The sequence below is a fragment of the Variovorax flavidus genome, assembly GCF_030317145.1.
GTDB classification, from domain to species: domain Bacteria; phylum Pseudomonadota; class Gammaproteobacteria; order Burkholderiales; family Burkholderiaceae_C; genus Variovorax; species Variovorax flavidus.
Genome location: NZ_JASZYE010000003.1, coordinates 1 through 55438 on the forward strand (window position 1 = coordinate 1; position 55438 = coordinate 55438).

At 64.8% G+C, this 55438-nt stretch carries 52 protein-coding genes and 1 tRNA gene (1 of these 53 cut by a window edge); 20 read left to right on the plus strand and 33 right to left on the minus strand.

Annotated features, from left to right (window positions below):
- Positions 1-401 precede the first annotated feature (401 nt).
- From queF to yaaA, 4 genes are read right to left on the minus strand one after another with little or no spacing between them, the layout of a single operon-like run.
- Positions 402-1259, minus strand: coding sequence for an NADPH-dependent 7-cyano-7-deazaguanine reductase QueF (gene queF, locus QTH90_RS15285; protein ID WP_286665423.1), 858 nt, complete (start codon positions 1257-1259; stop codon positions 402-404).
- Positions 1246-2148, minus strand: coding sequence for an alpha/beta fold hydrolase (locus QTH90_RS15290; protein ID WP_286665424.1), 903 nt, complete (start codon positions 2146-2148; stop codon positions 1246-1248). The genes queF and QTH90_RS15290 overlap by 14 nt, the downstream gene beginning before the upstream one ends.
- Before the next feature lie 25 nt (positions 2149-2173).
- Entirely contained in the window at positions 2174-3013 is an 840-nt protein-coding gene (locus QTH90_RS15295; protein ID WP_444814740.1) for a 2OG-Fe(II) oxygenase, read from the minus strand.
- A 2-nt stretch (positions 3014-3015) separates the two neighbouring features.
- Entirely contained in the window at positions 3016-3825 is an 810-nt protein-coding gene (gene yaaA / locus QTH90_RS15300; protein WP_286666267.1) for a peroxide stress protein YaaA, read from the minus strand.
- A gap of 130 nt (positions 3826-3955) precedes the next feature.
- Between yaaA and QTH90_RS15305 the strand changes: the two genes are divergently transcribed.
- Together QTH90_RS15305 and galU are read left to right on the plus strand one after the other, a co-directional pair.
- Positions 3956-6826, plus strand: coding sequence for a valine--tRNA ligase (locus QTH90_RS15305; RefSeq protein ID WP_286665426.1), 2871 nt, complete (start codon positions 3956-3958; stop codon positions 6824-6826).
- A 93-nt stretch (positions 6827-6919) separates the two neighbouring features.
- The gene (gene galU, locus QTH90_RS15310; RefSeq protein WP_286665427.1) at positions 6920-7810 is read left to right on the plus strand and encodes a UTP--glucose-1-phosphate uridylyltransferase GalU; all 891 of its coding nucleotides are present in this window, start codon (positions 6920-6922) and stop codon (positions 7808-7810) included.
- On the opposite strand, the gene QTH90_RS15315 is transcribed toward galU, so the two are convergent.
- The 4 genes from QTH90_RS15315 to cysM are packed head-to-tail and all read right to left on the minus strand — an operon-like array spanning position 7791 to position 10630.
- Positions 7791-8900 carry an SGNH/GDSL hydrolase family protein gene (locus tag QTH90_RS15315; RefSeq protein ID WP_286665428.1) on the minus strand — a complete coding sequence of 370 codons (1110 nt, stop codon included), beginning with the start codon at positions 8898-8900 and terminating at the stop codon, positions 7791-7793. The two genes, galU and QTH90_RS15315, sit on opposite strands and share 20 nt — an antisense overlap.
- Positions 8901-8913: 13 nt before the next feature.
- Positions 8914-9141 (minus strand): sulfurtransferase TusA family protein, encoded by a 228-nt coding sequence (locus tag QTH90_RS15320; protein WP_286602683.1) that lies wholly within the window; start codon positions 9139-9141, stop codon positions 8914-8916.
- Between the two features lie 26 nt (positions 9142-9167).
- Positions 9168-9722 (minus strand): NUDIX hydrolase, encoded by a 555-nt coding sequence (locus tag QTH90_RS15325; protein WP_286665429.1) that lies wholly within the window; start codon positions 9720-9722, stop codon positions 9168-9170.
- A 5-nt stretch (positions 9723-9727) separates the two neighbouring features.
- The gene (gene cysM, locus QTH90_RS15330; RefSeq protein ID WP_286665430.1) at positions 9728-10630 is read right to left on the minus strand and encodes a cysteine synthase CysM; all 903 of its coding nucleotides are present in this window, start codon (positions 10628-10630) and stop codon (positions 9728-9730) included.
- 40 nt (positions 10631-10670) lie between these two features.
- On the opposite strand from cysM, the gene QTH90_RS15335 reads away from it, so the two are divergent.
- Both QTH90_RS15335 and QTH90_RS15340 read left to right on the plus strand, forming a co-directional pair.
- A tRNA-Leu gene (locus QTH90_RS15335) sits at positions 10671-10755 on the plus strand.
- A gap of 8 nt (positions 10756-10763) precedes the next feature.
- Positions 10764-11456, plus strand: a complete 693-nt coding sequence (locus QTH90_RS15340) for a GAF domain-containing protein (protein WP_286665431.1) — start codon at positions 10764-10766, stop codon at positions 11454-11456.
- A 39-nt stretch (positions 11457-11495) separates the two neighbouring features.
- Here the strand turns inward: QTH90_RS15340 and QTH90_RS15345 are convergent, their stop codons facing one another.
- Positions 11496-12425, minus strand: coding sequence for an SDR family oxidoreductase (locus QTH90_RS15345; protein WP_286665432.1), 930 nt, complete (start codon positions 12423-12425; stop codon positions 11496-11498).
- Positions 12426-12463: 38 nt separating this feature from the next.
- Here QTH90_RS15345 and QTH90_RS15350 point away from each other — a divergent pair, with 38 nt between their 5' ends.
- Together QTH90_RS15350 and QTH90_RS15355 are read left to right on the plus strand one after the other, a co-directional pair.
- Positions 12464-13528, plus strand: coding sequence for a CDP-6-deoxy-delta-3,4-glucoseen reductase (locus QTH90_RS15350; protein WP_286665433.1), 1065 nt, complete (start codon positions 12464-12466; stop codon positions 13526-13528).
- Positions 13529-13593: 65 nt separating this feature from the next.
- Positions 13594-14565: a Bug family tripartite tricarboxylate transporter substrate binding protein gene (locus QTH90_RS15355; RefSeq protein ID WP_286665434.1), complete on the plus strand. Its 972-nt coding sequence runs from the start codon at positions 13594-13596 to the stop codon at positions 14563-14565.
- Between the two features lie 67 nt (positions 14566-14632).
- On the opposite strand, the gene QTH90_RS15360 is transcribed toward QTH90_RS15355, so the two are convergent.
- From QTH90_RS15360 to QTH90_RS15380, 5 genes are all read right to left on the minus strand, one after another.
- Positions 14633-15349, minus strand: coding sequence for an ABC transporter ATP-binding protein (locus QTH90_RS15360; RefSeq protein WP_286665435.1), 717 nt, complete (start codon positions 15347-15349; stop codon positions 14633-14635).
- Between the two features lies 1 nt (position 15350).
- Positions 15351-16121 (minus strand): ABC transporter ATP-binding protein, encoded by a 771-nt coding sequence (locus QTH90_RS15365; RefSeq protein WP_286665436.1) that lies wholly within the window; start codon positions 16119-16121, stop codon positions 15351-15353.
- A 17-nt stretch (positions 16122-16138) separates the two neighbouring features.
- Complete coding sequence (locus QTH90_RS15370) at positions 16139-17320, minus strand: branched-chain amino acid ABC transporter permease (RefSeq protein WP_286665437.1); 1182 nt, start codon at positions 17318-17320, stop codon at positions 16139-16141.
- A 10-nt stretch (positions 17321-17330) separates the two neighbouring features.
- Entirely contained in the window at positions 17331-18260 is a 930-nt protein-coding gene (locus QTH90_RS15375) for a branched-chain amino acid ABC transporter permease (RefSeq protein WP_286665438.1), read from the minus strand.
- A gap of 223 nt (positions 18261-18483) precedes the next feature.
- On the minus strand, positions 18484-19776 hold the full coding sequence (locus tag QTH90_RS15380) for a replication-associated recombination protein A (protein WP_286665439.1): 1293 nt from the start codon (positions 19774-19776) through the stop codon (positions 18484-18486).
- 84 nt (positions 19777-19860) lie between these two features.
- Here QTH90_RS15380 and QTH90_RS15385 point away from each other — a divergent pair, with 84 nt between their 5' ends.
- Entirely contained in the window at positions 19861-20229 is a 369-nt protein-coding gene (locus QTH90_RS15385) for a hypothetical protein (RefSeq protein ID WP_286665440.1), read from the plus strand.
- A 19-nt stretch (positions 20230-20248) separates the two neighbouring features.
- Here the strand turns inward: QTH90_RS15385 and lolA are convergent, their stop codons facing one another.
- From lolA to QTH90_RS15400, 3 genes are all read right to left on the minus strand, one after another.
- Positions 20249-20881 carry an outer membrane lipoprotein periplasmic chaperone LolA gene (gene lolA / locus QTH90_RS15390; RefSeq protein ID WP_444814727.1) on the minus strand — a complete coding sequence of 211 codons (633 nt, stop codon included), beginning with the start codon at positions 20879-20881 and terminating at the stop codon, positions 20249-20251.
- 40 nt (positions 20882-20921) lie between these two features.
- Positions 20922-23306: a DNA translocase FtsK gene (locus QTH90_RS15395; protein ID WP_286665442.1), complete on the minus strand. Its 2385-nt coding sequence runs from the start codon at positions 23304-23306 to the stop codon at positions 20922-20924.
- A 130-nt stretch (positions 23307-23436) separates the two neighbouring features.
- Positions 23437-24111, minus strand: a complete 675-nt coding sequence (locus QTH90_RS15400) for a Crp/Fnr family transcriptional regulator (RefSeq protein WP_286602706.1) — start codon at positions 24109-24111, stop codon at positions 23437-23439.
- A 163-nt stretch (positions 24112-24274) separates the two neighbouring features.
- Between QTH90_RS15400 and trxB the strand changes: the two genes are divergently transcribed.
- From trxB to rpmG, 3 genes are all read left to right on the plus strand, one after another.
- Positions 24275-25234, plus strand: coding sequence for a thioredoxin-disulfide reductase (gene trxB / locus QTH90_RS15405; RefSeq protein ID WP_286665443.1), 960 nt, complete (start codon positions 24275-24277; stop codon positions 25232-25234).
- Between the two features lie 177 nt (positions 25235-25411).
- Entirely contained in the window at positions 25412-25645 is a 234-nt protein-coding gene (gene rpmB, locus QTH90_RS15410; RefSeq protein WP_028251282.1) for a 50S ribosomal protein L28, read from the plus strand.
- A gap of 11 nt (positions 25646-25656) precedes the next feature.
- Positions 25657-25830 carry a 50S ribosomal protein L33 gene (gene rpmG / locus QTH90_RS15415; protein ID WP_007830291.1) on the plus strand — a complete coding sequence of 58 codons (174 nt, stop codon included), beginning with the start codon at positions 25657-25659 and terminating at the stop codon, positions 25828-25830.
- Positions 25831-25978: 148 nt separating this feature from the next.
- Here the strand turns inward: rpmG and QTH90_RS15420 are convergent, their stop codons facing one another.
- The 3 genes from QTH90_RS15420 to QTH90_RS15430 form a co-directional block, all read right to left on the minus strand.
- Positions 25979-27193: a DesA family fatty acid desaturase gene (locus tag QTH90_RS15420; protein ID WP_286665444.1), complete on the minus strand. Its 1215-nt coding sequence runs from the start codon at positions 27191-27193 to the stop codon at positions 25979-25981.
- Between the two features lie 130 nt (positions 27194-27323).
- Positions 27324-28595, minus strand: a complete 1272-nt coding sequence (locus QTH90_RS15425; RefSeq protein WP_286665445.1) for an RsmB/NOP family class I SAM-dependent RNA methyltransferase — start codon at positions 28593-28595, stop codon at positions 27324-27326.
- Between the two features lie 27 nt (positions 28596-28622).
- On the minus strand, positions 28623-30482 hold the full coding sequence (locus QTH90_RS15430; RefSeq protein ID WP_286665446.1) for a M48 family metallopeptidase: 1860 nt from the start codon (positions 30480-30482) through the stop codon (positions 28623-28625).
- A gap of 35 nt (positions 30483-30517) precedes the next feature.
- Between QTH90_RS15430 and QTH90_RS15435 the strand changes: the two genes are divergently transcribed.
- Positions 30518-30754, plus strand: coding sequence for a DUF1653 domain-containing protein (locus QTH90_RS15435; protein ID WP_286665447.1), 237 nt, complete (start codon positions 30518-30520; stop codon positions 30752-30754).
- 22 nt (positions 30755-30776) lie between these two features.
- Here the strand turns inward: QTH90_RS15435 and purN are convergent, their stop codons facing one another.
- Complete coding sequence (purN, locus tag QTH90_RS15440; protein WP_286665448.1) at positions 30777-31361, minus strand: phosphoribosylglycinamide formyltransferase; 585 nt, start codon at positions 31359-31361, stop codon at positions 30777-30779.
- Between the two features lie 143 nt (positions 31362-31504).
- Between purN and QTH90_RS15445 the strand changes: the two genes are divergently transcribed.
- The 3 genes from QTH90_RS15445 (at position 31505) to QTH90_RS15455 (ending at position 35285) form a co-directional block, all read left to right on the plus strand.
- Positions 31505-32686, plus strand: coding sequence for an acyl-CoA dehydrogenase family protein (locus QTH90_RS15445; RefSeq protein WP_286665449.1), 1182 nt, complete (start codon positions 31505-31507; stop codon positions 32684-32686).
- Positions 32687-32710: 24 nt separating this feature from the next.
- A complete protein-coding gene (locus tag QTH90_RS15450) occupies positions 32711-33826 on the plus strand; it encodes an acyl-CoA dehydrogenase family protein (protein ID WP_286665450.1) in 1116 nt (371 codons plus the stop codon).
- Positions 33827-33908: 82 nt separating this feature from the next.
- Positions 33909-35285: an alpha/beta fold hydrolase gene (locus tag QTH90_RS15455; RefSeq protein WP_286665451.1), complete on the plus strand. Its 1377-nt coding sequence runs from the start codon at positions 33909-33911 to the stop codon at positions 35283-35285.
- An 81-nt stretch (positions 35286-35366) separates the two neighbouring features.
- On the opposite strand, the gene QTH90_RS15460 is transcribed toward QTH90_RS15455, so the two are convergent.
- Positions 35367-35927 carry an HNH endonuclease gene (locus QTH90_RS15460; protein WP_286665452.1) on the minus strand — a complete coding sequence of 187 codons (561 nt, stop codon included), beginning with the start codon at positions 35925-35927 and terminating at the stop codon, positions 35367-35369.
- A 164-nt stretch (positions 35928-36091) separates the two neighbouring features.
- On the opposite strand from QTH90_RS15460, the gene QTH90_RS15465 reads away from it, so the two are divergent.
- From QTH90_RS15465 to QTH90_RS15480, 4 genes are all read left to right on the plus strand, one after another.
- Positions 36092-37129 (plus strand): bifunctional riboflavin kinase/FAD synthetase, encoded by a 1038-nt coding sequence (locus QTH90_RS15465; protein WP_286665453.1) that lies wholly within the window; start codon positions 36092-36094, stop codon positions 37127-37129.
- Positions 37130-37237: 108 nt separating this feature from the next.
- Complete coding sequence (gene ileS, locus QTH90_RS15470; protein WP_286665454.1) at positions 37238-40081, plus strand: isoleucine--tRNA ligase; 2844 nt, start codon at positions 37238-37240, stop codon at positions 40079-40081.
- On the plus strand, positions 40081-40578 hold the full coding sequence (lspA, locus tag QTH90_RS15475) for a signal peptidase II (protein WP_286665455.1): 498 nt from the start codon (positions 40081-40083) through the stop codon (positions 40576-40578). The genes ileS and lspA overlap by 1 nt, the downstream gene beginning before the upstream one ends.
- Before the next feature lie 47 nt (positions 40579-40625).
- A complete protein-coding gene (locus tag QTH90_RS15480; RefSeq protein WP_286665456.1) occupies positions 40626-42284 on the plus strand; it encodes a Na/Pi cotransporter family protein in 1659 nt (552 codons plus the stop codon).
- Between the two features lie 120 nt (positions 42285-42404).
- Here QTH90_RS15480 and QTH90_RS15485 read toward each other — a convergent pair whose 3' ends face one another.
- A complete protein-coding gene (locus QTH90_RS15485; protein WP_286665457.1) occupies positions 42405-43385 on the minus strand; it encodes a quinone oxidoreductase family protein in 981 nt (326 codons plus the stop codon).
- Positions 43386-43512: 127 nt separating this feature from the next.
- On the opposite strand from QTH90_RS15485, the gene QTH90_RS15490 reads away from it, so the two are divergent.
- Positions 43513-44412 carry a DMT family transporter gene (locus tag QTH90_RS15490; protein WP_286665458.1) on the plus strand — a complete coding sequence of 300 codons (900 nt, stop codon included), beginning with the start codon at positions 43513-43515 and terminating at the stop codon, positions 44410-44412.
- Between the two features lie 4 nt (positions 44413-44416).
- Here the strand turns inward: QTH90_RS15490 and QTH90_RS15495 are convergent, their stop codons facing one another.
- Genes QTH90_RS15495 through QTH90_RS15515 form a run of 5 tightly spaced genes read right to left on the minus strand, consistent with a single transcriptional unit; the run spans position 44417 to position 49254 of the window.
- Positions 44417-44908, minus strand: coding sequence for a GNAT family N-acetyltransferase (locus QTH90_RS15495; protein ID WP_286665459.1), 492 nt, complete (start codon positions 44906-44908; stop codon positions 44417-44419).
- Positions 44909-44920: 12 nt separating this feature from the next.
- Complete coding sequence (locus QTH90_RS15500; RefSeq protein ID WP_286665460.1) at positions 44921-45721, minus strand: SDR family oxidoreductase; 801 nt, start codon at positions 45719-45721, stop codon at positions 44921-44923.
- A gap of 16 nt (positions 45722-45737) precedes the next feature.
- Complete coding sequence (locus QTH90_RS15505) at positions 45738-46658, minus strand: DMT family transporter (protein ID WP_286665461.1); 921 nt, start codon at positions 46656-46658, stop codon at positions 45738-45740.
- An 8-nt stretch (positions 46659-46666) separates the two neighbouring features.
- Positions 46667-48280, minus strand: coding sequence for a gamma-glutamyltransferase family protein (locus QTH90_RS15510; protein WP_286665462.1), 1614 nt, complete (start codon positions 48278-48280; stop codon positions 46667-46669).
- Positions 48281-48282: 2 nt separating this feature from the next.
- Positions 48283-49254: a Bug family tripartite tricarboxylate transporter substrate binding protein gene (locus QTH90_RS15515; protein WP_286665463.1), complete on the minus strand. Its 972-nt coding sequence runs from the start codon at positions 49252-49254 to the stop codon at positions 48283-48285.
- A 95-nt stretch (positions 49255-49349) separates the two neighbouring features.
- Here QTH90_RS15515 and QTH90_RS15520 point away from each other — a divergent pair, with 95 nt between their 5' ends.
- Positions 49350-50276, plus strand: coding sequence for a LysR family transcriptional regulator (locus QTH90_RS15520; protein WP_286665464.1), 927 nt, complete (start codon positions 49350-49352; stop codon positions 50274-50276).
- Positions 50277-50330: 54 nt separating this feature from the next.
- Here the strand turns inward: QTH90_RS15520 and QTH90_RS15525 are convergent, their stop codons facing one another.
- The 5 genes from QTH90_RS15525 to QTH90_RS15545 all read right to left on the minus strand — a co-directional run.
- On the minus strand, positions 50331-51848 hold the full coding sequence (locus QTH90_RS15525; RefSeq protein ID WP_286665465.1) for a tripartite tricarboxylate transporter permease: 1518 nt from the start codon (positions 51846-51848) through the stop codon (positions 50331-50333).
- 10 nt (positions 51849-51858) lie between these two features.
- Positions 51859-52347: a tripartite tricarboxylate transporter TctB family protein gene (locus tag QTH90_RS15530; protein WP_286665466.1), complete on the minus strand. Its 489-nt coding sequence runs from the start codon at positions 52345-52347 to the stop codon at positions 51859-51861.
- 120 nt (positions 52348-52467) lie between these two features.
- A complete protein-coding gene (gene tfpB, locus QTH90_RS15535) occupies positions 52468-54255 on the minus strand; it encodes a type IV pilus assembly ATPase TfpB (protein WP_286665467.1) in 1788 nt (595 codons plus the stop codon).
- An 8-nt stretch (positions 54256-54263) separates the two neighbouring features.
- Positions 54264-55007, minus strand: coding sequence for a class I SAM-dependent methyltransferase (locus QTH90_RS15540; protein ID WP_286665468.1), 744 nt, complete (start codon positions 55005-55007; stop codon positions 54264-54266).
- A protein-coding gene (locus QTH90_RS15545) for a DNA-deoxyinosine glycosylase (protein WP_286665469.1) crosses the window boundary here: on the minus strand, positions 55004-55438 show its 3' portion. 99 nt of this gene lie beyond the right edge of the window; the window shows 435 of its 534 coding nt (coding positions 100-534); its start codon lies beyond the right edge, outside the window; it ends in the stop codon at positions 55004-55006. Before QTH90_RS15545 ends, QTH90_RS15540 begins: the two co-directional genes overlap by 4 nt.

The following is a 55438-nucleotide window of genomic DNA, read 5'->3' on the forward strand; positions in this document are numbered from 1 at the left end:
TCGCCTTCAAACGCCCACGCTTATCGGCTGTATATTTTTAACGAACTACGCAAAACATCTACTGTCTTGCGTCTTGCTTGCTGCGATCAGCGAAGCCTTCGATTATGACACGTTTTTAGAAGAACATGCAAACTTTTTTCATCCTCTCGCTTCGATTTGCACCTGACTTCTTTTCAGAAACTTCAGCACGCTTCGTTTTGAGCGGAGCCTTCGATTATGACACGATTTTTTGAATCCCGTCAAGTCCGAAGGACTTTTTTCAACTTCTTCCGACTCACCCCTCGCAGCACCTTCCGGAGCCACTCAGCGAGTCGTTTTCTGCTGAGCCTTGAATTATGACCTGCTTTTGGCGCCCCGGGCAACTACCTATGAAAATTTTTTCGTGACGGCCGCCCTGCCCCTCACTGGCGTGCCGTGCGCGTGTTCGCAGGAAGCGGTTGAGGCCAGCTGGTTCGAAACGGATTGATGTCCAAGCCACCCCTGCGGGTGTAGCGCGCATACACAGCCAGCTTGGTCGGCTGACAGCGGCGCCAAATGTCCGTGAACATGCGTTCAGCGCACGGCTCGTGGAACTCGTTGTGGTTGCGAAAGCTGACGATGTAGGCAAGCAAACCCGCCTGGTCGATCGCGGGGCCGCTATAGCGAATCTGCACGCTGCCCCAGTCCGGCTGCCCTGTGACGAGGCAGTTGCTCTTGAGAAGCCGACTGGTCAGCGTCTCTGTCACAGGCGCCTGCGTCGAATCGCTCGAGAGCAGTTCCGGTGCCGGCTGGTATTGCGTGCACTCGATATCGAGGCGGTCGAGATCGAGGCCGTCGAGTTCATCCACGGGTTCGCGATCGAACTCTCCGGGAGCCAAGAGCTTGACGCCGATGCTGGCGGATCGATCGCTGCCCCGCCACGCCGCTTCGCTCAGATCAGCCTTCAGACGCTCGCGCACCGCTTCGACGTCGACGAACACAGTGCTGTTGAAGCTATTGAGGTAGAGCTTGAAGGACTTGCTCTCGATGATGTTGGGCGTCTCGCACGGGATCGTGAAGTGCGCGATGGCCAGTTGCGGCTTGCCGCGTGGATTGAGCCAGCTCAGCTCGAAGGCAGTCCATAGATCCGCACCGAAGAACGGCAATGCGTTCCCCGCGATGCCCATGGCTTCACGCTGGGTCGAGCGCGGGATCGGGAACAGCAGACTGGCGTCGTAGTGATCGGCATACGCCGAGGCACGGCCCAGTTGCGACTGTTCGGGGGTGTTATCGAGGCTCATGCGCGCTTTCGGCTGTCTGCAGGAAGGGAACCATGTGCTGCAGGAGGATGTCGACGACCTGCGGCGGCAGGTCATGCCCCATCCCGGGCACCGAGACGAAACGCGCGCCAGGGATGCGCCGCGCCGTGTCCTCGCCGCAAGCCATGGGGACCAGTGGATCGGCTTCGCCGTGCAGGACGAGTGCAGGACTGGCAATTTGCCCCAGAACCGACGCACGACCACTGTCAGCGCCGATCGCCAACATCTGCCGCACAACGCCGGCGGGGCGGTACGCGCGCCGCAGTGCGCGCCTGATGCGCTCACTCAACACCTGTTCGTCCTGCGGATAGGCCGGGCTGGAAATCAGGCGGACGAAGCCCAGGCCATGCGCCACGAGCGCCGCTTCCGTCCTGCTGGGGGGGCGTCGAATGAGCGCAGCCGCCACATCGGGTCGCGGACCGGGGAGATTGCGCGCACCGCTCGAACTCATGATGCTGACCAGACTCGCCAGCCGCTCCGGTGCGCTGGCGGCAAGGCGCTGGGCAATCATTCCGCCCATCGAGACGCCGACCACGTGGGCATGCTGGATACCCAAGGCGTCCAGCACGCCGAGCGCGTCGTTCGCCATGTCTTGCACGGTGTAGGCAGAACGCACCGGCAAGCCGATGCGCTGCCGAACGCTTTGCCAGACCAGATTGCCGGTTCCCGCCTCGTCGAAGCCCTGGCTCAGGCCGATGTCGCGGTTGTCATGGCACACCACGCGAAAGCCGGCGTCGACCAGCGCCTGCACGAACGCGGCGGGCCAGGCGATCAGTTGCATCCCGAGCCCCATGATGAGCAGGACCACCGGCCGGCCTTCGCCACCGCTGTCCTCGACCTCGATCTGAATACCGTTGGCGATGATCTTCATGGGGCTGTTCGGATGCTGGTGTGTTTCAGATGAACTCGCGCTCGCGCAGCCACTTGGTCGCGACCCACTTCTCACCCGCAAGCACGGGTGCTCCGCCGTGCAAGGTGCGCGTTGCGGGATCGGGCCGGTCATAGCTGAAGAAGACGCCGGTCCCGCGCTTGGGCGCGACTTCGAGGCCGACGTCGGGGAAGGTGGTCCCGCCGCCTTGTTCGGGCTCCTGCAGGTACATCACGAGCGTTGCGACGCGTTGGCCTCCACGGCGCAGGATGGTCGGGGTGCCCGGCTCGCCGGGATCGAAGTAATCGAAGTGCGGGCGGTATTGCGCCCCCGGCGAATAGCGCAGGATCTGCAGTCCTTCACCGAATTCGAGCGGCCATTGCAGCAGCGTTGCGATGCGCTGCTCCAGGCGGGCGACGACCGCGTTCTCGCCGCGTTCGAAAAACATGCCGTCGCTGGTCCGGTCGACGTTGAGCGCCTCCCCGCCGGTCTGCGTCTCGACGGTGAGCGAGCGCGCAAGCCGCAGGCGTGCGGCGGCGATCAGGGCCTCGCACTCCTCGTCGGAAACCAGGTCACCGAACACGATCACGCGCGGGTTTCGCATCGTCTGGAGCACCTGGACCCGGCGATCGCCGACATCTATATAGAGAGGCGAAGCCGACAGGTCCGGCCCCGGCATGTTCTTGCGCGGCTCCGCGACCGCGGCGATCCCGGCCGCCCTGGCTTCGATCTCGGCCAAGGCGACGTCCGCCACGTTGTCGTGCCAACCGGCGGCGCGCATCGAAGCGCGCAGGCTTGGCACGGAATGACCGGCAGCGAGTTGGGCGGCAACCCATTCGCGCAGTTCGGGACTGATTTCCTGACCCAGGCTCATGCGGATCTCCGGCGAAATACAAGACGTTCGGGCTTCGACACCGCAGCATCGAATGCGTAGCCCTCGAGGTCGAACCTTTCCAGTGCCTTCGGCGTTGCGGCCTTGTGCAACACGGCCCAGCGCGCCATCAGGCCACGCGCGCGCTTGGCAAAGAAGCTTACGATCTTGTAGCCGCCATGGTCGCCCTTGGCGCCGGTGGCCCCCTTCCATTCCTGGAATACGCATTCCACGACCCGGGCCTTGAGCACCGACTGGTCAACCGACTTGAAGTATTCCTGCGAGGCCAGATTGATCACGACCGGCGTGCGATCCGCGGCCAAACGCTCATTCAGATGCTCCGAAATCCTCGGACCCCAGAAGGCGTAGAGATCCTTGCCATGGCGGTTGGCGAGTTGCGTGCCCATCTCCAGGCGGTAGGGCTGCAGGAGGTCGAGCGGGCGCAACACGCCGTAGAGCCCACTCAATATGCAGATGTGTTCCTGCGCCCAGGCCAACTGCGCCGAGCTGAGCGTCTTTGCCTCGAGCCCCCCGTAGACATCGCCATCAAAGGCCAGCGCAGCCTGCTTGGCGTTCTTCTCGGTGCCCTTGGATGCCCATGCCGCATAGCGCGCCACATTGAGCGCGGAGAGCTTGTCTGACAGATGCATGAGTTCGGCGATCTGCTGGGGCGACTTGTCGCGCAGGATCTTGATGAGCTCGGCCGCTGGGCCCCTGGGGCCCTCGAAATGGGGGCGTGTGGCCGGCACCGCATCGGGCACCGCGGTCTCGTAGTCGAGTGACTTGGCGGGGGAAAGCAGAAAAAGCATCGGTGAATTATCTGCGGCCAGGGGGTCCGCGCCGGCGAACCGGACGACGCATTCCGCAGTCGAATAAAATCGTTGCCACCTCCACCCCACAAGCGGCATCCTGCGGGATGCCGTTCGTCTTTGTACCGCCATGAGCGACACCTTGCCCCAACCCGGCCTCGAAAGCCTTTCCAAATCCTTCGAACCCGTTGCCATCGAGGCGCACTGGGGCCCCGAGTGGGAGCGGCGCGGCTATTCGGCCGCGGGCTTCCGCGGCACGCAGAAGCCCAAGGATGGCGCGCCCTCCTTCGCGATCCAGCTGCCACCACCGAACGTCACTGGCACATTGCACATGGGCCACGCGTTCAATCAGACCATCATGGACAGCCTCACGCGCTACCACCGCATGGCCGGCGACAACACGCTCTGGCTGCCTGGCACCGACCACGCAGGCATCGCGACGCAGATCGTCGTCGAGCGGCAACTGCAGGAGCAGAAGCTCAGCCGCCACGATCTGGGCCGCAAGAACTTCGTCGCCCGGGTCTGGGAATGGAAGGAGAAGTCGGGCAACACCATCACGAACCAGATGCGCCGCATGGGCGATACGGTCGACTGGGGCCGCGAATACTTCACGATGGACGACAAGCTCTCCAAGGTCGTCACCCAGACCTTCGTGCAGCTCTATGAGGAAGGCCTGATCTATCGCGGCAAGCGCCTGGTCAACTGGGACCCGGTGCTGAAGACCGCGGTGAGCGACCTCGAAGTCGAGAGCGAGGAGGAAGACGGCTTCCTCTGGCACATCGCCTATCCGCTGGAAGACGGTTCCGGCTCGCTCACGGTGGCAACCACCCGTCCCGAGACGATGCTCGGCGACGTGGCGGTGATGGTTCATCCTGAAGACGAGCGCTACAAGCACCTGATCGGACACCGCGTCCGGTTGCCGCTGGTCGACCGGCTGATCCCGGTGATCGCCGACGACTACGTCGACAAGGAGTTCGGCACGGGCGTGGTCAAGGTCACGCCGGCGCACGATCACAACGACTATGCCGTCGGCCTGCGGCACGGCCTGCAAATCATCGGCGTGCTGACGCTCGACGCCGTCATCAACGACAACGCGCCTGAAAAGTACCGCGGCCTCGACCGATTCGTTGCGCGCAAGGCAGTGGTAGCCGATCTCGAAGCGCTGGGCCTGCTGACCGAAACCAAGAAGCACAAGCTGATGGTGCCGCGCTGCGCGCGCACGGGCGCAGTGGTCGAACCCATGCTGACCGACCAGTGGTTCGTCGCCATGAGCAAACCGGACGCCAGTGGCCAGTCGATCGCGCAGAAGGCCATCGACGCGGTCCGCTCGGGCGAGGTGAGCTTCGTTCCCGAGAACTGGGTCAACACCTACAACCACTGGATGGAGAACATCCAGGACTGGACCATCTCCCGCCAGCTGTGGTGGGGCCACCAGATTCCCGCCTGGTACGACGAGGACGGCAAGGTCTACGTCGCGCAAAGCGAAGCCGAGGCGCAGGCCCAGGCGCCGGGCAAGACGCTCAGGCGCGACGAAGACGTGCTCGACACCTGGTATTCGTCGGCGCTGGTGCCCTTCTCCTCGCTGGGCTGGCCCGAGAAGACGCAGGATCTCGACCTGTATCTGCCGTCGACCGTGCTGGTCACGGGCTACGACATCATCTTCTTCTGGGTCGCCCGGATGATCATGATGACCAAGCACTTCACCGGCAAGGTGCCGTTCAAGCACGTCTACATCCACGGGCTGGTGCGCGATTCGCATGGCAAGAAGATGAGCAAGTCCGAGGGCAACGTGCTCGACCCGGTCGACCTGATCGACGGCATCGCCCTGCCCGAACTGCTCGACAAGCGCACCCAGGGCCTGCGCCGTCCCGAAACGGCGCCGGCCGTGCGCAAGAACACGCAGAAGGAGTTCCCTGAAGGGATTCCCGCCTTCGGCGCCGACGCGCTGCGCTTTACCTTCGCATCGCTCGCATCGCTGGGCCGCAGCATCAACTTCGACTCCAAGCGCTGCGAGGGCTACCGCAACTTCTGCAACAAGCTGTGGAACGCCACCCGCTTCGTACTGATGAACTGCGAGGGTCAGGACTGCGGCCTGCGCGAGCACACCAAGGAAGAATGTGCCGTCGGCGGCCCCGCCCACGGCTACCTGAAGTTCAGCCAGGCCGACCGCTGGATCGTCTCGCAACTCCAGCGCGTCGAGGCCGAAGTGACGAAGGGCTTCGAGGAATACCGCCTCGACAACGTTGCCAACGCCATCTACCAGTTCGCCTGGGACGAATTCTGCGACTGGTACCTCGAGATCGCGAAGGTCCAGGTCCAGCAAGGCGACGATGCGCAGAAGCGCGCAACGCGCCGCACGCTGATCCGCACGCTCGAAACCTTGCTGCGCCTGGCGCACCCGGTCATTCCGTTCATCACCGAAGAGCTCTGGCAGAAGGTGGCGCCTGTCGCTGGCCGCGAGGGCGAGTCGATCATGATCGCGGCGTACCCCAAGAGCCAGCCCGAGAGGATCGACGAGGCCGCCGAAGCCCACGTCGCGCGACTCAAGTCGCTCGTCGACGCATGCCGCACGCTGCGCGGCGAGATGAACGTCTCGCCGGCCACGCGCCTGCCGCTCTACGCGGTCGCTGACAACGCAGCCAGCAGCGATTTCCTGCGCGACGCGGCGCCTGTGCTCCAGGCGCTGGCCAAGCTCAAGGAAGTGAAGGTCTTCGACGACGAGGCCGCATGGTCTGCCGCCGCCGAGGCCGCGCCGGTGGCCGTGGTGGGCGATGTCCGCGTCTGCCTGCACATGGAAATCGACAAGGCCGCCGAGAAGGTCCGCATCGGCAAGGAGCTCGCACGCGTCGAGGGCGAGATCGTCAAGGTCAACGGCAAACTCGGCAACGAAGCCTTCGTTGCCAAGGCGCCGCCGGCAGTGATCGAGCAGGAGCGCAAGCGGCTGGCGGACTTCAGCGCCACCGTGGAGCGATTGCGCGACCAGCTTGTGCGCCTCGGCTGACATACGATGTGCGCGGTGGCCTTTAGTATTCGGGTGCGGCGTTCGGAACGCCGCCCTTCTTCGATTCAACTCCCTTGATCTGACGAAAAACCCATGTCCAATTCCCCGACGCGCATTCGCAAAGCCGTGTTCCCCGTAGCCGGCTTTGGCACCCGATTCCTGCCGGCCACCAAGGCGCAGCCCAAGGAAATGCTCCCGGTGGTGGACAAGCCGCTGATCCAGTACGCGGTCGAGGAAGCCTACGCCGCCGGCATCCGCGACATGATTTTCGTGACCGGACGCAACAAGCGCGCGATCGAAGACCACTACGACACCGCCTACGAGCTCGAGACGCAACTCGAAGCCAGCGGCAAGCGCGAACTGCTCAACATCGCCCGCTCCGTCATGCCCGACGACATGACCTGCTCCTACGTGCGGCAGCCTCGGATGCTGGGACTGGGACACGCCGTGCTGTGCGCGGAGCATCTGGTCGGCAACGAGCCCTTTGCGGTGCTGCTGGCGGACGACTTGATGGTCGGTCCGGACGGCGGTGAGCCGATCCTTGCGCAAATGACGCGCGTGTTCGGCAAGCTCGGCAGTTCGCTGCTGGCAGTGCAGGAGGTGCCTCTGGAGCACGTCAAGCGTTACGGCATCGTAGCCGGCGACGCGGTCGAGGACGGCCTGGTCAAGGTCAATCGCATGGTCGAGAAGCCAAAGCCCGAGGACGCTCCTTCACGCCTTGGCGTTGCGGGCCGCTACATCCTCACGCCTGGCGTGTTCAGCGAAATCCGCAATCAGCCCAAGGGCGCCGGCGGCGAAATCCAGCTGACCGACGGCATCGCCGCGCTGATGAAGAAGGAATCGGTCTACGCCTATTCGTACGAGGGTATCCGCTACGACTGCGGCAGCAAGGAAGGCTTCCTGCAGGCCACCGTCGAGCTCGCCCTCGCCCACCCCGAAGTCGGCGGGCACTTCCGCGACTACCTCAAGAGCCTGGAGCTGTAGGCGGGTTGACCAGCGGATCGAGGAAGCGAAGCAGTTCCTCGTCGCTGACAGGCGTGAGCGGCAAGCCGAAGACGTCCTTCAGGTAGGCCACCAGCGTCTGGGCCCACAAGGCGTTCGCGACCAATCCGACATGATGGTCTCCGAGCAGGAGGTTGCCGGGCTCGTCCCCGGCGGTGTTCGTGATGCGAAGCGTCGGGCCGAAGGCGAAAGACTTCTCCGAAGGATTGCCTGACGAATCGCGCGTGCCCCACCGGCTCTCGAACCACGCGAAATCGTCGAAGAAAGCTACGCGCGGATCGCCTGCGGCAATGGCGCGAATCGCCGAGTTGAAGTTGTCCAGCGCGCTCCTGATGCGGGTCGTGTCCCGGGCCGAGCGCCAACGATCGAAATTGGCCGGATCGTCCGCTTCGTTGGGGATGCCGACCAGAAGAATCCGCGTGGATGGGTGCGAGGCATGGATCATCGCCACGGCCTTGCGGATCTCTCCTGCACAGTAGGCGATGGTGGCGGGCAACTCCGCGGCAGTGGGATCGGCAACCTGGAGATCGAGCAGGCCGGCCCAGTTGTTGACCCCGATTCGAATCACCACCACGCCGCGAGTCCAGCGCTCCGGATCCTCGTTCATCAATTCGACAAGGCGAGGCCCCTGGCGAAAACGGCCGCCCATGAGGTTCTTGCACGCCGCACCGGAATTCGCGAAGTTGTAGAGGTAGTCCTCCTTCTCGGGGGCTCGACCGCCGCTCAGGCCGATCCATTCGCGCCCACGGGCCACGACACCTGGCCGCCCCCAGCGAACCCACGGCCCCAGATCCAGCTCTTGCCCTCTCAGGCGGGCCAGCACTTCCGTCCATTGAAAAGTGCGTGCACGCAAGGGGCCGCCACGTTCATTCGAGGCAGCCGGAAACCACTGGTAGTCCTGATAGGATTGGCTGTTGGAATCCCCCAGCACCGCCAGAGGGATGGAGGCCGGGGGCGGGTTGGGATTTTCAGGGGCGGAACCCATGCCGTCGCTCCACATCGTCAAGGTGAGGACCGCTACGAGCCCGCCCAGGACGAGGGCCACGGCAGCGATGCGGTTGCGTCGCTTCATGGCGCCGCGTCACTCAGCGACGCCGCAGAACGTGAATGAAATCGGTCCCGATGGTCTGCTGCTCGACGAGATCGTTGCCCGTCTGGCGCGCGAACGCCTGGAAATCGCGCACCGAGCCGGCGTCGGTGGACACCACCTTCAGCAGCTCGCCGCTCTGCATCTCGTTGAGGGACTTCTTGGCCTTCAGGATGGGCAGCGGGCAATTGAGTCCGCGGGTGTCGATTTCTTTGTGGATGTGCATTGCGTGTTCCTCCGGCGGCAGGAATTCTAGGTGGCTGCCGCGTCGGGCATGGGTGCGGCCGGACGTGGCCACTCCATGAATCGGGGCTCATGGCCGCGTGTACGCAGCCAGTCGGCCAGGGCGTAGCCGGTTCCCGCCGGCCAACACCGGAGCGCATCCAGGTCGTAGAGCCGGTAGTCGACCAGTTCCGGCGAAAGTCGCACCTCGCCGTCGGCGACCGCATGGTAGGCAATGATCACCTGGTTCATTCGCTGGAAGTCATAGACGCCGACGAGGTTCAGTGCGCTCGCATCGAGGTTCGTTTCCTCCTTGATCTCGCGCGCGATGCCTTCCTGTGGCGTCTCGCCAGCCTCCATGAAGCCGGTGATCAAGGCGTACATCTTGTGCGGCCATGCGGCATTGCGCGCCAGGAGCACCTGTCCCCGGTATTCGATGATTGCGGCCAGCACGGGCGTCGGATTGTTCCAATGCGTCCATCCGCAGGAGGGGCAGCGCAGACGCGCCTTCGGGCCGCCGTCTTCCTGAAGTTCGATGTGCGCGAGCGGTGTGGCGCACGCCGGGCAGAACTTGTGGTCGTTCATGGCGATCAGGCGGGAAACACGCCGGTCGACAGATACCGGTCGCCTCGATCGCACACCACGAACACGATGGTCGCGTTCTCGACCGTCTTCGCAATCTCCAGCGCAACCCACAACGCGCCCGCAGCGGAAATGCCGCCGAAGATGCCTTCCTCGCGGGCCAGCCTGCGGCACATCTCCTCGGCGTTGTCCTGGCTCACGTTCACGACCTGATCGACCCGACTGGGATCGTAGATCTTGGGCAGGTATTCCTGCGGCCACTTGCGGATGCCCGGGATGCGCGAGCCTTCGTCCGGCTGCGCGCCGACGATACGCACGGACGGATTCTTTTCCTTGAGGAACCGTGAGACGCCCGTGATGGTCCCCGTGGTTCCCATGGCACTCACGAAATGCGTGATGCGGCCCTTCGTGTCGGCCCAGATCTCGGGGCCGGTGGTTTCGTAGTGGATTCGGGGGTTGTCGGGGTTGGCGAACTGATCGAGCACCCTTCCCTTGCCCTGCTGCACCATCTGCTCGGCAAGGTCGCGCGCGTACTCCATGCCGCCGCTCTTCGGCGTGAGCACCAGTTCGGCGCCGAAAGCCTTCATGGTCTGAGCGCGCTCGACCGAGAGGTCCTCCGGCATGATCAGGACCATGCGGTAGCCCTTGATGGCCGCCGCCATGGCGAGCGCGATGCCGGTATTGCCGGAGGTCGCCTCGATCAGGGTGTCGCCAGGCTTGATCTCGCCGCGCTCCTCGGCGCGCTTGATCATCGAGAGGGCCGGCCGGTCCTTGACGGAGCCTGCGGGATTGTTGCCTTCGAGCTTGCCAAGAATCACGTTGCCGCGCTTCGCGTTGGCGTCCGCATCGATGCGCTGCAGTGCGACCAAGGGTGTCTTTCCAATCGCGTCTTCAATCGTCGGGTATTGCATGGAGCCACTGTGCCATAATTTTGGGCTGCCTTCCTTCCGTGCCCGGGTGGTGAAATTGGTAGACGCAGGGGACTCAAAATCCCCCGCCGCAAGGCGTGCCGGTTCGATTCCGGCCCCGGGCACCACGGTTCTCATGCCGTGTCTCCAGGAAGTATTTCGCGCAAAGTGCGAGTCGCATGCCGGCTCGACGGCGCGGCGCACCCTCTCGAACTGCGCGCAAATTTACAATCGGCCGATGGTTTTTCACGATCCCGATTACGCAGCCGACGCGTTCGAAGTCAAGATTTCCGAGCTTCTGGTCGCCACCCCCGAGGCCAGCGACGCACTCATCGACGAGTCGGTCTCCGAGGTCCTGCGTCTGCTGCGCGAGCATTTGAAGATGGACGTGGTGTTCGTCTCGGAATTCGCCGACGGACGACGCGTTTTCCGTCGCGTCGACACCGGCCCGGACGCTCGGGTGATCGAGCCGGGCCAGTCCTCCCCCCTGGAAGAATCCTTTTGCCAGCGTGTCATCGACGGCCGCCTGCCGCGCCTTGTCCAGGACGTGGCTGCGCTGCCGACCTTCGGCGAACTCCCACCGACCGCCTTTCCGGTGGGCGCCCATCTGAGCACTCCCATCGTCCTCAACGATGGGCGCGTCTACGGCACGCTGTGCTGTTTCAGCTTTGCCGCCAACGAGCAATTGACGCAGCGCGATCTCAAGAAGCTGGAAATGTCCGCTCAGCTCACAGCCAAGAAGATCAACGAGCGCCGCGCGCGTGAAGCAGACAAGGTCATGGCCGACTGGTCGCTGCAACCGCAGGACGGATCAGTTCGCAAGCGCTGATTCGCCCCGCGGCCGCGGGGCGCGAGCGTCCGCGCTTGATCAGGCGCCAGAGCGAAGTCCGGTCTCCACTGTCGGATGGCGCAGGCGCACGCGCAACTCGCGCTTGAGCCGCGTGTTGTCGAGGCGCCGAGACTCCCCCATGAAGCTCAGCAGCGACAACGGAAGCTGTGCCTGCGCATCCTCGCGCGCGATGCGTGGCGGCCGCGGAAGGCCGTACAGGCGGGCGGCGAGATCGACGTAGTCGCCCATCTTGAGTTCACTGTCGTCGCTCGCGTGGAACACGCGCTGCGGCCCGCCGCGCCACAACGCCGCCACACAGGCACGGGCCAGGTCATCCGCGTGGATGTGATTCGTGTAGACGTCGTCCTCCGAGCGCAACACCGGCGTACCCTTCTGGAGCCGTTCGCGCGGCGTGCCTCCTTCGCGATCGGGCGCGTAGATGCCTGGGATGCGCAGGATGCGGGCCGATACGCCCGCCCGGCCGAGCCAGCGGACGGTGCGCTCGGCATCGACACGGCGATGCGCGCGGGGCGTGCCGGGCCTCGGCGCACGCGTTTCGCTGATCAGCGCGCCGCCGCAGTCGCCATAGACACCACTGGTCGAGCCATAGACGAATGTGGAGGGCAGCGAACGCAAGCGCATCGCACGCGCCAGCGCCAGGGTTCGCGCGTCACGCCACCATTGCGGACCTTCCACGCGCGCAGGGGGCGCGAGGTGCAGCACGCGGGTCGCGAGCCCCGAGAGGCGCCGCAAGGTCGCCGGGGTGTCGAGATTCGCAACGATGGGCGTGGCGCCCGCTTGGCGCAACAGCGGCGCGCGCTCGGGCGAAGAAGTCAACGCCATCAAGCGCACGCGCCCCCGAAGAAGGCCGGCAGCCCGCAGGCCCACGTCACCGCAACCGACGATGAGCACGCGCTCGCGCCGGAAGCGCGAGGGCATCGCGCCGAGAGGGCTGTTGATTGAGGGCAAAATCCATCTCCCTTTTGAAGCAGATTCGAAGAATAACCATGACCAGCGCAGCGCCGAGCGAAGCGGGCTTTCACATCACGGTAGAGCCCAGCGGGCGCCATTTCACCGCTCACGCAGACGAAACGATTCTCGCGGCTGGCATCCGCCAGGGCATCGGTCTTCCCTATGGCTGCAAGGACGGCGCCTGTGGTTCGTGCAAATGCAAGAAGCTGTCGGGCACCGTGACGCTGGGCCTGCACCAGAGCAAGGCACTGAGCGCCGATGAAGAACTGGCAGGTTATGTGCTGACCTGCTGCGCGCGCGCAGAGAGCGATGTGGTGCTGGAGTCGCGCCAGGTCACCGAGGCCGGCGCATTCCCGATCCGCAAGATGCCGGTCCGCGTGCTCGCTATCACGCGGCAGTCGCACGACGTCGTGATGCTGCGCCTGCAACTGCCGGCCGGCGAGCCTTTGCAGTTCCATGCCGGCCAGTACATCGAGTTCATTCTTCGCGATGGCACGCGTCGCAGCTATTCGATGGCCAACGCGCCGCACACGCTGCTGGAGCCCGGCACCGGCATCGAACTGCACATTCGGCATCTGCCCGGCGGCAAGTTCACCGACCACGTCTTCGGCGCAATGAAGGAGAAGGAGATCCTCCGCGTCGAAGGCCCCTATGGGAGCTTCTTCCTGCGCGAGGAATCCGACAAGCCGTTGGTCCTGCTGGCGTCGGGAACCGGCTTCGCGCCAATCAAGGCCCTGCTGGAGCACATGAAGCTCAAGGGCATCGAGCGGCCTGCGACCTTGTACTGGGGCGGTCGGCGGCCCGAGGATCTCTACATGGACGACTGGGTCCGAGTGCAACTCGCGGAGATGCCCAATCTGCGCTACGTGCCCGTGGTGTCGAATGCGGTGCCGGAGGACAACTGGCGGGGCCGAACCGGCTTCGTTCACCGCGCAGTGATGGAAGATTTCGACGATCTGTCGGGCTATCAGGTGTACGCCTGCGGGGCTCCCATCGTGGTCGATTCCGCCAAGCGGGACTACGTGGCCGAGCGCGACCTGCCCGAGGAAGAGTTCTTTGCCGACGCGTTCACGACGGAAGCGGACAAGGCCTTGCCCTGACATCGCGGTCAAGCTCAGGGATAGCCATCGGCGCGACCGGGACCTCACGAAGCACAATTGGAAACATGAACGCCAGACATTTCCTCCTCAGCCTCGTCTCCACCGCCACTGTTCTCCTCACCGCCCCGGCGCTTGCCCAGCAGCGCCCTATTCGACTTGTCGTTCCATACGCCCCGGGCGGCCCCATCGACGTCACGGCCCGCGTCCTGGCCGAGCGCGTGAAGGATTCGCTGGGCACGGTCATCATCGACAACAAGCCCGGCGCCGGCGGCAACATCGGCGCGGATGCCGTGGCGAAGGCTTCACCGGACGGCCTCACGATCGGCATCGCGGCGACGGCGACGAACGCGGTCAATCCCTGGCTCTACGCCAAGATGCCCTTCAACGCCGCGACGGATTTCGCGCCGATCACGCAGATGGTGCGCGTGCCCAATGTGCTGGTGATGAACGCCGATACCGCCCAGCGCCTGAAGATCAATTCACTGCCCGACCTCATCGCCTACGCCAAGGCGAATCCTGCCAAGCTCAACTACGGCAGCGGCGGTAACGGCAGCGCAGGACACCTTGCAGGCGAGCTGTTCAAGAAGGAAGCGGGCATCTTCGCGGTGCACATCCCGTACAACGGCGGCAACCCCGCGCAACTCGCGCTGCTGTCGGGCCAGGTCGATTTCAACTTCGACAATCTCGCGACCGCGGCGCCGAACATCCGATCAGGGAAGCTCAAGGCCATCGCAGTGACGACCGCGGAGCGCAGCAGCACGCTGCCTGACGTGCCGACCGTCGCGGCCACCCTGAAGGGCTTCTCCATCGATACGTGGTGGGGTCTCGTGGCGCCGGCCGGCACGCCGCCTGACGTGGTGGCCAAGCTCAATCACGCCTTTGTCGCTGCGCTCAACACGCCGGAGACGAAAACGCGATTCGCGTCGCTGCTTGCGGAACCGGTCGCCAGCTCGCCCGAGCAGTTCGGAGCGTTCATGAAGAGCGAGCTCTCCAAGTACGAGAAAGTCGTCAAGGCCACTGGCGCGAAAGTGGACTGACCCCCAGGCTTCCAGGGGGCAATACCTGCGGCCCGGCGAAGCCGGTTCCGCGGTATTTCTCGACTGATCACTCTCCCAGGTATGCGGCCCTTACCTTCGGGTCGCTCAGCATCACCTTGGCGTCGCCACTCATGGTGATCAGGCCCGATTCCATCACGTAGCCGCGATCGGCCAGTTGCAGCGCGCGGCTGGCGTTCTGTTCGACCAGCAAGACGGTGACGCCTTGGTCGTAGACCTGCTTCACCACTTCGAAGATCTTGTCGACCATGATGGGCGACAGGCCCATGGACGGCTCGTCCAGCAGCAGCACCTTGGGGCGAGCCATCAGTGCGCGGCCCATCGCAAGCATCTGCTGCTCGCCGCCGGACATGGTCCCGGCCAGCTGCGTCGCGCGCTCCTTCAGGCGAGGAAAGGTCGCAAAGACACGTTCGACGTCCTTGGCAATCTCGGCCTTGTCCTTGCGGATGTAGGCGCCGATCTGCAAGTTCTCGGTGATGGTCATGCGCGTGAAGACACCACGGCCTTCGGGCACCATCACCAGGCCTTCGGCGACCAGATCCCAGGCACCGCGGCCCTTGATGCTCTTGCCGAGAAATTCGATGTCGCCGCCCAGGAAGGGCTGCGTGCCGGTGATGGCCTTCATCGTCGTGGTCTTGCCGGCGCCATTGGAGCCGATCAGCGAGACGAGTTCGCCTTCGCGCACCTCGAAGTCCACGCCCTTGACGGCCTGGATGCCGCCGTAGGCCACCTTGAGGCCAGTGACTTTCAAAAGAGTTTGTGCCATCTCAGTGTGCTCCCGTGCCGAGGTAGGCCTCGATCACCTTTTCATTCCGCTGCACGTCCGCTGGCGTGCCTTCCGCAATCTGCTTGCCATAGTCCAACACCGTCACGCGGTCGCACAGCCCCATCACGAGCTTCACGTCATGCTCGATCAGCAGGATGGTGCGATCGTCCTTGCGGATGCGGTCGATCAGTTCGCGCAGGAGCACTTTCTCGGTGGCATTCATGCCGGCCGCGGGCTCGTCGAGCGCGATGAGCTGCGGGTCGGTCGCCAGCGCGCGGGCGATCTCGAGGCGGCGTTGGTCGCCATAGCTCAGCGTGCGCGCCTTGTAGTCGGCAAACTTGCCGATGCCAACGTAGTCGAGCAGTTGATGGGCACGGTCGGCGATTGCCGCTTCTTCGGCCTTGAAGCCGCCTGTGCGGAAGATCGCGCCGAACACGCCCGAATGCGTGCGGATGTGGCGCCCGACCATCACGTTCTCGAGCGCCGTCATTTCCGAGAAAAGCCGGATGTTCTGGAACGTACGCGCGATGCCGGCCTTGGCGACTTCATGCACCGCCGTCGGCTGGTAGGGCTTGCCGGCCAGCTCGAAGGTGCCGCTGTCGGGCGTGTAGAGCCCCGTGATCACGTTGAAGAAGGTGGTCTTGCCAGCGCCGTTGGGGCCGATCAGTCCGTAGACCTGGCCGCGCTGGATCTTGATGCCGACATCGGACAGCGCCTGCAGGCCGCCGAAGCGCTTGGAGATGCCGTGAACGTTGAGGATGGTTTCAGTCATTGTCGTGCTCTCCTCGCTCACGGATTGATCGACATGGGACGCGACGCGGCACCCGGCACCTCATCGGCCGGAACCTCGATGCCCGGTGCTGCAGCCGGCATGCCGGAGGCAGGAGCGGTCCCCTTGCGCGCCAGCGACTTGCCATGCTCCGGCGATGGCCAGAGGCCCCGCGGACGCACCAGCATGATGATGATCATCGCCAGAGCAATGAACAATTGGCGCAGGATCGAGGCGTCCAGACGGCCGTCTGTCATGGCCTGCAGGGGGCCCGCCACATAGCGCAGCACTTCAGGAAGCGCAGCCAGCAGGACCGCGCCGAGAATCACGCCGGGCAAGTGGCCGATGCCGCCTAGCACCACCATCGCGACGATCATCACCGACTCCATCAGGCTGAAGGACTCGGGCGATACGAAACCCTGGAACGAAGCGAACATCGCGCCGGACACGCCGCCGAAGCTTGCGCCCATGCCGAAGGCGAGAAGTTTCATGTTGCGGGTGTTGATGCCCATGGCCTTGGCGGCGATCTCGTCTTCGCGGATCGCCATCCAGGCGCGGCCGATGCGCGACACCTGCAGGCGATGCGAAATGATGATGGTGAAGATCACCAGCGCGAGGAACAGGTAGTAGTACAGCGTCACCGAGGAGATCGTGAAGCCGTCGAGCTTCAGGGGCTTGCCCAGGTTCAGGCCCCAGAAATGGATCGGGTCGATGGCCGTGATGCCCTTCGGTCCATTGGTGAGGTTGATCGGGTGGTCCAGGTTGTTCAGGAACACACGGATGATTTCGCCGAAGCCGAGCGTCACGATCGCCAGGTAGTCACCGCGCAGCTTGAGTGTGGGCGCGCCCAGCAATGCACCGAACAGCGCCGCCAGTCCGAGCGCCGCCGGAATCACCAGCAGCAGCGAACTGTGCAGTCCGTTCGGGAACATGGCCTTGACGGCGGGGAAGGTGTCGGTCAGGTGAGGCGATCCCAGCAGCGCGTACAGATAAGCGCCGATGGCAAAGAAAGCGACATAGCCGAGGTCGAGCAGGCCCGCATAGCCCACCACGATGTTCAGGCCCAGCGCCAGCATCACGTAGAGCAGCGCGATGTCCGCGATGCGAACCCAGGCGTTGCCCTGGCTTTGCAGCAGCAGCGGCAGGACCAGCAGGCCGACCGCCGCAAGCACGAAGAAGAAGATGTTCTTGCTGTTCTTCATGGTGCGCTCCTCAAGCCCGGTCCGCCACGCGCTCGCCGAGCAGGCCAGAAGGCCGCAAGGTGAGCATGATGATCAGAACGATGAACGCGAAGATGTCGCTGTAATGGCTGCCCAGCACATCGCCCGTGAGCGCGCCGATGTAGCCCGAGCCGATGGCTTCGATGAGCCCCAGCAAAATGCCACCGACCACTGCACCGGCGAGGTTGCCGATGCCGCCGAACACTGCCGCTGTGAAGGCCTTGAGGCCGGGGATGAAGCCCATGGCATGTTGTGCGATGCCATAGTTGGAGGCGTACATGACACCCGCCACTGCGGCGAGCACCGCGCCGATGATGAAGGTGGCCGAGATGACCATGTCGGGCCGGATGCCCATCAGCGCCGCCACCCGCGGGTTCTCGGCGGTGGCGCGCATCGCGCGGCCCAGCTTCGTGTAGTTGACCAGCCACGTCAGGATGGCAAGGCAGATGGCCGTGACGCTCAGGATCATCACTTGCGTCGGCGAAATCACGGCGCCGCCCACGTGGATGGGCGTCGTCGGCAGCAGGTTGGGATAGGCCTTGTTGGTGGGCTTCCAGATGATCATCGCGAGCGTCTGGAGCAGGATCGACATGCCGATCGCGGTGATCAGGGGCGCCAGCTTGGGGCTGTTGCGCAGCGGCCGGTAGGCCACCTTCTCGATGACGAAGTTGAGCGTCGCGGCGACCACGCAGGCGATGAGCAAGGCAATGATCAGGACGATCCAGCCCGGCGTCCCCGGCATCGACTCCTGCATGAGGCCGATGATCGTCCAACTGGTGAGCGCTCCGACCATGAGCACTTCACCGTGCGCGAAATTGATGAGATTGATAATGCCGTACACCATCGTATAGCCTAAGGCTATCAAGGCATACATGCTGCCTAGAACCAGACCGTTGATGATCTGCTGCAGCAAGGTGTCCATATCGAGAGTTCCCTAATTTTGTGGCAGCACCCTTGAGAGGTGCCTCGACCCGGCGTACCGGATTGACGCCTTGGTTTCACTTAGCAAAAAACCCGCCAGCATGTGACGACGGCGGGTTTGTGGGCGGGATTGTAGTCACGCACGGACGCCAATCTGGTGCGTTTTGCGGCGGGGTTTTCCCGCTGGCGTGCGGGGGAAGGCAGGCGTGGAAAACCAGCCGCTCTTATTCGGAAACTTCTTGGTTTCGTTTCCGCAATTCGCGCAGCTTTTCCGCAATGCGGATCTCGAGACCACGCTCCACCGGCCGGTAGAACGGCGGCGGGTTCAGACCTTCAGGCATGTAGCTTTCGCCGGCCGCGAAACCGCCCTCTTCGTCGTGGGCGTAGCGATAACCTTTTCCATAGTCCAACTGCTTCATGAGCTTGGTCGGCGCATTGCGCAGATGCATCGGCACGGGCCGCGTACCGTCCGACTTGATGAAGGCGCGAACCTCGTTGTAAGCCTTGTAGACCGCGTTCGACTTCGGCGCGATCGCGAGATACACCACGCATTCGGCCAAGGCCAGTTCGCCTTCGGGTGAGCCGAGCCGCTCGTAGACCTCGGCGGCATCGAGCGCGAGACGCAGCGCGCGGGGGTCCGCCAACCCGATGTCTTCGCTGGCCATGCGCACCAGCCGGCGCGCCATGTAGCGCGGGTCGGCGCCGCCGTCGAGCATGCGCACGAACCAATAGAGAGACGCGTCCGGATCGCTTCCACGCACCGATTTGTGCAACGCGGAGATCGTGTCGTAGAACTGCTCGCCGCCCTTGTCGTAGCGCCGCATGCGCTCGCCAAGAACACGCAGCAGCCACTCGTCGGTGATGTTGTCGAGCTTCTCCGCACGCGCGGCGACAGCCAGCGTTTCAAGGGTGTTGAGGAGTCGCCTGGCGTCGCCGTCGGCGTAGGCCACGAGACGGTCCACGGCTTTGGCCTCGATGGCCGGCACCGCCTGGATGTCCTGCGCGCGCGCCACGATCTGCTTGAGATCGTCCTCGCCCAGTGGCTGCAGCACATAGACCGCCGCCCGGGACAGCAGCGCCGAGTTCACCTCGAACGAGGGATTCTCGGTGGTCGCGCCGATGAAGGTGAAGAGTCCGGACTCCACGTGCGGCAGGAACGCGTCCTGCTGGCTCTTGTTGAAGCGATGAACTTCGTCGACGAAGACGATGGTGCGACGCTGCTCGAGACCGTCACGCGCCATCGTCGCGCGATCGACCGCATCGCGGATGTCCTTCACGCCGCCAAGGACGGCGCTGATGCTCAGGAACTGCGCATCGAACGCATCGGCCATGAGCCGCGCGATGGTGGTCTTGCCCACGCCCGGCGGGCCCCAGAGCATGCACGAGTGCGGCTGGCCCGATTCGAACGCAATGCGCAATGGCATCCCGGGGCCCAGCAGATGTTGTTGGCCGATGACCTCGCCCAGGTTCTTGGGTCGCAGGCGTTCGGCAAGGGGTTGGTGAGTAGTGGTTGCCATCGGAAGCGCATAGTGTCGCCCAACATCCTAAGCCGCGCGGAACAAGCCCTTGACACGAAGCCCCAACAGGCCGAAGGTGCGCGCATGCGTCAAGGCAAGCAGCTCCCCGCAAGTTTCAAGGACTACGAGGCTGGCAAGCATCGGCGCTATGGGCTGCTCTTCTCGGTCAACGGCGGTGCCTTCGCGATTGCGAAGCTCTTTGCCGACACCAAGGCGGCCGCAGTGCTCGGCGCACTGACGTTGCACCATCTCTCCGTCGGCATGATCCTGTTCACCGTGCTCATGACCGTGGACATCTTCCTGTTCGGCCGGAACCTGCGCAGCACGCTGCCGCCCGACGCATTCGAGGACAACGGCAATACCGTGGCGATCTTTGGCAGGCCAGGCCAATGCGTTCTGGCATTGACCGGCTTGCTGATCTGCGCCGGCTGGTATCTGGTGGCTTGGGGCTAGCCGAAACCGAATCGCCAGGCTACTGCCGGATCACGTCGGCGCCAGCGGGCGTCTTGAACACGAAGGTGCTGGCAGGAAGTGCGGGATTGACCTCGACCTTGCCGAACTTCAACACGGAGCTTTGGCCAAAACTATCCAGGATTTCAAGCGATGCCAGCGCCTCGCCCTGGAAACCGATCTGCACGCTCTGCAACTGCCCGTCCTTGTTCCGGGGACTTGCCTTGACCCACTGCAGGCCATCACGCTCGGGCGCGCCTTCCAGCGTGAAATCGGCCTGCAAGGCCCGCAGATCCGGAGCCGCGGCAATCAACGCTGCCGGCGTCGACCCGAGCGCCTGCGCCTGCTTGCGCTGCGTGACCTGGTTCAGATCGGCGTCGTAGAGCCACAGCGTCTCGCCGTCGGCGACGATGGTCTGCGCGAACGGCTTCTTGTAGTCGAACCTGAATTTCCCCGGCCGTTGGAACTCGAAGGTGCCCGTCGATACCTTGGCGCGCGAGGTCTGTCCATCCTTGGGCGGCGAAGTCACTGTCTGCGTGAACTCGGCGCGGCCCGATTTCACTGACTTGAGGAAGGCCTCGAGGCTTTCCATGCCGCCAGCCCAGACAGTCCCCATACCCAGCGCCAGCAGGCCACTCACAAGCAGTCTCTTCATCACCATCTCATTTCTCCGTGGCCTGCAAAGCCAGGCCCGTTCACTCGGTTCGCGCCGGCACCAGGATTTCGCGCTGGCCGCTGCCGCTCATCGCACTGACCAGGCCTGCGTTCTCCATGTCCTCGACCAGGCGCGCGGCGCGGTTGTAGCCGATCTTCAAGTGGCGCTGAACCAGCGAAATGCTGGCCTTGCGGTTCTTGAGCACCACTTCGACCGCCTGGTCGTACATCGGATCCTTTTCGCCGCCCTCGCCGCCGCCTTCGCCAAGCAGGTCGCCGTCGCCATCGACAGTACCGCCTTCGAGCACCCCTTCGATGTAGTCCGGTTCCCCTTGTGACTTGAGGTACGCCACGACACGGTGCACTTCCTCATCGCTCACGAAGGCGCCGTGCACGCGAACCGGCAGGCCGGTGCCGCTCGGCATGTAAAGCATGTCACCCATGCCCAGCAGCGCCTCGGCGCCCATCTGGTCGAGGATGGTTCGCGAATCGATCTTGCTCGACACCTGGAAGGCGATACGGGTCGGAATGTTGGCCTTGATGAGACCAGTGATCACGTCCACGCTGGGGCGCTGCGTCGCCAGGATCAGGTGAATGCCGGCCGCGCGCGCCTTCTGCGCGAGGCGGGCGATCAGTTCTTCGATCTTCTTGCCGACGACCATCATCAGGTCGGCGAGTTCGTCGATAACCACGACGATGTGCGGTTCGCGCGCAAGCGGCTCGGGGCTGTCGGGCGTGAGGCTGAAGGGGTTGTAGATGAACTCCTCGCGCGCCTTCGCCTCGTCGATCTTGGTGTTGTAGCCCGCCAGATTGCGCACACCCAGCTTGCTCATGAGCTTGTAGCGGCGCTCCATCTCGGCCACGCACCAGTTGAGGCCGTGCGCCGCTTGGCGCATGTCGGTCACGACCGGCGCCAGCAGGTGCGGGATGCCCTCGTAGACCGACATTTCGAGCATCTTCGGGTCGATCATCAGCAGCCGAACATCGCGCGCCTCGGCCTTGTAGAGAAGGCTCAGGATCATCGCGTTGATACCCACCGACTTGCCCGAACCGGTCGTACCCGCCACCAGCACGTGCGGCATCTTGGCCAGGTCGGCCACCACCGGATTGCCGACGATGTCCTTGCCCAGGCCCATCGTGAGCATCGACTTGCCTTCGTTGTAGATCTGCGACCCGAGGATTTCGCTGAGCTTGATCGATTGGCGCTTGGCGTTCGGCAACTCGAGCGCCATGTAGTTCTTGCCGGGGATCGTCTCGACCACGCGGATCGACACCAGCGACAGCGAGCGCGCCAGGTCCTTCGCGAGATTGACGATCTGCGAACCCTTCACGCCGGTGGCCGGTTCGATCTCGTAGCGCGTGATGACCGGGCCGGGCGAAGCCAGCACGACGCGCACCTCGACGCCGAAGTCCTTCAGCTTCTTCTCGATCAGGCGGGACGTCATCTCGAGCGTGTCGGCGGAGACGGTTTCCTGGCGTGCCTGGGCCGCATCGAGGAGGTCGACCTGCGGCAGCTTGCTGTCCGGCAGTTCGCGGAACAGGGGTTTCTGGCGCTCCTTGGCGACCCGATCGCTGCGTGGCACTTCGGCCAGGGCGGGTTCGATCTGCACCGGTGGAGAAGGCGCCCGGCGCTTCGGGCGCGGGATGATGCGGATTTCCTCGTCCGGAGCTTCGAGTTCAGGCTCCTGCTCGTTGGACGCCAGTTCCTCGCGTTCGCGCACGGCCTGCTTGCCCATGGCGATGTCTTGCGCGATCTCGCGCTTTTCGCGGCGGGATTCGAACAGCGAATACAAACGCGAGCCGATGCGCTCGGCAATCTGGCCCCACGAAAAGCGGAACACGAGCGCCGAACCAATGACGCCGGCCGCAATGGCAATCAAGGCCGATCCGGTGAAGCCCATCCACTTCACGCTTGCGGGGCCCACGAGATAGCCGAGTATTCCGCCGCCGTGCCCCGGCAAGCGAAATTCGAGGCGATACAGACGCGACCATTCGAGCATGGCGCTGGCGCACAGAAGCAGGATCAGGCCGAACCAGAATGCCAGCCGGCTGCGATTGAACGGACCGCGGGGGGGCTGCTCGGCCGAGCTTGCCTCGCCGCCGCGCATCCACCCGGCAAGTGACGACAACCAGACGCGAAGTCCGGCCGCCAGGCACCACCAGACCGAATAGCCGGCCAGGAAATAGCTCGCGTCCGCCAGCCAGGCGCCGATGCGGCCACCCCAGTTCTTGACCTCTCCGCCCGTCCCCGACGTCGACCATGCGGCATCGGAGGGCGTGAAGCTCAGCATCGAGAGCAGCCAGAACAACAGGACGACGAAGCCGGCAATCAGGGTGATCTCGTGCGCAAAGCGCATGGCGCGAAGACGCACCGGCTGCGCTTCGTTCGACGAAGACGATTGAAGGGTGTTGAGCGAATAAGTCATGAACGGCACAACGACCGGTCCGCAGCAGCGGGCCGGTGGTCCAGAGAAACTACAACGAAAAACATCGCGGCCGCGTTGTCAGGGCCGGCGACGTGGAGGCCAGTGCGCGGCAGCGCGCCCGGCCAGACGGTCAGGTGAGCGATGAGAGTCGTTCCTTGACGATCATCGAACCATCCGGCTGGGTCTGCACGAATCCGCGCTCCTCGAGATCCTTCATGACGCGGCTCACCATTTCGCGCGAAGCACCGACCATCTTGGCCAGATCCTGGCGCGAAATCTTGTCGCGCACCTTGAGGTTTCCGGCCCCGTCATCGACCGCGAACTCCAGCAGCGAGCGCGCCACGCGTCCGTAGACGTCCATCAGCGCCAGCGATTCGATCTTGCGGTCTGCGTGCCGCAGACGCGCAACGAGGCCCCGCATGATGTTGTAGGACATCGAAGAATTTTCAGGCAGGCACCGCGCAAACGCTTCGCGGCCGAGCATCAGCACATCGGTCTGGATCTCGGTGCGCACCGTCGCCGAATGCGGCTCGTCGTCGATCATGCTCATCTCGCCGATGTAGTCGCCGGGATGCAGCGTCGCGAGGATGACTTCGCGACCACGGCTGTCGGTGCTCATGACCCGGGCACGCCCGGTCAGAATAATGTAGAGGGCATCTGACTTCTTGCCTTGTTCGACAACGACCTCGGCGCGCTTGAAGCGCTTTTTGACGATCGCATCGGCAATGCTCGCAGACTGCGTTGGCGTCAGCGCAGCGAACAGCGGCACGCGGCGAAGCAATTCAAGATTGGACAGCATCGACATTCATCAATCCCCGGATTCCGCGCGATTTTCAAATCCATGGATTAATACAATCGCGCGCATTGAAAACAGCCCCCGCCCGGTCTTGAACCGAACGGTGATACTCCATATCTATCACCCTGAAAATGTACACGCTGCCGCAGCGCCAATCCTAGGTTTTCTACTCATGTCCTCCCCACGCCACGCGAAGGTTCTCATTCTTGGCTCCGGCCCTGCCGGCTACACGGCCGCAGTCTACGCGGCCCGCGCCAACCTCGAACCCATGTTGATCACCGGTATCGCCCAGGGCGGCCAGCTCATGACCACGACCGAGGTCGACAACTGGCCGGCCGACGTCCACGGCGTGCAGGGGCCCGACCTCATGCAGCGCTTCCTGGAGCACGCCGAACGCTTCAAGACGCAGATCGTCTTCGACCACATCAACAAGGTCGACTTCAGCAAGCGCCCGTTCACGCTGACCGGCGACAGCGACACCTACACCTGCGATGCACTGGTGATTGCCACCGGCGCGTCGGCCAAGTACCTTGGCCTGGATTCCGAACAGCATTTCATGGGCCGCGGCGTCTCGGGCTGCGCGACGTGCGACGGCTTCTTCTACCGCGACCAGGAAGTCTGCGTGATCGGCGGCGGCAACACCGCCGTCGAAGAGGCGCTCTACCTTTCGAACATCGCAAGCAAGGTGACGCTGGTGCATCGCCGCGACAAGTTCCGTGCCGAGCCGATCCTGATCGACAAGCTCCACGCAAAGGCCGCCGAAGGGAAGATTGAACTCAAGGTTCACAACACCCTGGACGAAGTGCTGGGCGACGACTCCGGCGTGACCGGCATCCGGCTGAAGAACACGCTGACCGGCGAGACCGAGCAACTGGATCTCAAGGGCTGCTTCATCGCCATCGGACACCATCCCAATACGGACATCTTCCAGGGCCAAGTCGAGATGAAGGACGGCTACATCGTCACCCGCTCGGGCCTGCAGGGCTTCGCAACCATGACGAGCGTGCCCGGCGTGTTTGCGGCGGGCGACGTTCAGGACCACGTCTATCGCCAGGCCATCACCAGCGCCGGCACGGGCTGCATGGCGGCACTCGACGCACAGCGCTTTCTGGAGCAGGACGGCACGCTCTAAGCCGCCGCGGGGCGAAAAGGCTATAATCCAAGGCTTTGCCGAATCTGCCCCTCCAATCTGGAGCAGGGTTCTTGCGGCAAGCCGGGGTACCGCCACCCGTTTCTGGCGAGGTCAAGCTGCAAACCACCCCGCAATTTCATTGCGCCAGGTGCCAGCTGTTCAAGAAAGAGTGTCCACATGGCACGCGTATGCGAAGTAACGGGCAAAGGCCCGATGGTCGGAAACAACGTTTCCCACGCCAACAACAAAACCAAGCGCCGGTTCCTGCCGAACCTGCAATACCGTCGTTTCTGGGTCGAAACGGAAAACCGTTGGGTTCGCCTGCGTGTTTCGAGCGCTGCCCTGCGCCTGATCGACAAGAACGGCATCGACGCCGTGCTCGCAGACCTGCGCGCACGCGGCCAAGCTTAAGGAGCTGAATCATGGCAACGAGCAAAGGCGGACGCGAAAAGATCAAGCTGGAATCCACCGCGGGTACCGGCCACTTCTACACGACCAGCAAGAACAAGAAGACGATGCCTGAAAAGATGTCGATCATGAAGTTCGACCCCAAGGCGCGCAAGCACGTCGAGTACAAGGAAATCAAGCTGAAGTAATTCGGCCCAGGTCTCCTGGACTCACAAGAAACCCGCTGCGATCCAGCGGGTTTTTTGTTGCCCACGTTATCGGAAGCCTCGTCGCAGACGCAAAAAAAGCCGGCTCAAGAGCCGGCTTTTTGTGTGGCGAGAACGGGGGATCTGCGCGTCAGGCGCGAGCCGCACGCAGGCGGGTCGAAAACTCGCGCAGGCCTGCAATGCCGCTGGCCTCTGCCCGATGGCACCACGCAGCCAGATCGGCAGCCAACTGTTCGCGCGACTGCGACGTGTTGAGCCACAACTGGCGCAGCTCTTCGCGCATCGTCACCATCTTGTCCAGCACCGGGTGCGCAGCACGAGCCTGCACCAACTGCGAACGGGCAGCCGCAGGCACCTTGTCGTCGTCGCGATGCAGCCAGCGCTTGGAAGCCTTGAGAACCGACAGATCCGCGCCCTTGGCCTTCATTTGCGCGAGTTCGTCGCGGGTCGCACGGCGCATTTCGCGAGCGTAGCCCGCCATGACTTCATAGCGGTTGGCGATCAGGGCCTCGAGCGTTTTCTCATTGGCAACGGGCACCACATCACCCATTTGCAGCTTCGGCGGTAGCTTCTTCACCTTGGCCCAGCCGATCTTCTGCATCAGGCTGATGTAGACCCAGCCGATGTCGAACTCGTACTTCTTGACCGAGAACTTGGCCGAGGTCGGATAGGTATGGTGGTTGTTGTGCAGCTCTTCGCCGCCGATGATGATGCCCCAGGGGATCAGGTTCGTGCTGGCGTCAGTGGCTTCGAAATTGCGATAGCCCCAGAAATGGCCGATGCCGTTGACGACGCCTGCGGCCCAGAACGGGATCCACAGCATCTGGACTGCCCAGACCGTCAAGCCCAGGCCGCCGAACAGCGCGACATTGATGATCAGCATCAGGCCAACGCCTTGCCAGCTGAAGCGCGTGTACAGGTTGCGCTCGAGCCAGTCGTTGGGCGTGCCGTGGCCGAAACGCTCCATCGTTTCCTTGTTCTTCGATTCCTTGCGGTACAGCTCGGCGCCGCGCCACATGACCTCGTCGATGCCCTTGACCTGCGGGCTGTGCGGGTCTTCTTCGGTTTCGCACTTGGCGTGGTGCTTGCGGTGGATGGCCACCCACTCCTTGGTCACCATACCGGTGCCGAGCCACAGCCAGAAGCGGAAGAAATGCGACGGGATCGGGCCCAGATCCATGGCCCGGTGCGTTTGCGTCCGGTGCAGGAAAATCGTGACCGCCGCGATCGTGATGTGCGTGGTGACGAGCGTGTACAGCACGACTTGCCACCACGTGAGGTCCCACAAGCCGTGTCCGAGCCAGTCGATGGCCGCGCTCAGTACGGCAGAGTCAGGAAGCAACATTGAGTTCGGTACTCCATGGCCACACGAAGGTGCAGCCTTCAGGTAATCCACGATTTTAAAGGTTTGACCCCCAAAAGGGGGCTAAATCCTTGATATATCGCAAGTTTCCCCGTTCTTTGGAGCCTCGTCCCTACTTCCGGTTCCACACTGCAGCAAAGAAGCCGTCGGTCGCATGGCGATGCGGCCAGAGCCGCAGGTAGCGCTTGCCACCGTCCCCGCCCGCACAAAGTGCCTCGGCGCCGGGGACTTTCAGCGCGTCGAGCACGTCTGCGGCGTCCAACGGCTCGAAATCCGGATTGGCGGCGCCAAAGGCCTCGGCAATGGCCTCGTTTTCCTCCGGCAGCACACTGCAGGTCGCATAGATCAACCGGCCGCCCGATTTCACCAGGCGCGATGCGCTCTGCAGGATCGCGGTCTGCTTGGCGGTGAGTTCCTGGACCGATTGAGGCGACTGGCGCCATTTCAGGTCGGGATTCCGCCGGAGCGTGCCGAGGCCCGAGCAGGGGGCGTCCACCAGCACCCGGTCGATCTTGCCGGCGAGCCGCTTGATGCGGTCGTCGCGTTCATGGGCGATGGCCGCCGGGTGCACGTTCGACAGCTTGCTGCGTGCGAGCCGCGGCTTGAGGGCGTCGAGGCGGTGCGCCGAAGTGTCGAACGCGTAGAGACGGCCCGTGTTGCGCATCGTGGCGCCTATGGCCAGGGTCTTTCCGCCGGCGCCGGCGCAGAAATCGACCACCATCTCGCCGCGCTTGGCGTCGAGCAGCAAGGCCAGCAGTTGCGAGCCTTCGTCCTGCACCTCGACCGCGCCGCGAGCGAATGCGTCGAGCTTGGTGAGTGCCGGCTTCCCGTCGATCCGCAGCCCCCAGGGCGAAAACGGCGTGGGCGCGGCCTTGATCGCAGCCTTGGCCAGTTCCTTTTGCACTTCCGGCCGCTTGTCCGTGAAGGCATTGACCCGCAGGTCCAGCGGCGCCGGCTGCTGCAGGCTTTCGACCAGCGGCCAGAACTGGTCGCCGAGCTGCGCCTTGAGGGGCGCGACCAGCCATTCCGGCAGGTTGTGACGGTGGCGTTCGAGCAGATCGTCCTGCTTGACGGCGTCGCAGTTGTCGAGCCAGCGTTTTTCGGTGTCGTTGAGCGCGCTCTTCAGGAAGTCACGGGGGCCATGGAATCCGAGGATCGCCATTCGCCGCTCCTTCGACCCGCTGCCCGAAGGGGACAGATGGTCGAACAACAGCTTCTTGCGCAACACGGTGTAGACCGTCTCGGCCAGCGTCGCGCGCTCGCGTGGCCCCAACTCGCGATGGTCGCGGAAGAAGCGGGAAACGACCTGGTCGGCCGGGTGATCGAATTTCAGGACGAGGCCGACCAGGTCGGCGCTGGCCTCAAGAAGGGCTTTGGGGTGCATCCCCCATTGTCTCAGCCGCCGGCCGCTCTAGGCGGCGGTGCGTGTCCAGATCGGGCCGAAGGCCTGGCGCTCGATCTCCGCGAGCGTTGGCGAGTGGCCCGCCCACAGCACGAGCGCCGCGCCGGGAAGGCTCAAGGTGTGCTCGAGCTGTCGGCAAAGATTCCAGCGCTCTTCATCGGCCAGCATGGGCAATTCGAGAAACACCACATAGGCGCGGCGCCACGGAAATTCGCGAAGGTTCTTGCGAACCACCCACGCCCGGGAAATCGCGCTGCAGCGCACCAGGTCGGCGCGCAGTTCGCCCAACTCGAATTCGCTCAGGTCGTGGCGGGCGATCTGGCTGAAGAAGGGAGTTTCAGTGATCTCTTCCCATGCGCGTTGCTCGGCCTCCTCCGCCGTTTTCGCTCGTTCGCGCCAGAGCTTGAGCGCCCGCTCGTCGTGCGCGCCGGTATCCGGGTCCTCCAGCAACGAGACCGCCGTCTTGGCGGCCCACCAGCGGCTGGCCGTGCTCGACTCGTGCAATTTCTCCAACACCGCGAGGCGTGCTGGCCGGTCGTTGGCCGGCAGCATCTGGGCGAGCCCTCGCAATGCGCCAGGGTGATTCGCGGTCATCTGCAAGGCGCGTTCGTAGATGCCGCGCACGTCGGCTGCCGCGTCGACGCGGCGCGCGCAGTCGGCCCACTCGACCATTTCGTCGGCATTGTTGCGGCCGGCGCTGGCCGTGAGCGCGGCCACCCGCTCGCGCACACGCACGAGGTAGGCGTGATGCTGCTTCCAGTCGTTGGCATGGGCGCGGCACCATTCCGCGTCGAAATGGGCCGTCCACTTCGGTGCGTCATCCAGGAGTGCGAGCGCCGATTTCTCGGACCAGGAAGGCAACGCCGCCTTTTCGTCGAGCGCTTCCAGCCGGTCGCGAAGGACGGGGTGGGTGTCATCGACGTCGCTGACGCTGCGGAGCGCACCGCGCAGCGCGGTTCGCGCAAAGTCGGCATTGACCGGCGCACAGAGCTTCTGCGCCATGGCCGAGAAGGGGCCGGCGGGCAACGGTTCGTCGACCGCGCGCGACCAATGCGACGGCCAGAATTCCTCCGCGTACCAGGAGCCCTTGACGGCGATTTCCGTCAATGCGCCAGCGACGACGCGTGTGCCGAGGAGGCGCGCGGCGACGCGATCGGCCTCGTATTCGTCCTGCCGCGCCAACGCAAAGGTCTTGGCGGCAAAGCGCGGGAAGTACCAGCGAAAGAAGGCTTGCGACGCGAACGCCATCACGCCCTCGTCGCGCTGGAAGCTCGCATCCAGCTTGAGCCATGAAAGGCGGGTGCGGTAGATCCAGGCGCTCAGCTTCCCGTGGTTGCCGCGCAGGTGGCCGTACTCGTGCGCGAGCACCGACAGCAGGCGACGCCGGTCGAGCGCCATGAGAAGCGGCAATCCGACGCTGAGATAGTTGACCGCCCCGCCGAACAGCCCGAAGCGCGGCAACTGGCGGATGCTCGCGTTGAAATCGCTGTCGAGATAGACGCGGTGGACCGGCGGACCGTCGATCTTGGCGCGGATCCGGTCGAGCGCCTCGAACAGTGCGGGCGCGTCCTCGCGCTCCAGCGCCATGCCTTCGGGTTCATCGAACCGAACCCAAAGCGCGCGCAGCGTCGCCCACAGCAGGCCAAGAGCAAAAAGCAGGAGCCAACCCCGTGCCACGCTGAAACGCGTTCCCTGCCCCAGGGAGACCACAACCCAGGCGATGATGCCGACCGCCAGCGCGAGACAGGCGACCACCCACAGGTAGCCCAATGCGGCAAAGGCCGCGACTCCGCGCCGATAGCCCGTGCTGTCGTCTGCGCTGGCGTGCTCGCTCAGCCGTACGAGATGAACAAAATCCGCACGATCCATCCCGACCTTTCACCCTATTGAAGGAAAAACCCAACATGGCAGACAACGACCTCCCACCCCTGATCGAAACGCCGCCAGGCCGCTACCGCCACTACAAGGGCGGCGAGTACGAGGTGCTCGGCACGGCGCGCCACAGCGAAACGCTGGAGCCGATGACGCTCTACCGGGCGCTCTACGGCCAGCGCGGCTTGTGGGTGCGACCCGCTGCGATGTTCGGGGAGACCGTTGAGATCGGAGGCTCTTCACAGTTGCGCTTCGTCAAACTCGACTAGAGGTATCGAAGCGCAGATTGTGTCAGTTTGTTTCCAAGAGCCATCCCGCAATGGCCTGAGGGTAAACCCTATGCTCCTGTGCCAAAACTCGCGCTGCGAGCGTTTCTTCGGTGTCGTCGGCCAGGACGGGCACCGCGGCCTGCGCCAGGATCGGCCCATGGTCGAGCTCGACCGTGACCTCATGCACCGTCACGCCGGCCACGCGGCATCCCGCCTCGATGGCGCGCCGATGGGTGTGGAGCCCAGGAAAGGCTGGCAGGAGCGAAGGATGGATATTCAGGAGCCGGCGTTCATAGCGCGTCACGAAGCCAGGCGTCAGGATGCGCATGAACCCCGCGAGCACCACGAGCGTCGGCGCATGCACATCGATAGCGCTGGCCAGCGCCGCATCGAAATCCTCTCGCGTCGAGAAGTCCTTGTGCGAAACCACCGCGGTCGCGATGCCGTGCTCGCGTGCAATTGCCAGCCCCTGCGCGTCCGCCTTGTTGCTGATGACCGCGGCGACGCGCGCACCGAACCGCTCGGCCCATCGCTCTTTCTGGGCAGCCCGAATGATGGCAGCCATGTTCGAGCCACTGCCGGAGATCAGGATCACAATGTTTTTCATGGGACGCGGGATTATCTGTGCTCGTTTCCCCGAGGCCGGCTTTGTCGCCGCGCGGACACCTTGAACTAGCACGACCGTGCTAAAACTGCCGTTTCCGAAGACACGCCGCGCCCGCGGCGCTCGATCAACACAGCGAGGCACGCATGGATTTGAGCTTCACGCCCGAAGAACAGAAGTTCCGCGAAGAGATTCGCGCCTGGGTCAAAGAGAACCTTCCCGCAGAAATTTCCCACAAGGTGCACAACGCACTCGAGCTCACGCGCGACGATCTGCAGCGCTGGGCCAAGATCCTGGGCAAGAAGGGCTGGCTGGGCTACGGATGGCCAAAGGAATTCGGCGGCCCGGGCTGGACGGCCGTCGAGAAACACCTGTTCGAGGAAGAAGCCGCCCTCGCCGGCGCGCCCCGCATCATCCCCTTCGGCCCGGTGATGGTCGCCCCGGTGATCATGGCCTACGGCAACGCCGAGCAGCAGAAGCGCTTCCTCCCGGGCATCGCGAGCGGCGAGGTCTGGTGGAGCCAGGGCTACAGCGAACCGGGCTCCGGTTCCGACCTGGCCTCGGTCAAGACCAAGGCCGAACGCAAGGGCGACAAGTACATCGTCAACGGCCAGAAAACCTGGACCACGCTCGGCCAGTACGGCGAATGGATCTTCTGCCTGGTGCGCACCAGCAATGAAGGCAAGCCGCAGACCGGCATCAGCTTCCTGCTGATCGACATGAAGTCGCCCGGCGTCACGGTGCGTCCGATCAAGCTGCTCGACGGCGGCCACGAAGTCAACGAAGTCTGGTTCGACAACGTCGAAGTGCCGGCCGAAAACCTCATCGGCGAAGAAAACAAGGGCTGGACCTATGCCAAGCACCTGCTTTCGCACGAACGCACCAACATCGCGGACGTGAACCGCGCCAAGCGCGAGCTGGAGCGCCTCAAGCGCCTGGCCAAGAGCGAAGGCGTGTGGGAGGACCAGCGCTTCCGCGACGAGATCGCCAAGCTCGAGGTCGACGTCGTCGCGCTCGAAATGCTGGTGCTGCGCGTGCTCTCGGCCGCCACTTCGGGCAAGAACTCGCTCGACATCGCCGGCCTCCTGAAGATCAAGGGCAGCGAGATCCAGCAGCGCTATTCCGAACTCATGATGCTGGCTGGCGGTCCCTACTCCCTGCCGCTGATCCGCGAGGCGATGGAAGCCGGCTGGCAAGGCGACTTCCCGGGCGGCCATCCGCAACTGGCCCCGCTGTCGTCGACCTACTTCAACATGCGCAAGACCACCATCTACGGTGGCAGCAACGAAGTCCAACGCAACATCGTCGCCCAGACGGTCTTGGGCTGAGCGCAGGCAAACAAGGATCAAGCAATGGACTTCAATTTCAGCGACGACCAGCAACAACTTCGCGACGCGGTCGCCAAGTGGGTCGAAAAGGGCTACAGCTTCGAGCGCCGCCAGGCCACCGAGGCAGCGGGCGGCTTCTCGCGCGAAGCGTGGGACGAACTGGCTGAACTCGGCCTGGGCGGCCTGTATATCCCCGAAGACGAAGGCGGGCTGGGCATGGGCCCCGTCGAAGGCATGGTCGTGATGGAAGAGCTTGGCCGCGGCATCGTGCTCGAGCCGCTCGCGCAATCCTTCATCGCGGGCGCAGTGCTCGCCGGGCATGCCGATGCCGACACCAAGGACAACTGGCTGCCGCGCATCGCAGGCGGACAGGCGATGGTGGTGCTCGCCTTCCAGGAGCGGAAGGCGCGCTACCGCCTCGACGTATGCGAAGCCAAGGCGGCCAAGGCCGGCGACGGCTGGGCATTGAGCGGCATCAAGAGCCTCGTGCCGGCCGGTGACGAGGCGGATGCCTTCATCGTTCCTGCACAGGTCGACGGCAAGATTGCCCTCTTCCTGGTGGAGCGCGCTGCCGACGGCGTCGCCGCACGGGGCTACGGCACCCAGGACGGCAGCCGCGCAGCCGAGGTCGTTTTCGACAAGGCGGCCGCGACGCTCGTCACCCTCGACGGCCTGCCGGCACTCGAGCATGCCGTCGACATCGGCATCGCCGCGACCTGCGCCGAAGCCGTGGGCGTGATGGACAAGACGCTCGCGATCACCGTCGAATACATGAACACGCGCAAGCAGTTCGGCGTGGCGATCGCCACCTTCCAGGCGCTGCGCCACCGCGTCGCCGACATGAAGATGCAGCTCGAACTCGCCCGGTCGATGAGCTACTACGCGAGCCTGAAGCTCAACGCACCGGCCGCCGAACGTCGCCAGGCATTGGCACGCGCGAAGTACCAGCTGGGCGTGTCAATGCGCTTCGTCGGCCAGCAGGCCGTGCAGCTGCACGGGGGCATCGGCGTGACCGACGAGTACATCGTGAGCCACTACTTCAAGAAGTTGACGCAGTTGGAGATCAGCTTCGGCGACACCCTGCACCATCTGGGCGAGGTGTCGGCGCGGATGCAGGACACCGCAGGGGTCTTCGCCTGACGCCGACCCGCTGTCACTACCGATAGCACGCAACGCCCGCCAGCCTCGAGCTGGCGGGCGTTTTTCTTGAAACGGAATTGCCATGCCCACTCGCCGCCACCTGATCGCCGCTGGCCTCGCCACCTCCATGCTCGCGGCCTGCGCCACCGGGCCGCTAACCCAAGAGCGCCCGCCGATCGTTTTCGTGCATGGCAACGGTGACTCGGCAGCGCTGTGGCAGACGACGATCTGGCGTTTCGAGTCCAACGGCTGGCCGCGCGAGCGGCTCATCGCGATCGACCAGCCCTTTCCCCTGGCCCGGGATGACGACACGGTCGCCCAGCCTGGGCGCAGCTCGACCTCGGAGTCGCTGGCTTTCCTGAAGGCGGAAGTCGACCGGGTGATGAAGGCCACCGGCGCGAGCAAGGTCATCCTGGTCGGCAATTCGCGCGGCGGCAACACCATCCGCAACTACGTGCAGAACGGGGGCGGGGACCAGGTCGTGAGCCATGTCGTGCTCGGCGGCAACCCGGCGCATGGCATCTGGGCGGTGAAAGGCCTGCACGAGCGCAACGAGTTTTCCGGGCTGAGCCCGTTCATGCAGCAGCTCAACGCACCCAAGAACGGCAATGGAGACGAGGTGACGCCCGGCGTGAAGTGGCTGACCCTGCGCTCGGACAACAACGACAAGTATGCGCAGCCGGACGGCCTCTGGATCGGCGCCAAGGGCACCGCGACGCACATAGGGTTCGACGGACCGGCGCTCAAGGGCGCGACCAACGCGGTGCTGCCGCGTGTCGACCACCGCGAGACGTCGTTTTCACCCGCCGCCTTCGACGCCACCTGGCGCTTCCTGACGGGCGAAGCGCCGCGCACGCTCCAACCGATTCCCGAAGCGCAAATCGTCCTGTCGGGGCAAGTCACCGGCCTGGGGCTCGACCCTCTCGATCCGGCCAGCGGCGCATTCGTCAACAACCTGCCACTGACCGGCGGCCGCCTCGCGATTTTCGCCGTGGACGCCAGTGGCGCGCGACGCGGCCCTCCGGCATGGGAGCAGACCATTGCGCGGGACGGTCGCTGGGGGCCATTCACCGCGCAGCCGAACACATCCTACGAATTCGTCCTGAGTGCGCCGGGCTACGCCACCACGCACATCTATCGCAGCCCCTTTCCACGCTCCAGCAGCGTGGTCCAGCTTCGGCCCGAACGCATTCCCGAGGCGGATCGCGATGCCCGCGCGCTGGTGATCCTCACCCGGCCGCGCGGCTACTTCGACGCCGAGCGAGACACGATGCGCTTTGACGGTCTCTCCGCCCTGCCGGGCGTCCCGCCCAAGGGCTCGGGCGTGTCGAGTTCGAAGATCAAGCTGCAGAGCGATGCTCCGCGTCCCGTGGCGTCGGAATTCAATGGGGAGCGCGTGACCGGCCAGACCTGGCCCGCCGCGCAAGGTGACGTCAGCGTCCTGGAACTGACCTACTGAGCCGAACCTGGCCGTGCGCCAGATGAGATCGATCTTCTCTGTTTGATAAGAGAAGAAGCCCTCGGGGGCCCATCACCGCCGCTAGTGAATCAGCAACCTCGACGATCTCGGCAGGCCTCGGCTCAGGAACTCCATCTGGTCCGCCAGGATCCGGCGATTGCGCAGGATGAAGTCCTCCCACAGGCTGGGTACGTAGGGCGCATACAGCAAAGGCATGCCGGCCTGCTCCGGCGTGCGGCTGCTCTTGCGGTGGTTGCAGGGCCGGCAGGCCGTGACCACGTTCATCCAGGTGTCGATGCCCTTCTGCGCAAACGGAATGATGTGCTCGCGCGTCAGATCTTCCTCGTGGAAGTGACCGCCGCAATAGGCGCACACATTCCGATCACGCGCGAACAGCTTGCTGTTCGTGAGCCCCGGCCGCTGCGTGAAGGGATTGATGCGCGGCACGCCCTTGGTGCCGATGATGCTGTTGATGGCAATCTGCGACTGCTGGCCGGTGACGGCGTTGTGACCGCCCCTGAACACCGCGACCTGCGCGCCCACCTCCCAGCGAACCTCGTCGGAGGCGTAGTGGATCACCGCTTGTTCGAGCGAAATCCACGATTGGGGCAGCCCTTGGGCCGACAGCTTCAAGACCTTCACCACACGCCTCCTCGAGAAAAGAGAACCACGGAAAGACCAGGACATGATGCTCGCCCGAAGGGCTTGCACACGACGCACTGAGTCACAATATACCGGCTTTGTGACAAAACGCCCTGATGTGCCCATTCCGTGGGCACGAAGTGCTATCAAAAAGATACCAACCCATGCAGGTCTTTCGGGGATTTCGGCATCCGGGCGTGGCTCCCGCCTGCGCCCTGACCATTGGCAACTTCGACGGTGTGCATCGCGGCCACCAGGCCATGCTGGGCCTGCTCAACACCGAGGCGCGCCTGCGCGGCCTGCCCAGTTGCGTACTGACCTTCGAGCCGCATCCGCGTGACTACTTCGCGGCGCTGACCAAGCGCCCCGAACTGGCGCCGGCCCGCATCGGCACGCTGCGCGACAAGCTCACTGAACTCGCCGCAGGCGGCGTGGCCCAGACCATCGTCCTGCCTTTCGATGCACGGCTCGCTTCGCAGACGCCGGATGAGTTCATCCAGAACGTGCTGATCGAAGGTCTCGGAGCGCGTTACGTGCTGGTCGGCGACGACTTCCGCTTCGGCGCCAAGCGCGCCGGCGACTACGCGATGCTCGACCGCGCCGGCGACAAGCACGGATTCGACGTCGCCCGGATGAACAGCTACGAGGTCCATGGGCTGCGCGTGTCGAGCTCCGCCGTGCGCGAGGCGCTGGCCGAAGGCCGGATGAACGACGTGCACGCCCTGCTCGGCCGCCCCTACGCCATCTCGGGCCACGTGGTGCACGGCCGCAAGCTCGGCCGCGCGCTGGGCGCCTCGTCACCCGGCCGAAACGACGGCTTTCGCACGCTCAATCTGCGCTTCAAACACTGGAAACCTGCCGCCAGCGGCATCTTCGCGGTGCTCGTGCACGGCTTGACTGACGCTCCGCTGCACGGCGTCGCCAACCTGGGTGTGCGGCCATCGCTGGACGCCAACGACGTCAATGGCGGACGGGTGCTGCTGGAGACCCATTGCCTCGATTGGCCCGCCAACCTCGGCGCCGAAGGGGCCTACGGTAAAATCGTCCGCGTGGAACTGCTGCACAAACTGCACGACGAATTGCGCTACACCAGCCTCGAGGCCCTGACTGCGGGCATCGCGAAGGATGGCCGCGACGCGCGTGCGTTCTTTGCCTCCACCCACGCCGAGACCCATCGCCAGACCACGCGCGACCGAATTTAGAGCGGAATCTTCGCTTTCCGCCGCGTCCGGCCGCACCTTGTCCGCAAGGCCGCACGCCCCATCGATCCCTCGAGCGTTGCAAGGCAGCGCAGATTTCTGGAACCCTCCATGGCCGACAACAAGACTGACAGCGGTACCGACTACCGCGCCACGCTGAACCTGCCCGACACCCCCTTCCCGATGCGGGGCGACTTGCCCAAGCGCGAGCCGGGCTGGGTCAAGGAATGGAACGACGAAGGCCTCTACCACCGCCTTCGCGATGCGCGCCACGGCGCACCCAAGTTCATCCTGCACGACGGCCCGCCCTATGCCAACGGGCAGATCCACATGGGTCACGCGGTCAACAAGATCCTGAAGGACATGATCACGAAGGCGCGCCAGCTCGAAGGCTTCGACGCACTCTACGTGCCCGGCTGGGACTGCCACGGCCTGCCGATCGAGAACGCGATCGAAAAGAAGTACGGCCGCAACCTGAGCCGCGACGAGATGCAGGCCAAGAGCCGCGCCTACGCGACCGAGCAGATCGCCCAGCAGATGAGCGACTTCCAGCGCCTGGGCGTGCTGGGCGAATGGGACCATCCCTACAAGACGATGGACTTCGCCAACGAGGCCGGCGAAATCCGGGCCTTCAAGCGCGTGATCGAGCGCGGCTTTGTCTACCGCGGCCTGAAGCCGGTGTACTGGTGCTTCGACTGCGGTTCCTCGCTCGCCGAATTCGAGATCGAATACGCCGACAAGAAGTCGCAGACCCTCGACGTGGCCTTCAAGGCGCACGAGCCGGCAAAGCTCGCGGCCGCCTTCGGCCTGCCTGCGCTCACCAAAGATGCCTTCGCAGTCATCTGGACCACCACCGCGTGGACCATCCCGGCCAACCAGGCGATCAACCTGAACCCGGAACTCGACTACGCGCTGGTCGACACCGAGCGCGGGCTGCTCGTGCTGGCCGCCTCGCTGGTCGAGATGTGCATGAACCGCTATGCGCTCGACGGCAAGGTGCTCGCCACCGTCAAGGGCGAGAAGCTGGGCGGCCTCGAGTTCGAGCATCCGCTGTACGACGTCGATGCCGGCTACCGCCGCCTGTCGCCCATCTATCTGGCCGACTACGCCACCGCCGACGACGGCACCGGCCTGGTCCATTCCTCGCCCGCCTACGGCGTGGATGACTTCAACTCCTGCGTGGCGCATGGGCTGTCCTACGACGACATCCTCAACCCGGTGCAAGGCAACGGTTCGTACGCGCCCGACTTCCCGCTCTTCGGCGGGCAGAACATCTGGAAGGCCGTCCCGGTCATCATCCAGGCACTGCGCGACGCCGGGCGGCTGATGACGACCGAGACGATCACCCACAGCTACCCGCACTGCTGGCGCCACAAGACGCCGGTGATCTACCGTGCCGCGGCCCAGTGGTTCATCCGCATGGACGAGGGCGAAGGCGTGTTCACCAAGGACAAGGCGCCCCAGACCCTGCGCCAGACCGCGCTGCAGGCCATCGAGCAGACGAGCTTCTATCCGGAGAACGGCAAGGCGCGCCTGCACGACATGATCGCCAACCGGCCCGACTGGTGCATCAGCCGCCAGCGCAGCTGGGGCGTGCCGATCCCCTTCTTCCTGCACAAGGATTCGGGCGAACTGCATCCGCGCACGATGGAGATCCTCGACCAGGCGGCGGACATCGTCGAGAAGGGCGGCATCGAGGCCTGGAGCCGGGTGACCACCGAGGAGATCCTCGGCGCTGCCGACGCCCCGCACTACACGAAGAGCACGGACATCCTCGAAGTGTGGTTCGACTCCGGCTCGACCTTCTTCCACGTGCTGCGCGGCACCCACCCCAACGTGCACCACGAAACCGGCCCCGAAGCCGACCTCTACCTCGAAGGCCACGACCAGCACCGCGGATGGTTCCATTCGTCGCTGCTGATCGCCTCCGCGCTCGAAGGCCGCGCGCCCTACCGCGGCCTGCTCACGCACGGCTTCACCGTGGACAGCCAGGGCCGCAAGATGAGCAAGTCGCTCGGCAACGGCATCGATCCGCAGGACGTGAACAAGAAGCTCGGCGCCGAGATCACCCGCCTCTGGGTGGCCGCGAGCGACTACTCGGGCGACATCGCGGGCGACGACAAGATCCTGGCGCGCGTGGTGGACGCCTATCGCCGCATCCGCAACACCCTGCGCTTCCTGCTGGCCAACACCAGCGACTTCGACATCGCGAAGGACGCGGTGCCGCTCGACCAGCTGCTCGAGATCGACCGCTACGCGTTGAGCCGTGCCGCGCAATTCCAGGCCGAGGTGCTCGCGCACTACAAGGTCTACGAGTTCCACCCGGTGGTGGCCAAGCTCCAGGTGTATTGCTCGGAAGACCTGGGCGCCTTCTACCTCGACGTGCTGAAGGACCGGCTCTACACGACCGCGCCCGGTTCGCATGCGCGCCGCAGTGCCCAGACGGCGCTCTGGCACATCACCCAGGCGATGTTGCGCTGGATGGCGCCGTTCCTGAGCTTCACGGCCGAGGAGGCGTGGAAGTTCTGCGGCGACGGCCAGTCGATCTTCGTCCAGACCTACAGCGATCTCGGCACGCCCGACGAAGCGCTGCTCGGCAAGTGGACCCGCCTCCGCGAGATCCGCGACGCCGTCAACAAGGAGATCGAGACCGTGCGCACGGCCGGTCAGGTCGGCTCGTCGCTGCAGGCCAACGTGACCCTCGGCGCGCCGGCCGAGGACCACGCGCTCCTCGCATCGCTGGGTGACGACCTCAAGTTCGTCTTCATCACGTCGGCAGTGGAACTGGTCGCCGGCGAGGCGCTGTCTGCAACCGTGACGGCGAGCGCGGCGACGAAGTGCGAGCGTTGCTGGCACTGGCGCGACGACGTGGGGCATGACCCGGCGCATCCGGCCATCTGCGGCCGTTGCACGAGCAACCTCTACGGTGCCGGCGAAGCAAGGACTGTCGCCTGATGGCCCGCCGTTCCTCTGCCTCGGGCCTCGGCATCTGGCCCTGGCTCGGCCTTGCGCTGGTGATCGTCATCGTCGACCAGTTCACGAAGACGCTGATCCTCGGCTACTACAAGCTCGGTGACGCGACCTACGTCACGAGCTTCTTCAACGTCGTGCGGGCTCACAACACCGGCGCGGCCTTTTCCTTCCTCGCCGATGCGGCGGGATGGCAGCGCTGGTTCTTCATGGCCATCGGCATCGCAGCTGCGATCTTCATCGTCTGGATGCTCAAGTCCCATGCGGGGCAGAAGCTGTTCTGCTTCTCGATGGCCGCGATCCTCGGCGGCGCGATCGGCAACGTCATCGACCGGATGATGCATGGCTACGTGGTGGACTTCCTCGACTTTCACCTGGCAGGCCGGCACTTCCCGGCCTTCAACGTGGCAGACAGCGCGATCACGATCGGGGCGGTCTGCCTCATCCTCGATGAACTGAGGCGAGTCAAGCGAGGCAAGTAAGTCCCCGGCCGCGTGAGGGGCCTATGGCTATATAGTGCTTCTCTTCCATGAAGCACTTGTTGAATCTGCTGGCAGCGATCGCGCTGCTGGTGTGGGGCACCCATCTCGTTCGCACAGGCGTGTTGCGCGTCTTCGGCGCGAACCTGCGCAGGATTCTCGTGCACAGCATGCGCAACCGCTTCACGGCGGCCCTGTCGGGCATCGGGGTGACGGCGCTGGTGCAGTCGAGCACGGCCACCTCGCTCATGACTTCGTCGTTCGTCGGACAGGGCCTGGTGACCCTGCCGGCGGCGCTCGCGGTCATGCGCGGGGCGGACATCGGCACCGCGCTGATGTCGGTGCTGTTCTCGGCCGATCTTTCATGGCTGTCGCCGCTGTTCATCTTCGTCGGGGTCGTGCTGTTCATCACGCGGCCGTCCAGCGCGGCCGGCCGTGTCGGGCGTGTGTTGATCGGCCTCGGGCTGATGCTTCTCGCGCTGCAGCTCGTGGTCGAGGCCACCGGCCCGTTGTTCGACAGCCCGGCGATGCGCGCGGTGCTCGGGTCGCTCAACAGCGACGTGCTGCTGGAGATCACCATCGGTGCCGGGCTCGCCATCCTGGCCTATTCCAGCCTCGCCGTCGTGCTGCTGGTCGCCGCCATGGCGAGCTCCAACGTCGTGCCGCTCGACGTGGCGCTGGGCCTGGTGCTCGGTGCCAACCTCGGTAGCGGGCTGCTCGCGGTGCTGACCACGGCGAAGTCAACCGTCGCGGTCCGGCAGGTCACCCTCGGCAATCTCGTCTTCAAGCTGCTCGGCGTGGCCATCGCGGCACCCTTCGTCGGCCTGTGGCTGCGCGAGGTCAAGCCCTACATCACGGACGCGACCCAAGTGGTCGTGCTCTACCACCTGGCTTTCAACGTGATCGTGAGCATCGGCTTCATCGGCCTCACCAATGCGGTGGCCCGGCTGGTGACGCGACTGCTGCCGGAGCCTGAAGAACCCGCGGCCACGCGGAGGCCGCAACATCTGGATCCCTCAGCGCTGTCAACGCCCACTCTGGCCATCTCGAACGCCGCGCGCGAGGCACTCCACCAGGCGGACGTGGTCGAGACGATGCTGATCGGCATGCTCAACGTGATCCGGAACAACGACCTACGGCTAGCGCAGGAGCTGCGGAATCTCGATGACACGGTCGACGAGCTGTACTCCGCCATCAAGTACTACCTGACCAAGATCTCGCGCGAAGCGCTCGGCGAGGAAGAGAGCCGCCGCTGGACCGACATCATCAGCTTCACCATCAACATGGAGCAGATCGGCGACATCATCGAGCGGGTGATCATCGACATCGAGGACAAGAAGATCAAGCCGCAGCGCAACTTCTCCGAAGCCGGCACGCGCGAGATCGTGGAACTGCACGAGCGGCTGGTCGCGAACCTGCGGCTGAGCATGAGCGTGTTCCTGAACGGCAACGTGCGCGACGCGCAGAAGCTGCTGGAAGAAAAGGCGCGCTTCCGCGACCTGGAGCGGGCGTATGCCACGACCCACCTCGGGCGACTCTCGGACCAGACCACGCTGAGCATCGAGACCAGTTCGCTGCACATCGACCTGATCAGCGAACTCAAGCGCATCAACTCGCACATCTGCTCGATCGCGTATCCGATCCTGGAATCGGCCGGAGCCCTGGCGCCCACCCGGATGCGCGAATCACGACTCAGCGCGTTGCAATAGCTCGCCCCCAGGCTTCGCGCACTTCGTGTCGCTTCGCCTTCCCCCTGCCGGGGGCAATACCGGCGGACCGGCGGAGCCGGATCCGCGGTATTCCTGGCATGGGGCACGGCAGGCGCGGGGCTACAAGGTCAGGATGGTGCAACCGGTGGTCTTGCGCGCTTCGAGGTCTCGGTGCGCCTGCTGCACGTCGGCCAGTGCATAGCGCTGGTCGATCGGGATCTTCACCGCGCCGCTCTCCACGACCGCGAACAGGTCGTCCGCCATCGCCTGTGTGCTCTCGCGGGTCGAAATGTGCGAGAACAAGGTGGGCCGGGTCACGTAGTACGAGCCCTTGGCCAAGGTGCCGAGGTTGAAGGCGGCCACCGGTCCCGAACCATTGCCGAAGACAGCGAGCAGGCCGAAGGGCCGCAGGCTCGCCAGCGAGCCCTCGAAGGTGTCCTTGCCCACCGAGTCGTAGGCCACCTTCACGCCCTTTCCGCCGGTGATTTCCTTGACGCGTTCGGCGAAGTTCTCGGTGCTGTAGTTGATGGCGTGGGCCGCGCCATGGTCCAGCGCGATCTTGCACTTGGCATCGGTCCCCGCGGTGCCGATGAGTTGCAGCCCCAACGCCTTGGCCCATTGGCATGCGATCAGCCCCACACCACCCGCCGCGGCATGGAACAGGATGAAATCACCGGGCTGCAGGCCTTCGGCCGGCAAGGTCTTCTTCAGCAGGTACTGCGCGGTAAGGCCCTTGAGCATCATGGCGGCGCCGGTCTCGAACGAGATCGCATCCGGCAGCTTGCAGACGCACTTGGCGGGCATCACGCGCAGCTCGCTGTATGCACCGGGGGGCTGGCTCGCATAGGCCGCGCGGTCGCCGACCTTCAGGTGCGAGACACCCTCGCCCACCGCCTCGATGACGCCGGAGGCTTCCATGCCCAGCTGCAGTGGCATGGGAAAAGGGTACAGGCCACTGCGCTGGTAGGTATCGATGAAGTTGAGACCCACGGCCTTGTGGCGGATGCGGATCTCGCCCGGCCCCGGATCGCCGACTTCGACGTCGACGATCTTCAGTTCCTCGGGACCGCCGTGGCGGTCGATGCGGACGGCTTTGCTCATGAATCGTGGCTCCTTGTGTTGAATATGCGACTCGGCTGGATCGAATCGAGGCGCCTATGCTGCCACGGACTTGAATTCATGGCCCGCTCCCCGGAATGCGGCTTGCGGCCCGGTAAAGTCCAGCCCCATGCAGCAGCGACTTACTCCGGGCACCGCCCTTCTTCTCACGGTGCCTCCTCTGCTGTGGGCCGGCAATGCGGTCGTCGGCCGGGTGGTGCGCGATCTCGTCTCGCCCATGTCGCTGAACTTCATCCGATGGCTGCTGGCCTTCATGGTGCTGCTTCCCTTCGCGATGTCCGTGCTGCGCCGCGAGAGTCCGTTGTGGATGCACTGGAAGCGATTCGCCGTGCTCGGGCTTCTGGGCATCGGCTGCTACAACGCGTTCCAGTACCTGGCGCTGCAGACCTCGACGCCGATCAACGTCACGCTGGTCGGCTCCAGCATGCCGCTGTGGATGCTGGCGACCGGGGCCTTGTTCTTCGGCGCGAAGATCACCGGGCGCGCGTTGCTCGGCGCGGCGCTCTCGATGATCGGCGTGCTGCTGGTGCTCAGCCGCGGCCAATGGGCGCAGCTGCTCGCGATGCGGCTGGTGGCCGGCGATCTCTACATGATGCTCGCCACGATCTCGTGGGCGTTCTACAGCTGGATGCTGTCGCGCACCCATGAGCCTTCCGAGGTGCGGCGCGACTGGGCGTCGCTGCTGATGGCGCAGATGGTGTTCGGGCTGGCGTGGTCCGGCGTGTTCGCCGCCGGCGAATGGGCGCTGACCGACGCGCACGTCGACTGGGGTTGGCCACTGGCCGCGGCGCTCGTCTTCATCACGCTCGGCCCGGCGCTGCTGGCCTATCGATGCTGGGGCGCTGGCGTTCAGCGGGCGGGCCCGCAGACCGCCGGATTCTTCACCAACCTCACGCCGCTATTTGCCGCATTGCTGTCGGCGGCGTTCCTCGGTGACATGCCGCAGTGGTATCACGGGGCGGCGTTCGTGTTGATCGTGGGCGGGATCTGGGTGTCCTCGCGCCCATAGCGCGTCAGCCCGGCAGTGCCACGGCCTGCAAGGACACCAGCTTTTCGCTGGCGCCGACACGCTGGGCGCCGATCTCCCGGAAGCCGAAGCGTTCGTGAAAACGCCGCGAAGCCTCGTTGGGTGGATCGACGTCGAATTCGCAGGTCACCTGCACAGCCCCGTTGCGCGCCGCGAACGCGAACAGATCCTGGTAGAGCAACTCCCCGATGCCCCGGTTCCGGCATTCAGCGGAGACCACGACGCGGTCGATGTAGACGAAGCGCTCGCAGTTCGCCGCGAACCAGCGGTAGTTGGGGCTGTCGTAGGCCGCCCCTTCCGCGAAGGCAAGCAGGAATGCGGCGACCGCTCCGTCGCATTCCACGACGCGGTGGTACGCAGCTTCGGCATGCAGGTGCTCCAGGCGGTCCCGCGTGAGCGGGGCCAGGAAATGCACCCATGCCTCGTTGAGTTCGAGAATGCGGGGAAAGTCCGCTGGTGTCGCGTCCCGAATCACCATCGGCGCATCACCTCAGTAGGTCCCAGGATAGGCCCCGCCGTCGGCCAGCACGTTCTGACCCGTCATGTACCCCGCCTGCACGCTGCACAGGAACGCGCAGATCGCGCCGAACTCCGCCGACGTGCCGAAGCGGCCCGCAGGAATGCTCTTTTCGCGTGCGGCCCGGACGGTGTTGACGTCCTGGCCCGACTTCTTGGCGGCGCCGGCCATCGTGCCCTTGAGGCGGTCGGTATCGAAGGAGCCGGGCAGCAGGTTGTTGATCGTGACGCCCTTGCCGGCAATCTCCGAGCGGGCCACGCCTGCGACGAAGCCGGTCAAGCCGCTGCGTGCGCCGTTGCTCAGCCCCAGGATGCCGATCGGCGCCTTCACCGAGCTGGACGTGATGTTGACGATGCGGCCGAATCCGCGTGCGGCCATGCCATCGACCGTGGCCTTGATCAGCTCGATCGGCGTGAGCATGTTCGCATCGACCGCCTTGATCCACGCCTCACGGTCCCATTCGCGGAAGTCGCCAGGGGGCGGTCCGCCGGCGTTGGTCACCACGATGTCGAAATCCTTGTGCAGCGCGAAGGCTGCAGCGCGACCCTCGGGGGTCGTGATGTCGGCCGCCACGTGCTTCACGAAAGGCTTGGCGCCGCTCACACCGGCCGCCTCGGCCTGCAGGGTCTTCGCCGCGGCTTCCAGCGCCTCGGCGCCGCGCGCGACGATCACCACGTTCACGCCCTCGCGCACCAGCGCTTCCGCGCAGCCGTAACCCAGGCCCTTGCTCGCGCCGCACACCAGCGCGGTCTTGCCTGCAATTCCAAAATCCATGTTCTTTCCTTCGGGCTCAGCGCCCCATGCGTGTGAATACGAAGATGCCGGCGATCACCAGCGCCGTCCCGGCCGCAATCCAAGCGGTGAAGGGTTCGCCAAGGATCACCACACCCATCAGGATGGTCGAGATCGGCCCGACCATACCCGTTTGTGCCGCCATCGCGGGCCCGATGCGTTCGATCGCCATCATGACGGCAAGGACGGGAACCGCGGTGCACAGCGTGGCGTTGAGGATCGACAGCCAGATCACCTGCGGCGCCACGTCGAAGGCCGCGCTCATCGGCCGCAAAAGCATGAACTGCACGATGCACAGCAAGCAGGCCACGCTGGTCGCCAGCCCGACGAGCCGCAACGATCCCAGTCGCTTGACGAACTCGCCGCTCGCGACGAGATAGATGGCATAGCTCACAGCGCTCAGGAACACCAGCAGTGCGCCCCAGGCCGCGGAAGCACTCTGGCCCAGTTGCACTTCATGGCCGAACACGAGCAGCACGCCCGCGTAGCTGATGGTCATGCCAGCGAACTGCCAGCGGGTGATGCGCCGGCGATAGACGATCCAGCCGAACAGCAGCACCAGCGTGGGGTTGAGGTACAGGATCAGCCGCTCCAGGCTGGCCGTGATGTAGGCCAGGCCCGCGAAATCGAGAAAGCTCGACAGGTAGTAGCCCGAAAACCCCAGGCCCAAGACGCCGATCCAGTCCCGCCGCGTGAGCGCCGGCTTGCCGCGCCCGGCCCACCAGGCCATCAGCGCGAACAGCGGCAACGCAAACAGCATGCGCAGCATGATGAGCGTGACCGCGTCCACGCCGTGGCGGTAGGCCAGCTTGACGATGATCGCCTTGCCGCTGAATGCGATAGCGCCCAGCGTGGCAAGAACGAGACCCGGCGCGAGACTCTTGTGAGCTTGTTGCTCCGACGTCGCCTGCAGTGGCATCGAGCGAATCAGAACCCGGCCGCGAGGCCGTCGCGGCGCGCGTCGCTCGCGGCCACATAGCCTTCGACCGCCGGATCGCCCGCGCGCCAGATGAACTGGCCCGCACCGAAGTCCTGGTAGGAGTCGTTGATGACGTCGACCTTGTGGCCGAGCGAGCTCAGGCCCTCGACCGTCTTCGGATCCATGGCCGCCTCGACGTTGATCTCCAGGCCCGAGTTGAAGCGCCAGCGCGGTGCGTCGCACGCGGCCTGCGGGTTCTGCTTGTAGTCGAGCATGCGCACCAGCGTCTGCATGTGGCCCTGCGGTTGCATGTTGCCGCCCATCACGCCGAAGCTCATCACCGGGGCACCGTCCTTCGTGAGGAACGCCGGGATGATGGTGTGGAAGGGGCGCTTGCCGGGCGCCACCACGTTCGGGCTCTTGGCGTCGAGGCTGAAGCCGTGGCCGCGGTTCTGCAGGCTGATGCCGAAGTCAGGCTCCACGCAACCCGAGCCGAAGCCCATGTAGTTGCTCTGGATGAAGCTCACCATCATTCCGCTCTCGTCGGCCGCGGTGAGGTAGATGGTGCCGCCCTTGACCGGGTTGCCCGCCTTGAAGTCCTGCGCCTTGTTCACATCGATGAGTTTGGCACGCGATGCGAGGTACGCGCTATCGAGCATCTGCAGGGGCGTCACCTCCATCGACGATGGGTCGGACACATAGCGATAGGTATCGGCGAAGGCGAGCTTCATGGCCTCGATCTGCAGATGCTGCGAGGCGACCGAGTCGACCGGAATGGAGCCGATGTCGAAGTGCTCGAGGATGCCCAGCGCGATCAGCGCGGCAATGCCCTGCCCGTTCGGCGGGATCTCGTGCAGCGTATGGCCCCGGTAGTTCTGGGCGATCGGCTCCACCCACTCGGGCTTCCAGCTGGCGAGGTCGCGTACCTTGAGGCTGCCGCCATTCGCGCTGGAGAACTTCTCGAGCGCCTCGGCGATCTCGCCGCTGTAGAACGCATCACCCTTGGTCGCCGCGATGGCCTTCAGCGCGCGCGCCGCGGCCTGGAAGCGGAAGAGTTCGCCGACTTCGGGCGCACGCCCCCACGGCAGGAAGCCCTGCGCAAAGCCCGGCTGCGATTGCAGGATCGGCGTGGCAGCGGCCCACTTCTGCTGCACCACCGGGGGCATCAGGTAGCCGCGTTCTGCGATCTCGATGGCCGGGGCCATGAGGTCCGCGAAGGGCAGCTTGCCGAAGCGCTCGGACATCGCGACCCAGCTGCCGACGGCACCCGGCACGGTGACCGAATCGATGCCGCGCTGCGGCGGGGTCCGCGCGTCGGCGCCGTACTTGCGGCTGAAGTAGTCAGGCGTCCAGGCCTGTGGCGCAGCGCCGGAGCCATTCAGGCCGTGCAGCTTCTTGCCGTCCCACAGGATGCAGAAGGCATCGCTGCCCAGGCCATTGCTGACGGGCTCGAGGACCGTCATGGCAGCCGCCGTCGCGATCGCGGCATCGACGGCATTGCCGCCCTGGTACAGGATGCGCAGGCCCGCCTGCGCGGCCTGCGGATGCGATGTCGACACGACATTGCGCGCGAAGACCGGGATGCGAGTCGAGGTGTAGGGGTTTGCGTAGTCGAATTTCATGCTCAGTCCCCTGTGATTTTTCGTTCAGCGATGATCTTTTTCCACTTGGCAGCATCCTCGGCCACCATGCTCGCGAGTTGTGCCGGCGTGCTCTGGGTGGGCGAGATGCCCAGCCGCGCGAGCTTGTCGCGCACCTCGGGATCGGCCAGTGCCTGGTTGGCCGCCGTGTTGATGCGCGTGACCATCTCGGCCGCAAGGCCCTTGGGGCCATAGAGGCCGAACCAGGTGTTCGATTCGAAGCCCGGCAGGGTGTCGGCAATCGGCGGCAGTTCGGGCGCCAGCGGGCTGCGCTTGAGCGAGGTCACGCCCAATGCGCGCAACCGGCCGTCGCGCACATGCGGCATGCCGGTGGGCAGCGAGTCGAACAGCACGTCGACCTTGCCGCTGATCAGGTCGGGAATCGCGAGCGCCGTGCCCTTGTACGGGATGTGCGTGACGAAGATGCCGGCCTGCGACTTGAAGAGTTCCGCCGTCAGCTGGACGATCGTGCCGTTGCCGCTCGACGCGTAGTTGAGCTTGCCGGGGTTCTTCCTTGCGTAGTCGATCCATTCGCGCACCGTCTTGGCCGGCGAGCTGTTGGGCACCAGCATGATGCTGGGTGCGTCGCCGACGTGGGCGATCGGCGTGAAGTCGTGGACCGTGTCGTAGGGCAGCTTGGGATTGATCCAGGGGCCGATCGAATGCGTGCTCGTGGTCGCCAGCAGCAGCGTGTAGCCGTCGGGCGCAGCCTTGGCCGCCATGTCGGAACCGATCGCGCCGCCGGCGCCGGGCTTGTTGTCGATGACCAGCGTCGTGCCGAGCTTCTCGCCCATCTTCTGAGACAGCGTGCGCGCAAACAGGTCCGTGGCGCCACCGGCCGGGAAAGGAACGATGAGGCGGATCGGCTTGGTTGGATAGCCTTGCGCCAGGCTGGCGGACGTCGCGGCCAGGCAAAGGGTGGCGGCGATGGCCTGTAGGAACTGGATTCGTTTCATTTGCTGGATTTTGTCCCCATGGAGAAGCTCGAATGCTATGCAGGGGCTGAGTATCAAGCCAGATAATTTAGCTTATCGAACTATGAGCGATTCTTATGCCAAAGTCCGGCACTGAAGAGATCTCCCTGCAGCAGCTCCGGGCCCTCGCGGCCGTTGCCGAATCGGGCAGTTTCACGCTGGCGGCGGAGAGCCTGCAGCTCACGCAACCCGCGATCAGCCACCTGATCAAGCGCATGGAGCACGAACTCGGTCAGCCCCTGGTGGTGCGCGGCCGCCGCATCCGCATGACCAACGCGGGCGAGATGATGGTCGACACGGCCGTGCGCGCGCTTCGGCTGATCGATGAATCGGTCGACGCGTGCCGGTCGCAATCGCAGCTTCGGGAGGGACGCGTGGTGCTGGCGGTGGGCCACCTCACGGCGGGCGCGCTGCTGCCGCCATTGCTGAGCCGCTTCTCGCAACAGCATCCCTCGCTGGCGACCGCGCTGCTCGACAGCACGGCGGAACAGATGATCTCGCGGATCCTCTCGCAAGAGGCCGACCTGGGCTTCGGGTCGGACATCGGGCAGAAGCATTCCGAGTTGGCGACAGAGCCGTTGTTCACCGAGCGCATGAGCCTTTTCGTGCGCGACGACCATCCGCTGGCGCAGCGGGTGGTGATCGATGCAAAGCACCTGGACGCGCTGCCCTTCATCCACGTGAACCCGGACGCCAACATCTGGCGCTCCGTCAGCCGGCAGTTGTCGAGCGTGGCCAACGTGTACCCGCGCGTGGTGCATCACGTGTCGATGCTGTCGACGGCCTTCGGGCTCATCCAGTCGGGTGCGGGCGTCTCGCTGCTGCCACGCTACGTGGAGGTGCTGATGCCCGGCAACCTGCGGGCGGTGGCGGTGACGCGCCCCACGCTCGAATACCCGGTCGTCGCCGTAAGGCTGGCGAAGCATCCGCTCAACCCTGCCGCCAGGGCATTCCTGGCCATGGCCCGGCAGCACATGAAGCCAACCCGCATCTCCAGGCCCTGAATGAAAAACGGCACCCGAAGGTGCCGTTGAGAGAGCGAGGGGTGCGCCTGGCGATCAGGCCTCTTCCTCGTGGAAGGCTTCCTCGCGCTTGGACTTCACGGCCGGCAGCAGCACGATGATCAACAGCAGCAGCGCAGCAGCCAGCAGGCCTGCCGAGATCGGACGGGTGACGAACACGATCCAGTCGCCGCGCGACAGCAGCAGCGCACGGCGCAGGTTCTCTTCCATCATCGGCCCCAGGATGAAGCCCAGCAGCAGCGGCGCAGGTTCGCATCCCAGCTTGAAGAAGCTGTAGCCGATGAAACCGAAGATCGCCACCATCCAGATGTCGAAGGTGTTGTTGTTGGTCGAGTACACCCCGATCGCGCAGAACAGCACGATGGCCGGGAACAGGAACTTGTAGGGCACCGACAGCAGCTTGATCCACATGCCGATCAGCGGCAGGTTCAGGATGATGAGCATCGCATTGCCGATCCACATCGAGGCGATCAGGCCCCAGAAGAGTTCGGGGTTGCTGGTCATCACCTGCGGGCCGGGCTGGATGTTGTGGATGGTCATCGCACCCACCATCAGCGCCATCACCGCGTTGGGCGGAATGCCCAGCGTCAGCAGCGGGATGAAGGAGGTCTGCGCGCCGGCGTTGTTGGCCGACTCGGGTGCTGCGACGCCGCGGATGTTGCCCTTGCCGAAGGGCACTTCGCCCGGATGCAGCTTGGTCTTCTTCTCGATGGTGTAGGCCGCGAAGGCCGCCAGCAGCGCACCGCCGCCGGGCAGGATGCCGAGCGCCGCGCCGAGGGAGGTACCGCGCAGCACCGCAGGCAGCATGCGCTTGAAGTCTTCCTTGGTCGGGAACAGGCCGGACACCTTGGCGGTGAACACTTCCCGCTCGTGCTCGGGGCGCGACAGGTTGGCGATGATTTCGCCGTAGCCGAACACACCCATGGCGATGGTCACGAAGCCGATGCCGTCGGTGAGTTCAGGGATGTCGAAGCTGAAGCGCGCGACGCCCGAGTTCACGTCGGTGCCGACCAGACCCATCAGCAGGCCCAGCACGATCATCGCGATGGCCTTGAGCAGCGAGCCCGAAGCCAGCACCACGGCGCCGATCAGGCCCAGGATCATCAGCGAGAAGTATTCGGCCGGACCGAACTTGAAGGCCAGTTCGGTCAGCGGCGGTGCGAAGGCCGCCAGGATCAGCGTGCCGACGCAACCTGCGAAGAACGAACCCAGGCCGGCAGCTGCCAGCGCCGGGCCGGCCCGCCCCTTCCGGGCCATCTGGTAGCCGTCGATGACGGTCACCACGGACGACGATTCACCGGGCAGGTTGACCAGGATGGCGGTGGTGGAACCGCCGTACTGCGCGCCGTAGTAGATGCCGGCCAGCATGATCAGCGCCGACACGGGGGGCAGCGCGTAGGTGGCGGGCAGCAGCATCGCGATGGTCGCGACGGGGCCGATGCCCGGCAGCACGCCGATCAGCGTGCCCAGAATACAACCGACCAGGCAGTACAGCAGGTTGGTGAAGGTGAAGGCGACGCCAAAACCCAGCGAGAGATTGGTAATGAGATCCATGGTGTCGTCCTCAGCCCGTGATGAAGGTAGGCCAGACCTGGATCTGCAGCTTCAGTGCCCAGATGAAGGCGATGTAGCTGCCGACAGCCAGAACCGTGGCAAGAATCAGCACGTTGCGCAGGTTGAACTCACTGCCCGCCAGGCTGGAGATGATCACCAGCGCATAGATCGCGATGATCATGCCCATGGCCGGCACGCCGATGCTCGGCAGACCGCCGAGCAGCAGGCCGAAGGCAAGGTTGGCGCCGATGATGTAGACCACCTGCTTCCAGGCCCATTTGCCGATCGGCTCGCCGTCCTCGGTCTCGACCGTGAGGCCGGTGAACATGATGGCGAGGCCGATGATGGCCATCAGGATGCCGAGCATGAGCGGGAAGTATCCCGGCCCCATGCGGGCGCCGTTGCCGACGTTGTACGTCGTCGCGCCCCATGCGAATGCGACTCCGACGACGGTGAACATCACCCCCGAGAAGAAGTCTTTTTGACTCTTGATTTTCACGAACGTCTCCACGAAGAAATTTCGATCGGAGATTGTGTGGTCAGGCAGAAGTCAGGCGAATGTGGATTCCACTAACCGGCGGATCAGGGTATTCCCGGGACCTGGCAGCGCCAACCCCGGCTACTCCAGGGGGGGCGTTGCGCTCAAGACCTCTTCGATCGTGGTGACACCCTCTGCGACGCGGAGCGCGCCGGCCAAGCGCAGGGGCCGCATGCCGTCGGCGACGGCTTGCCGCCTGAGCGAGACCATGTTCGGCTCCTTGGTGACCTCGCCCTTGAACGCCTCGGTGATGCTGAGCAGTTCGTACAGGCCCATGCGGCCCATGTAGCCCGTCATGCGGCAGTCGACGCAGCCAACGGGCTTGTAGGCGCGCACCGAACCGTTGATCTGCCACGGCGAGACGAACTCGGCGAGCTTCTCCCGCGTCACCGACTCGTCGGGTTCCTTGCAATGCGCGCACAGCGTACGCACCAGACGCTGGGCGAGCACGCCGAGCATCACCGCGTTGATCAGGTATGACGGCACGCCCAGCTCCATCAGCCGCGTGATCGCGCTGGGGGCGTCGTTGGTGTGCAGCGTGCTGAAGACGAGGTGGCCCGTCAGTGCCGACTGCACCGCCATCTCGGCAGTCGCGAGGTCGCGGATTTCGCCGACCATGATGATGTCCGGGTCCTGGCGCATCAGCGCTCGCAGGCCCTCCGTGAATCCGAAGTCGAGTTGCGGCTGCACCTGCGTCTGATTGAACGAGGGTTCGATCATTTCGATCGGATCCTCGATCGTGCTCACGTTGACCTCTTCGGTCGCGACACGCTTGAGCGTCGAATACAGGGTGGTCGTCTTGCCCGAGCCCGTCGGGCCGGTCACCAGGATGATGCCGTGCGGCCGCGTCACGAGTTGCTCCCAGCGCCGCGCATCGTGCTGCGCGAAGCCGAGCGCGTCCAGGTCCTTCACCGCCGTGTCCGGATCGAAGATCCGCATCACCATCTTTTCGCCGAAGGCCGTCGGCAATGTCGACAGCCGCATTTCGACCTCGTCGCCGCGCATGTTGCGGGTCTTGATACGGCCATCGAGCGGCCGGCGCTTCTCGACCACGTCCATGCGGCCGAGCAGCTTGATGCGCGCGACCATCGCGTTCATCACGCCCATCGGCATCTGGTAGGCGGGATGCAGCACGCCGTCGATGCGGAACCGGATCACGCCCTGGTCGCGGCGCGGCTCGAGGTGGATGTCGCTGGCGCGCTGGTCGAAGGCGTACTGCCAGAGCCAGTCGACCACCTGCACGACGCTCTGGTCGTTGGCGTCGAGCTGCTTGTTGCTCTTGCCGAGCTCGACGAGCTGTTCGAAGCTGGCCCCGCCCGTGTTGCCGCCCGCTTTCTGCGCGGCCCGCACCGACTTGGCCAGCGCGAAGAACTCGGCCGTGTAGCGCTGGATGTCCGTGGGGTTCGCGACCACGCGACGCACCGACCGGCGCGACTGGCGCTCGACCTCGGCGATCCAGTCGGTGAGGAAGGGCTCGGCCGTCGCGACCACGACTTCGCTCGGCGTGACCTGCACCGGCAGCACCTTGTGGCGCTCGGCATAGGCCGCGCTCATGGTGTCGGCCACCTTGCCCACGTCGACCTTGAGCGGATCGATGCGCAGGTAGGTCAGCCCCGCGCGGCCGGCCAGCCACTGCGTGAGCATCTCGAGATCGAGAGGCTTGCCGTCGCTCTCGCGCGTCATCGCGACGTTCGCCAGCCGCACCAGCGGGGCCTGCCGGCTCTCGGCCTGGGCGCAGCGCGCCAGCGTGCGCTTGGCTTCCACCGGCGAGATCACCCCGTCCTTCGCCAGCCATTCGATCAGGTGGCGCAGGTCGAGCGGTCCCTCGTGGCGGGAAGCGGCAGATGCGGCGACGGAGACAGCGCTCATGGATGGAATCAGGTCTGAGGTTTGAACACTCGCAACCACTTGGGTGCAGGGAGGCCCCAGCGAGTCTGGATGGTTTGAGCGCGGTCGGCAAGCGCCGGGCGCTTGGGGCGGCTGGCGGTGCGCTGGCCGACCACCACGGTGTTGCCCTCGCGCGTCGGCTTGAAAGCCCAGACCGCTTCCTCGCCGAACGCGGCGGAGATCTTCTCCAGGCTGCGCTCGTAGCTGGACGACCGCCCGAACAGGTTGACCGTCATGCAGCCGTCGTCGGTCAGCAGTGCGCGGCAGTCTGCATAGAAATCCTCGCTGTCGAGTACGGGCGCGGCGGCCTCGTGGTCGTACAGGTCGACCTGCAGCGCATCGACCGTGCCCAGCCACTGCGCCTTGCGGATCTCCGCGGCCGCATCGGCCACCACCACCTGAAGCTTTCCGTCATCGGCCGGCAGCTTGAACCAGCCCCGGCATGCGGCGACCACCTGCGGATTGAGCTCGATCGCCGTCGTGCGCATGCGCAGCGTCTTGCGGCAGAACTTGGTGAGGCTCGCCGCGCCCAGCCCCAGCTGCATTGCGTGGCGCTTGGGGACGCTGGCGGCATCGACGAACAAGAGCCACGCCATCATGCGCTGCACATATTCGAGTTCGATCTCGAAGGGCGCATCGAGCTTCATCGAGCCCTGCACCCACTCGGTGCCCAGATGCAGATAGCGCACGTCTCCCCAATCGGAGAAGTTGACCTCGGGAAGGGAGACCTTCATGGAATGACCAGATACCTTTCAAACACCTCACGCCACGCCTGGACCTTGCGCTCGAAGCTCCACGACGCGTTGGCCGGGCTCGACGAAGGCAAGCGATGGACCGGCACACCCAGCGTGCGCGTGTGTCGCGCATGCCGGAAACTCTCGCCGCCGTTGTGGGCGATCGCCGCCAGCTTCGGCAGATGAAGGCTCGCGATGTCGTTGACCACCGCGTCGCGGATCGCGGAATCGAGACTGCCCTCCCGCTCGCAACTGGCGTACACGTCCCACACGCCCAGACCGCGGTCCAGCAACCACTTGCTACGCTTTTGATAGCTGCCTTCGCCCGCTGGAAGCGGGTTTCCGGGCCACAGGGCCTGCAATATTTTCCAGAAGTGGTTCTGCGGGTGCGCATAATACTGCTGCTGCGCGATCGACCGGGCTCCTGGAAA

Excerpts from the sequence above, each read along its gene's own strand:
- QTH90_RS15495 (WP_286665459.1), bottom strand. The coding sequence starts at position 44,908 with ATGGTGATTCGGGACGCGACACCAGCGGACTTTCCCCGCATTCTCGAA.
- QTH90_RS15395 (WP_286665442.1), bottom strand. The coding sequence starts at position 23,306 with ATGACTTATTCGCTCAACACCCTTCAATCGTCTTCGTCGAACGAAGCG.
- QTH90_RS15315 (WP_286665428.1), bottom strand. The coding sequence starts at position 8,900 with ATGAAGCGACGCAACCGCATCGCTGCCGTGGCCCTCGTCCTGGGCGGG.
- rpmG (WP_007830291.1), top strand. The coding sequence starts at position 25,657 with ATGGCAACGAGCAAAGGCGGACGCGAAAAGATCAAGCTGGAATCCACC.
- QTH90_RS15485 (WP_286665457.1), bottom strand. The coding sequence starts at position 43,385 with ATGAGCAAAGCCGTCCGCATCGACCGCCACGGCGGTCCCGAGGAACTG.
- QTH90_RS15465 (WP_286665453.1), top strand. The coding sequence starts at position 36,092 with ATGCAGGTCTTTCGGGGATTTCGGCATCCGGGCGTGGCTCCCGCCTGC.
- QTH90_RS15375 (WP_286665438.1), bottom strand. The coding sequence starts at position 18,260 with ATGGACACCTTGCTGCAGCAGATCATCAACGGTCTGGTTCTAGGCAGC.
- QTH90_RS15305 (WP_286665426.1), top strand. The coding sequence starts at position 3,956 with ATGAGCGACACCTTGCCCCAACCCGGCCTCGAAAGCCTTTCCAAATCC.
- yaaA (WP_286666267.1), bottom strand. The coding sequence starts at position 3,825 with ATGCTTTTTCTGCTTTCCCCCGCCAAGTCACTCGACTACGAGACCGCG.
- QTH90_RS15380 (WP_286665439.1), bottom strand. The coding sequence starts at position 19,776 with ATGGCAACCACTACTCACCAACCCCTTGCCGAACGCCTGCGACCCAAG.
- QTH90_RS15540 (WP_286665468.1), bottom strand. The coding sequence starts at position 55,007 with ATGAAGGTCTCCCTTCCCGAGGTCAACTTCTCCGATTGGGGAGACGTG.
- QTH90_RS15400 (WP_286602706.1), bottom strand. The coding sequence starts at position 24,111 with ATGTCGATGCTGTCCAATCTTGAATTGCTTCGCCGCGTGCCGCTGTTC.
- QTH90_RS15510 (WP_286665462.1), bottom strand. The coding sequence starts at position 48,280 with ATGAAATTCGACTACGCAAACCCCTACACCTCGACTCGCATCCCGGTC.
- QTH90_RS15340 (WP_286665431.1), top strand. The coding sequence starts at position 10,764 with ATGCCGTGTCTCCAGGAAGTATTTCGCGCAAAGTGCGAGTCGCATGCC.
- QTH90_RS15420 (WP_286665444.1), bottom strand. The coding sequence starts at position 27,193 with ATGTTGCTTCCTGACTCTGCCGTACTGAGCGCGGCCATCGACTGGCTC.
- queF (WP_286665423.1), bottom strand. The coding sequence starts at position 1,259 with ATGAGCCTCGATAACACCCCCGAACAGTCGCAACTGGGCCGTGCCTCG.
- lspA (WP_286665455.1), top strand. The coding sequence starts at position 40,081 with ATGGCCCGCCGTTCCTCTGCCTCGGGCCTCGGCATCTGGCCCTGGCTC.
- ileS (WP_286665454.1), top strand. The coding sequence starts at position 37,238 with ATGGCCGACAACAAGACTGACAGCGGTACCGACTACCGCGCCACGCTG.
- purN (WP_286665448.1), bottom strand. The coding sequence starts at position 31,361 with ATGAAAAACATTGTGATCCTGATCTCCGGCAGTGGCTCGAACATGGCT.
- QTH90_RS15445 (WP_286665449.1), top strand. The coding sequence starts at position 31,505 with ATGGATTTGAGCTTCACGCCCGAAGAACAGAAGTTCCGCGAAGAGATT.
- tfpB (WP_286665467.1), bottom strand. The coding sequence starts at position 54,255 with ATGAGCGCTGTCTCCGTCGCCGCATCTGCCGCTTCCCGCCACGAGGGA.
- QTH90_RS15355 (WP_286665434.1), top strand. The coding sequence starts at position 13,594 with ATGAACGCCAGACATTTCCTCCTCAGCCTCGTCTCCACCGCCACTGTT.
- QTH90_RS15365 (WP_286665436.1), bottom strand. The coding sequence starts at position 16,121 with ATGACTGAAACCATCCTCAACGTTCACGGCATCTCCAAGCGCTTCGGC.
- QTH90_RS15325 (WP_286665429.1), bottom strand. The coding sequence starts at position 9,722 with ATGAACGACCACAAGTTCTGCCCGGCGTGCGCCACACCGCTCGCGCAC.
- QTH90_RS15320 (WP_286602683.1), bottom strand. The coding sequence starts at position 9,141 with ATGCACATCCACAAAGAAATCGACACCCGCGGACTCAATTGCCCGCTG.
- QTH90_RS15350 (WP_286665433.1), top strand. The coding sequence starts at position 12,464 with ATGACCAGCGCAGCGCCGAGCGAAGCGGGCTTTCACATCACGGTAGAG.
- QTH90_RS15425 (WP_286665445.1), bottom strand. The coding sequence starts at position 28,595 with ATGCACCCCAAAGCCCTTCTTGAGGCCAGCGCCGACCTGGTCGGCCTC.
- QTH90_RS15490 (WP_286665458.1), top strand. The coding sequence starts at position 43,513 with ATGCAGCAGCGACTTACTCCGGGCACCGCCCTTCTTCTCACGGTGCCT.
- QTH90_RS15370 (WP_286665437.1), bottom strand. The coding sequence starts at position 17,320 with ATGAAGAACAGCAAGAACATCTTCTTCTTCGTGCTTGCGGCGGTCGGC.
- QTH90_RS15515 (WP_286665463.1), bottom strand. The coding sequence starts at position 49,254 with ATGAAACGAATCCAGTTCCTACAGGCCATCGCCGCCACCCTTTGCCTG.
- cysM (WP_286665430.1), bottom strand. The coding sequence starts at position 10,630 with ATGCAATACCCGACGATTGAAGACGCGATTGGAAAGACACCCTTGGTC.
- QTH90_RS15480 (WP_286665456.1), top strand. The coding sequence starts at position 40,626 with ATGAAGCACTTGTTGAATCTGCTGGCAGCGATCGCGCTGCTGGTGTGG.
- QTH90_RS15500 (WP_286665460.1), bottom strand. The coding sequence starts at position 45,721 with ATGGATTTTGGAATTGCAGGCAAGACCGCGCTGGTGTGCGGCGCGAGC.
- galU (WP_286665427.1), top strand. The coding sequence starts at position 6,920 with ATGTCCAATTCCCCGACGCGCATTCGCAAAGCCGTGTTCCCCGTAGCC.
- QTH90_RS15385 (WP_286665440.1), top strand. The coding sequence starts at position 19,861 with ATGCGTCAAGGCAAGCAGCTCCCCGCAAGTTTCAAGGACTACGAGGCT.
- trxB (WP_286665443.1), top strand. The coding sequence starts at position 24,275 with ATGTCCTCCCCACGCCACGCGAAGGTTCTCATTCTTGGCTCCGGCCCT.
- QTH90_RS15525 (WP_286665465.1), bottom strand. The coding sequence starts at position 51,848 with ATGGATCTCATTACCAATCTCTCGCTGGGTTTTGGCGTCGCCTTCACC.
- rpmB (WP_028251282.1), top strand. The coding sequence starts at position 25,412 with ATGGCACGCGTATGCGAAGTAACGGGCAAAGGCCCGATGGTCGGAAAC.
- QTH90_RS15290 (WP_286665424.1), bottom strand. The coding sequence starts at position 2,148 with ATGAAGATCATCGCCAACGGTATTCAGATCGAGGTCGAGGACAGCGGT.
- QTH90_RS15455 (WP_286665451.1), top strand. The coding sequence starts at position 33,909 with ATGCCCACTCGCCGCCACCTGATCGCCGCTGGCCTCGCCACCTCCATG.
- QTH90_RS15360 (WP_286665435.1), bottom strand. The coding sequence starts at position 15,349 with ATGGCACAAACTCTTTTGAAAGTCACTGGCCTCAAGGTGGCCTACGGC.
- QTH90_RS15505 (WP_286665461.1), bottom strand. The coding sequence starts at position 46,658 with ATGCCACTGCAGGCGACGTCGGAGCAACAAGCTCACAAGAGTCTCGCG.
- lolA (WP_444814727.1), bottom strand. The coding sequence starts at position 20,881 with ATGAAGAGACTGCTTGTGAGTGGCCTGCTGGCGCTGGGTATGGGGACT.
- QTH90_RS15435 (WP_286665447.1), top strand. The coding sequence starts at position 30,518 with ATGGCAGACAACGACCTCCCACCCCTGATCGAAACGCCGCCAGGCCGC.
- QTH90_RS15450 (WP_286665450.1), top strand. The coding sequence starts at position 32,711 with ATGGACTTCAATTTCAGCGACGACCAGCAACAACTTCGCGACGCGGTC.
- QTH90_RS15430 (WP_286665446.1), bottom strand. The coding sequence starts at position 30,482 with ATGGATCGTGCGGATTTTGTTCATCTCGTACGGCTGAGCGAGCACGCC.
- QTH90_RS15520 (WP_286665464.1), top strand. The coding sequence starts at position 49,350 with ATGCCAAAGTCCGGCACTGAAGAGATCTCCCTGCAGCAGCTCCGGGCC.